Source organism: Yinghuangia aomiensis (assembly GCF_039542225.1).
GTDB lineage: Bacteria > Actinomycetota > Actinomycetes > Streptomycetales > Streptomycetaceae > Yinghuangia > Yinghuangia aomiensis.
In genome coordinates this window covers 56545-110820 of the sequence record NZ_BAABHS010000025.1, presented here as the reverse complement: position 1 = coordinate 110820, position 54276 = coordinate 56545, and the positions used below count along the sequence as shown (strand labels likewise).

General features: G+C 72.0%; 48 protein-coding genes and 2 pseudogenes (1 of these 50 only partly in view). 28 read left to right on the top strand and 22 right to left on the bottom strand.

What is annotated here, in order from left to right; translation table 11 throughout:
• A pseudogene (locus tag ABEA93_RS29730) lies at nucleotides 1-117 on the top strand (IS630 family transposase); the annotation flags it as partial.
• A gap of 107 nt (nucleotides 118-224) precedes the next feature.
• Here the strand turns inward: ABEA93_RS29730 and bcp are convergent.
• Nucleotides 225-698: a thioredoxin-dependent thiol peroxidase gene (bcp, locus tag ABEA93_RS29725; RefSeq protein WP_345678919.1), complete on the bottom strand. Its 474-nt coding sequence runs from the start codon at nucleotides 696-698 to the stop codon at nucleotides 225-227.
• A gap of 268 nt (nucleotides 699-966) precedes the next feature.
• On the opposite strand from bcp, the pseudogene ABEA93_RS29720 reads away from it, so the two are divergent.
• From ABEA93_RS29720 to ABEA93_RS29690, 7 genes and pseudogenes are all read left to right on the top strand, one after another.
• Nucleotides 967-2026, top strand: a pseudogene (locus ABEA93_RS29720) (energy-coupling factor ABC transporter permease).
• Nucleotides 2027-2060: 34 nt separating this feature from the next.
• Entirely contained in the window at nucleotides 2061-2828 is a 768-nt protein-coding gene (gene cbiQ, locus ABEA93_RS29715) for a cobalt ECF transporter T component CbiQ (protein ID WP_345678918.1), read from the top strand.
• Between the two features lie 11 nt (nucleotides 2829-2839).
• Nucleotides 2840-3682, top strand: coding sequence for an energy-coupling factor ABC transporter ATP-binding protein (locus ABEA93_RS29710; RefSeq protein ID WP_345678917.1), 843 nt, complete (start codon nucleotides 2840-2842; stop codon nucleotides 3680-3682).
• A 168-nt stretch (nucleotides 3683-3850) separates the two neighbouring features.
• The gene (locus ABEA93_RS29705; RefSeq protein ID WP_345678916.1) at nucleotides 3851-4261 is read left to right on the top strand and encodes a DUF3618 domain-containing protein; all 411 of its coding nucleotides are present in this window, start codon (nucleotides 3851-3853) and stop codon (nucleotides 4259-4261) included.
• Nucleotides 4262-4495: 234 nt separating this feature from the next.
• On the top strand, nucleotides 4496-4798 hold the full coding sequence (locus ABEA93_RS29700; protein ID WP_345678926.1) for a GroES family chaperonin: 303 nt from the start codon (nucleotides 4496-4498) through the stop codon (nucleotides 4796-4798).
• Nucleotides 4799-5015: 217 nt separating this feature from the next.
• A complete protein-coding gene (locus ABEA93_RS29695) occupies nucleotides 5016-5339 on the top strand; it encodes a DMT family transporter (RefSeq protein WP_345678915.1) in 324 nt (107 codons plus the stop codon).
• 135 nt (nucleotides 5340-5474) lie between these two features.
• Nucleotides 5475-6140, top strand: coding sequence for an RICIN domain-containing protein (locus tag ABEA93_RS29690; RefSeq protein ID WP_345678914.1), 666 nt, complete (start codon nucleotides 5475-5477; stop codon nucleotides 6138-6140).
• Between the two features lie 56 nt (nucleotides 6141-6196).
• Here the strand turns inward: ABEA93_RS29690 and ABEA93_RS29685 are convergent, their stop codons facing one another.
• Nucleotides 6197-7219, bottom strand: a complete 1023-nt coding sequence (locus tag ABEA93_RS29685; RefSeq protein WP_345678913.1) for a S1C family serine protease — start codon at nucleotides 7217-7219, stop codon at nucleotides 6197-6199.
• 46 nt (nucleotides 7220-7265) lie between these two features.
• On the opposite strand from ABEA93_RS29685, the gene ABEA93_RS29680 reads away from it, so the two are divergent.
• The 3 genes from ABEA93_RS29680 (at nucleotide 7266) to ABEA93_RS29670 (ending at nucleotide 10701) form a co-directional block, all read left to right on the top strand.
• The gene (locus tag ABEA93_RS29680; protein ID WP_425585150.1) at nucleotides 7266-7892 is read left to right on the top strand and encodes a Fur family transcriptional regulator; all 627 of its coding nucleotides are present in this window, start codon (nucleotides 7266-7268) and stop codon (nucleotides 7890-7892) included.
• Nucleotides 7893-7942: 50 nt separating this feature from the next.
• On the top strand, nucleotides 7943-9394 hold the full coding sequence (locus tag ABEA93_RS29675) for a catalase (protein WP_345678912.1): 1452 nt from the start codon (nucleotides 7943-7945) through the stop codon (nucleotides 9392-9394).
• Nucleotides 9395-9600: 206 nt separating this feature from the next.
• Nucleotides 9601-10701: an LLM class flavin-dependent oxidoreductase gene (locus tag ABEA93_RS29670; protein ID WP_425585153.1), complete on the top strand. Its 1101-nt coding sequence runs from the start codon at nucleotides 9601-9603 to the stop codon at nucleotides 10699-10701.
• Between the two features lie 75 nt (nucleotides 10702-10776).
• Here ABEA93_RS29670 and ABEA93_RS29665 read toward each other — a convergent pair whose 3' ends face one another.
• From ABEA93_RS29665 to ABEA93_RS29650, 4 genes are all read right to left on the bottom strand, one after another.
• Nucleotides 10777-12738, bottom strand: coding sequence for an ABC transporter ATP-binding protein (locus ABEA93_RS29665; RefSeq protein WP_425585152.1), 1962 nt, complete (start codon nucleotides 12736-12738; stop codon nucleotides 10777-10779).
• Between the two features lie 35 nt (nucleotides 12739-12773).
• Nucleotides 12774-14618: an ABC transporter ATP-binding protein gene (locus ABEA93_RS29660; protein WP_345678910.1), complete on the bottom strand. Its 1845-nt coding sequence runs from the start codon at nucleotides 14616-14618 to the stop codon at nucleotides 12774-12776.
• Nucleotides 14619-14770: 152 nt separating this feature from the next.
• The gene (locus tag ABEA93_RS29655) at nucleotides 14771-14965 is read right to left on the bottom strand and encodes a DUF397 domain-containing protein (protein ID WP_345678909.1); all 195 of its coding nucleotides are present in this window, start codon (nucleotides 14963-14965) and stop codon (nucleotides 14771-14773) included.
• Nucleotides 14962-15318: a DUF5753 domain-containing protein gene (locus ABEA93_RS29650; protein ID WP_345678908.1), complete on the bottom strand. Its 357-nt coding sequence runs from the start codon at nucleotides 15316-15318 to the stop codon at nucleotides 14962-14964. The genes ABEA93_RS29655 and ABEA93_RS29650 overlap by 4 nt, the downstream gene beginning before the upstream one ends.
• A gap of 94 nt (nucleotides 15319-15412) precedes the next feature.
• On the opposite strand from ABEA93_RS29650, the gene ABEA93_RS29645 reads away from it, so the two are divergent.
• A complete protein-coding gene (locus ABEA93_RS29645; RefSeq protein WP_345678907.1) occupies nucleotides 15413-16003 on the top strand; it encodes a nucleotidyltransferase family protein in 591 nt (196 codons plus the stop codon).
• 78 nt (nucleotides 16004-16081) lie between these two features.
• The gene (locus ABEA93_RS29640; protein WP_345678906.1) at nucleotides 16082-18214 is read left to right on the top strand and encodes a restriction endonuclease; all 2133 of its coding nucleotides are present in this window, start codon (nucleotides 16082-16084) and stop codon (nucleotides 18212-18214) included.
• A gap of 30 nt (nucleotides 18215-18244) precedes the next feature.
• On the opposite strand, the gene ABEA93_RS29635 is transcribed toward ABEA93_RS29640, so the two are convergent.
• On the bottom strand, nucleotides 18245-19015 hold the full coding sequence (locus ABEA93_RS29635) for an IclR family transcriptional regulator (RefSeq protein WP_345678905.1): 771 nt from the start codon (nucleotides 19013-19015) through the stop codon (nucleotides 18245-18247).
• A 208-nt stretch (nucleotides 19016-19223) separates the two neighbouring features.
• On the opposite strand from ABEA93_RS29635, the gene aceB reads away from it, so the two are divergent.
• Nucleotides 19224-20828 (top strand): malate synthase A, encoded by a 1605-nt coding sequence (aceB, locus tag ABEA93_RS29630; protein WP_345678904.1) that lies wholly within the window; start codon nucleotides 19224-19226, stop codon nucleotides 20826-20828.
• Between the two features lie 184 nt (nucleotides 20829-21012).
• Nucleotides 21013-21402: an allophanate hydrolase-related protein gene (locus ABEA93_RS29625; RefSeq protein WP_345678903.1), complete on the top strand. Its 390-nt coding sequence runs from the start codon at nucleotides 21013-21015 to the stop codon at nucleotides 21400-21402.
• On the opposite strand, the gene ABEA93_RS29620 is transcribed toward ABEA93_RS29625, so the two are convergent.
• The 6 genes from ABEA93_RS29620 to ABEA93_RS29595 form a co-directional block, all read right to left on the bottom strand.
• Entirely contained in the window at nucleotides 21377-21883 is a 507-nt protein-coding gene (locus ABEA93_RS29620) for a hypothetical protein (RefSeq protein ID WP_345678902.1), read from the bottom strand. The two genes, ABEA93_RS29625 and ABEA93_RS29620, sit on opposite strands and share 26 nt — an antisense overlap.
• Nucleotides 21884-22146: 263 nt before the next feature.
• Nucleotides 22147-23511 carry an 8-oxoguanine deaminase gene (locus ABEA93_RS29615; RefSeq protein ID WP_345678901.1) on the bottom strand — a complete coding sequence of 455 codons (1365 nt, stop codon included), beginning with the start codon at nucleotides 23509-23511 and terminating at the stop codon, nucleotides 22147-22149.
• Nucleotides 23512-23695: 184 nt separating this feature from the next.
• Nucleotides 23696-24607, bottom strand: coding sequence for a factor-independent urate hydroxylase (pucL, locus tag ABEA93_RS29610; RefSeq protein WP_345678900.1), 912 nt, complete (start codon nucleotides 24605-24607; stop codon nucleotides 23696-23698).
• 4 nt (nucleotides 24608-24611) lie between these two features.
• Nucleotides 24612-25568: a 2-oxo-4-hydroxy-4-carboxy-5-ureidoimidazoline decarboxylase gene (uraD, locus tag ABEA93_RS29605; protein WP_345678899.1), complete on the bottom strand. Its 957-nt coding sequence runs from the start codon at nucleotides 25566-25568 to the stop codon at nucleotides 24612-24614.
• Nucleotides 25569-25748: 180 nt separating this feature from the next.
• Nucleotides 25749-26117, bottom strand: a complete 369-nt coding sequence (locus ABEA93_RS29600; RefSeq protein ID WP_345678898.1) for a helix-turn-helix domain-containing protein — start codon at nucleotides 26115-26117, stop codon at nucleotides 25749-25751.
• Nucleotides 26114-26368 carry a thiamine-binding protein gene (locus ABEA93_RS29595; RefSeq protein WP_345678897.1) on the bottom strand — a complete coding sequence of 85 codons (255 nt, stop codon included), beginning with the start codon at nucleotides 26366-26368 and terminating at the stop codon, nucleotides 26114-26116. Before ABEA93_RS29595 ends, ABEA93_RS29600 begins: the two co-directional genes overlap by 4 nt.
• Before the next feature lie 200 nt (nucleotides 26369-26568).
• Between ABEA93_RS29595 and ABEA93_RS29590 the strand changes: the two genes are divergently transcribed.
• The 8 genes from ABEA93_RS29590 (at nucleotide 26569) to ABEA93_RS29555 (ending at nucleotide 36500) form a co-directional block, all read left to right on the top strand.
• A complete protein-coding gene (locus ABEA93_RS29590; RefSeq protein WP_345678896.1) occupies nucleotides 26569-27405 on the top strand; it encodes a hydroxypyruvate isomerase family protein in 837 nt (278 codons plus the stop codon).
• Nucleotides 27405-28361: a 2-hydroxy-3-oxopropionate reductase gene (locus tag ABEA93_RS29585; protein WP_345678895.1), complete on the top strand. Its 957-nt coding sequence runs from the start codon at nucleotides 27405-27407 to the stop codon at nucleotides 28359-28361. The genes ABEA93_RS29590 and ABEA93_RS29585 overlap by 1 nt, the downstream gene beginning before the upstream one ends.
• Nucleotides 28361-30076, top strand: coding sequence for a glyoxylate carboligase (gcl, locus tag ABEA93_RS29580; protein ID WP_345678894.1), 1716 nt, complete (start codon nucleotides 28361-28363; stop codon nucleotides 30074-30076). The genes ABEA93_RS29585 and gcl overlap by 1 nt, the downstream gene beginning before the upstream one ends.
• Nucleotides 30077-30494: 418 nt before the next feature.
• Nucleotides 30495-31634: a glycerate kinase gene (locus ABEA93_RS29575; RefSeq protein WP_425585151.1), complete on the top strand. Its 1140-nt coding sequence runs from the start codon at nucleotides 30495-30497 to the stop codon at nucleotides 31632-31634.
• Nucleotides 31631-32989 carry an allantoinase AllB gene (gene allB / locus ABEA93_RS29570; RefSeq protein WP_345678892.1) on the top strand — a complete coding sequence of 453 codons (1359 nt, stop codon included), beginning with the start codon at nucleotides 31631-31633 and terminating at the stop codon, nucleotides 32987-32989. The genes ABEA93_RS29575 and allB overlap by 4 nt, the downstream gene beginning before the upstream one ends.
• A 91-nt stretch (nucleotides 32990-33080) precedes the next feature.
• Nucleotides 33081-34154, top strand: a complete 1074-nt coding sequence (gene alc / locus ABEA93_RS29565) for an allantoicase (protein ID WP_345678891.1) — start codon at nucleotides 33081-33083, stop codon at nucleotides 34152-34154.
• 139 nt (nucleotides 34155-34293) lie between these two features.
• Nucleotides 34294-35754 (top strand): catalase, encoded by a 1461-nt coding sequence (locus ABEA93_RS29560; protein WP_345678923.1) that lies wholly within the window; start codon nucleotides 34294-34296, stop codon nucleotides 35752-35754.
• A 383-nt stretch (nucleotides 35755-36137) separates the two neighbouring features.
• Nucleotides 36138-36500, top strand: coding sequence for a peptidase inhibitor family I36 protein (locus ABEA93_RS29555; RefSeq protein WP_345678890.1), 363 nt, complete (start codon nucleotides 36138-36140; stop codon nucleotides 36498-36500).
• 174 nt (nucleotides 36501-36674) lie between these two features.
• On the opposite strand, the gene ABEA93_RS29550 is transcribed toward ABEA93_RS29555, so the two are convergent.
• Complete coding sequence (locus ABEA93_RS29550; RefSeq protein ID WP_345678889.1) at nucleotides 36675-37712, bottom strand: PadR family transcriptional regulator; 1038 nt, start codon at nucleotides 37710-37712, stop codon at nucleotides 36675-36677.
• On the bottom strand, nucleotides 37709-38530 hold the full coding sequence (locus ABEA93_RS29545) for a DUF4097 family beta strand repeat-containing protein (RefSeq protein ID WP_345678888.1): 822 nt from the start codon (nucleotides 38528-38530) through the stop codon (nucleotides 37709-37711). The genes ABEA93_RS29550 and ABEA93_RS29545 overlap by 4 nt, the downstream gene beginning before the upstream one ends.
• Nucleotides 38531-38925: 395 nt before the next feature.
• On the opposite strand from ABEA93_RS29545, the gene ABEA93_RS29540 reads away from it, so the two are divergent.
• Complete coding sequence (locus tag ABEA93_RS29540) at nucleotides 38926-39786, top strand: DUF4184 family protein (protein ID WP_345678887.1); 861 nt, start codon at nucleotides 38926-38928, stop codon at nucleotides 39784-39786.
• Nucleotides 39787-40173: 387 nt separating this feature from the next.
• Here ABEA93_RS29540 and ABEA93_RS29535 read toward each other — a convergent pair whose 3' ends face one another.
• Entirely contained in the window at nucleotides 40174-40962 is a 789-nt protein-coding gene (locus ABEA93_RS29535) for a hypothetical protein (protein WP_345678886.1), read from the bottom strand.
• A 491-nt stretch (nucleotides 40963-41453) separates the two neighbouring features.
• Between ABEA93_RS29535 and ABEA93_RS29530 the strand changes: the two genes are divergently transcribed.
• Nucleotides 41454-42932 (top strand): hypothetical protein, encoded by a 1479-nt coding sequence (locus ABEA93_RS29530; protein WP_345678885.1) that lies wholly within the window; start codon nucleotides 41454-41456, stop codon nucleotides 42930-42932.
• A gap of 93 nt (nucleotides 42933-43025) precedes the next feature.
• On the opposite strand, the gene ABEA93_RS29525 is transcribed toward ABEA93_RS29530, so the two are convergent.
• The 4 genes from ABEA93_RS29525 to ABEA93_RS29510 all read right to left on the bottom strand — a co-directional run bounded on the left by ABEA93_RS29525 (nucleotide 43026) and on the right by ABEA93_RS29510 (nucleotide 49420).
• Nucleotides 43026-43205 carry a DUF6104 family protein gene (locus tag ABEA93_RS29525; RefSeq protein ID WP_345678884.1) on the bottom strand — a complete coding sequence of 60 codons (180 nt, stop codon included), beginning with the start codon at nucleotides 43203-43205 and terminating at the stop codon, nucleotides 43026-43028.
• 126 nt (nucleotides 43206-43331) lie between these two features.
• Complete coding sequence (locus ABEA93_RS29520) at nucleotides 43332-47117, bottom strand: multifunctional oxoglutarate decarboxylase/oxoglutarate dehydrogenase thiamine pyrophosphate-binding subunit/dihydrolipoyllysine-residue succinyltransferase subunit (RefSeq protein ID WP_345678883.1); 3786 nt, start codon at nucleotides 47115-47117, stop codon at nucleotides 43332-43334.
• A 327-nt stretch (nucleotides 47118-47444) separates the two neighbouring features.
• Nucleotides 47445-48548 carry a sensor histidine kinase gene (locus ABEA93_RS29515; protein WP_345678922.1) on the bottom strand — a complete coding sequence of 368 codons (1104 nt, stop codon included), beginning with the start codon at nucleotides 48546-48548 and terminating at the stop codon, nucleotides 47445-47447.
• Entirely contained in the window at nucleotides 48548-49420 is an 873-nt protein-coding gene (locus ABEA93_RS29510) for a response regulator transcription factor (RefSeq protein WP_345678882.1), read from the bottom strand. The genes ABEA93_RS29515 and ABEA93_RS29510 overlap by 1 nt, the downstream gene beginning before the upstream one ends.
• A 351-nt stretch (nucleotides 49421-49771) precedes the next feature.
• Between ABEA93_RS29510 and ABEA93_RS29505 the strand changes: the two genes are divergently transcribed.
• Both ABEA93_RS29505 and ABEA93_RS29500 read left to right on the top strand, forming a co-directional pair.
• Nucleotides 49772-50641 carry a phosphatase PAP2 family protein gene (locus ABEA93_RS29505; RefSeq protein ID WP_345678881.1) on the top strand — a complete coding sequence of 290 codons (870 nt, stop codon included), beginning with the start codon at nucleotides 49772-49774 and terminating at the stop codon, nucleotides 50639-50641.
• A 123-nt stretch (nucleotides 50642-50764) separates the two neighbouring features.
• On the top strand, nucleotides 50765-52300 hold the full coding sequence (locus ABEA93_RS29500; protein WP_345678880.1) for an MFS transporter: 1536 nt from the start codon (nucleotides 50765-50767) through the stop codon (nucleotides 52298-52300).
• A gap of 24 nt (nucleotides 52301-52324) precedes the next feature.
• Here the strand turns inward: ABEA93_RS29500 and ABEA93_RS29495 are convergent, their stop codons facing one another.
• Entirely contained in the window at nucleotides 52325-52651 is a 327-nt protein-coding gene (locus ABEA93_RS29495) for a rhodanese-like domain-containing protein (RefSeq protein ID WP_345678879.1), read from the bottom strand.
• A 39-nt stretch (nucleotides 52652-52690) separates the two neighbouring features.
• Here ABEA93_RS29495 and ABEA93_RS29490 point away from each other — a divergent pair, with 39 nt between their 5' ends.
• Entirely contained in the window at nucleotides 52691-53380 is a 690-nt protein-coding gene (locus ABEA93_RS29490; RefSeq protein WP_345678878.1) for a TetR/AcrR family transcriptional regulator, read from the top strand.
• Nucleotides 53381-53486: 106 nt separating this feature from the next.
• Here ABEA93_RS29490 and ABEA93_RS29485 read toward each other — a convergent pair whose 3' ends face one another.
• On the bottom strand, nucleotides 53487-54276 hold the 3' portion of the coding sequence (locus ABEA93_RS29485) for an RNA ligase (protein WP_345678877.1). It continues 359 nt past the right edge of the window; only the last 790 of its 1149 coding nucleotides appear in the window; its start codon lies beyond the right edge, outside the window; it ends in the stop codon at nucleotides 53487-53489.

The following is a 54276-nucleotide window of genomic DNA, read 5'->3' as shown; positions in this document are numbered from 1 at the left end:
CGCAACACCCACACCCGCGACCCCGACCTCCTCGCCGCCCAACGCCGCGAACGAGCCCGTGTCCGCAGCGAAAAGGGCGTCCGCTACGGCGGACGCCCCCTCACCCAAGCAGCCTGACCACCCCGGCCACCCGGTGAACGTTTCCGGTCACAGCACTAGAGCGCAGAGGTTGGAAGGGCGCCCCGCCCGGAGTGGTGGGGCGCCTTTCCTGTGTCCGGCCGTGTCTACGCGGCGATCTTCAGGTCCTTCAGGAGCTTGGCGACGTGGCCGGTGGCGCGGACGTTGTACCAGGCGTGTTCGATCTTGCCGTCTTCGTCGACGACGAAGGTGGAGCGGATGACGCCGGTGACCTTCTTGCCGTACATGGTCTTCTCGCCGAAGGCGCCGTAGGCGGTGAGGGTGGCCTTGTCGGGGTCGGACAGGAGGGTGACCTTGAGGGATTCCTTGTCGCGGAACTTGCCGAGCTTTTCGGGCTTGTCGGGGGAGATGCCGAGGACGTCGTAGCCCGCGTCGGCGAGGAGGGCGAGGTTGTCGGTGAAGTCGCAGGCCTGCTTGGTGCAGCCGGGGGTGAGGGCGGCGGGGTAGAAGTACACGATCACCTTGCGGCCGTGGTGCGAGGCCAGGGAGATCTCGTTGCCGTCGGCGTCCTTGAGGGTGAAGGCGGGGGCGGTGTCGCCGGTGGTGAGTCGGTCGCTCACGGGGGCCTCGTTTTCGGGTCGGTTTTCGGGTCGGTTTCGGGTCGGGCGGCGCGGCGGTGGCAGGTCCGGTGGAGCGGGGTGCGGGGCCGCGGGTTCGTCTCGCCACGCTAGGTGCGGGGTCCGACGACGGCAAACAACGCGCCGGGCGTGCGCCGGAGTGATGGGGTCGGCTTGTTGCACATCTTTTGCAAGTGCGAGCATGACCCATAAAATCGGACGGCTCACCAGCCACACGTCCGCACCGCCGCTTCTCTCGGGGGAGGTCCCCATGCATGTGCCCGATGGGTTCATCAACGCGCCCGTCTCCGTCGCCGCGGGCGTGGTCGCCGCCGCGGGCGTCGGCATCAGCCTTCGCGGCGCACGCAAGGAACTCGACGAACGGACCGCGCCGCTGGCCGGGCTGGTCGCGGCGTTCATCTTCGCCGTGCAGATGCTGAACTTCCCGGTCGCGTCCGGCACCAGCGGGCATCTGCTCGGCGGGACGCTCGCGGCGATCCTGGTCGGCCCGTACACCGGTGTGCTGTGCATGTCGGTGGTGCTGCTGATGCAGGCGGTGTTCTTCGCGGACGGCGGGCTGACCGCGCTCGGCGTCAACATCACCGTCATGGGCATCACCACGGCCGTGGTGGGCTACGGCCTGTTCCGGGTGCTGGTGAAGGTGCTGCCGAAGACCCGCAAGTCGGTGTCGGCCGCCGGGTTCGTCGGTGCGCTGGTGTCGGTGCCGGTGTGTGCGGTGGTGTTCACGGCGATCTACGCGATCGGCGGCACGACGGATGTGCCGATCGCGAAGGTCGCGGGCGCGATGATCGGCGTCCACGTGCTCATCGGCATCGGCGAGGCGCTCATCACCGCCGCGACGGTGTCGAGTGTGCTCGCGGTGCGCCCCGACCTGGTGTACGGCGCGCGCGGGCTGGCCCGGACGCTCGAACTGCGCTCCGGCGCCGAGCAGTCCGCCCCTGCGGCGCGGGTTTGAGGAGGATCGGGTGACGATCGTGAAGCGCGTGAAGGTCCGGACGAGGACGCTGCTGATCGCGGGTGCGCTGGTCGCGCTCGTGCTGGCCGGGGTGTTCAGCTACTACGCGAGCCAGAGCCCGGACGGGCTGGAGAAGGTCGCCGCGGACAAGGGCATCGATGCCAAGGAGAAGCCGCACGAGATGGCGGACGGTCCGCTGGCCGACTATTCGGTGAAGGGCGTGCACAACGAGCGCGTCTCCGGCGGGCTGGCGGGTGTGCTGGGTGTCGCGGGTACGCTGCTGGTCGGGACCGGGGTGTTCTGGGTGGTGAAGCGGCGCGGCGCGCCGAAGGAGCCGCAGGCGGACACCGCATGACGGGCGCGGGACCGCGTCGGGGCGGCGTCGTCTGATGGGTGCCGGGCACGCGCACGACTTGTACCGGCCGGGCGATACGCCGCTGCACCGGCTGCCGCCGCAGTGCAAGCTCGTCGCGGTGGTGCTGTTCGTGTTCGCGGTGGTGGCGACGCCGCGTGAGCGGTTCTGGGCGTTCGGGGTGTACGCGCTGCTGCTGGCGGCCGTGGCGGTGGTCGGCCGGGTGCCGGCCGGGTATGTGCTGCGGCGGGTGGTGGTCGAGGTCCCGTTCGTGGTGTTCGCGGTCGCGCTGCCGTTTCTGGCGGGCGGTGAGAAGACCGAGTTCCTGGGGCTGACGGTCAGTCACAACGGGTTGCTCGGTGCGTGGAACATTCTGGCGAAGGGCACGCTGGGCGTCGTGGCGTCGATCCTGCTGGCGGCGACCACGCAGTTGCGGGATCTGCTGCTCGGCATGGAGCGGCTGCGGATGCCGCAACTGCTGGTGCAGATCATGCAGTTCATGCTCCGGTACTCGGGTGTGATCACCGGGGAGATGGGCCGGATGAAGGTGGCGCGGGAGTCGCGCGGGTTCCAGGCGCGGGATGTGCGGCAGCTTCCGGTGGTGGCGAAGTCGGCGGGTGCGTTGTTCATCCGTTCGTACGAGCGCGGAGAGCGCGTGCACTTGGCGATGCTGAGCCGCGGCTACACGGGCACGATGCCGGTGATCGTCGACGTCCGGGCGTCCGCCGCGCAGTGGGGTGCGGCGGCGGCGTTGCCGGCCGCCGCGGCCCTGGCCTGCGCGGCGGCCTGGCTGGTGCATGCGTGAGGATGGACGCCATGGTCGAAACTGATGGGATCCCGGCGGCGCGCGAGGACGGCGGGGCGGCGGTTCCCGCGTCGCTGGAGGTCGAGGGGCTCGCTTTCGCGTACCCGGACGGGCATCAGGCGCTGTTCGGCGTCGACCTGCGGATCGGCCGCGGCGAGCGTGTTGCGTTGCTCGGGCCGAACGGTGCGGGGAAGACGACGCTGGTGATGCACCTCAACGGCATTCTGTCCGCGGACACCGGCACCGGGCGGGGCACGGTGCGGGTGGCCGGGCTGGAGGTCGCCAAGCGGAACCTGCAGGAGATCCGCCGCCGGGTCGGCATCGTCTTCCAGGACCCCGACGACCAGCTCTTCATGCCGACCGTGCGCGAGGATGTCGCGTTCGGCCCGGCGAATCTGGGGTTGCGCGGCGCCGAGCTGGACGCGCGCGTCGGGGAGGCGTTGGAGCAGGTCGGCATGACCGCGTTCGCGGACCGGCCGCCGCACCATTTGAGCTTCGGGCAGCGCCGCCGGGTCGCGGTGGCGACGGTGCTGGCGATGCGGCCGGAGATCCTGGTGCTCGACGAGCCGTCGTCGAACCTGGACCCGGCGAGCCGCCGGGAGCTGGCCGAGATCCTGGCGCGGCTGGACGTGACCGTGCTGATGGTGACGCACGACCTGCCGTATGCGCTGGAGCTGTGCCCGCGGGCGCTGATCCTGTCCGGTGGGGTGATCGCCGCGGACGGGCCGACGCGCGAGCTGCTGGCCGACCGCGAGCTGCGGGAGGCGCACCGGCTGGAGCTGCCGTACGGCTATGCGCTGCCGGATTGCGAGCGCTGTGCCCCGCAGGCGTTCGTGGCCCGGCAATCCGGCTGAAGCACGGCCGGGCAGGGCTGAACCCGGGGTGGAGCCAGGGGCCTGACCGAACGCGGAACACGGCTGAGACCACCCGGATGCGGCATGCCCGGGGGGATACCTGCTTGACTTGGGGGCACACGCGCAGAACGCGCGGTGTGCGACGCGGCGGGAGCGAGAGGACGGGCTGTGGGCGAGAACGGGCACGGCGGCGCGGAGCGTTCCCCGGCGGACCTGGAGAAGGCCGGCCGGGCGGCGCTGGGGCGGCCGGTGACGGCTCAGGCGGAGCATTCGCGGATCGAGCCGGCGAACGGCTCGGGCGCGAACGGTGCGGCGCCGGCCGGTCCGCGGTCGCCGCAGCAGATCGAGGCGGAGATCGAGCGGGCGCGCGCGAACCTCGCGGTGACGCTGGACGAGCTGGTCGACCGGGTGAAGCCGGCGAACGTGGCGAAGCGGACGGCGGACCAGATCCGCGCGCAGTTCGTCGACCCGGACACGGGTGCGCCGCGTATGGACCGCATCGCGCCGGTGGTCGGCGGGGTGGCCGGTGTGCTGGCGCTGGTGATCGTGGTGAAGCGGCGCGGGAAGCGGAAGAAGTAGCGGTTCTCCGCCGCCACGCCGCCACGCCGCCGTGCTGCGGCGGTGGTGCGGTGGTTTTTCGGTGTGCGGGCGGTCGTCTCGGGGTTTCCCGGGGCGGCCGTTCGTTCATATGGCGCGGATCGGTCGCGGGTTGGTCGCCCTGGTGTCACGCGCGGGCGCCGGGGCGGGTACGTTTCATGCGTGAGTTCCGACGCTTCCCAGTCTTCCGCCTTCGGTGAGAAGCTCCCCATCCGCATGCTGCACGACCGCGTCCTGGTGCGGCAGGACGCCGGCGAGGGGGACCGCCGGTCGAGCGGCGGCATCCTCATTCCGGCGACCGCGCAGGTCGGCAAGCGGCTGGCGTGGGCCGAGGTTGTCGCGGTGGGCCAGAATGTGCGCACCGTCGAGGCGGGCGACCGGGTGTTGTACGACCCGGAGGAGCGCGCCGAGGTGGAGGTGCGCGGCGTGGCGTATGTGCTGTTGCGCGAGCGCGACCTGCATGCGGTGGCGGCGGAGCGGGTGGAGGGTTCCGGCGAGGCCACCGGCCTGTATCTCTGAGGTCTCCGCATCTGTCTTCGCGTCATTTCCGAGGCGCCGCGGTTTCCGTGGGCCGGTCTGCGCTGGTCTGTGCCGGTCCGGTGACCGATGTCACCGGCCGGGGGTTTGGTCTGCCGCGGGGCGTTTGAGAGGCTGGTGGGGACGGGCCCGATGGGCGGCCTGTTCCCGACGAGTGCGACGTACCGGGCCACGACGACGACGCGTGTGGGGTGTCGTCATGGCGTGGGTTCTGCTCGGTATTGCCGGTCTTCTCGAGGTCGGGTGGGCGATCGGCCTCAAGTTCACCGAGGGTTTCACCCGTCTCGTTCCCAGTGTGCTGACCGTTGCCGGTATCGCCGGCAGCATGGTGCTGCTGTCGATTGCCGCGAAGACGTTGCCGATCGGTACGGCCTACGGTGTGTGGGTCGGCATCGGTGCGGTCGGTTCGGGTCTGCTGGGCATTCTGGTTCTGGGCGAGCCGGCGACGGCGGCCCGGATCTTCTTCCTGTCCCTGATGGTGGTGGCGATTCTCGGTCTGAAGTTCACCGGATCGAGCCACTGACCCGGGGTTTTCCCGTGGACGGCAAGCGCCGTCGGGCCGCGCGGCCCGACGGCGCTTGCCGTCTTCCGCGGCCGGTCTGGGAGTATGTCCGCCCTGAGGGGCCGCCGCCGGGCCGGTCCGGAAGGAGTTCTGGCCATGCTGTCTCGTCGGATCGTCATAGCGGCGCTGATCGCGACCGCGGTGATCGGCGTTCTCGTCGGCGGCATCACCGGAGTGCTGGGCGGTGGCGGCGGAGGCAAGGGCGCCTCGTCGGCCGCGGCGACGCCGAGCACGAGTGCGACGTCCGGCCCGCCGGCGTCGGCCCCGCCGAGCGACGTTCCGACGTCCGCTCCGGCGTCGACGTCCGCGTCGGCCACCGCGTCGCCGACGCCGACCGCGACCAAGCCCGCGCTGACCGGCGGCAAGGTCTACACGCTGACGGTCGGGGGCAAGGCGATGGACGTGTACGGCGCGGACCGGGACGACAACGCGCCGATCATCCTGTTCCAGCCCGGCGCAGGCAAAACGAATCAGCAGTGGATGGTGCAGGACGCGGGCGGCGGCTTTGTGTACCTGGTCTCGCGGTCGAGCAACATGTGCCTCGACATACGGGGCGGCAAGGACGCGCATGCCGTGCAGGACGACTGCGGCCGCGATGCGCGCCAGCAGTGGCAGCCGCAGGCGCGCGGCGGCGGCGTGGTGTTCGTGAACCGGCAGGGCGGCCAGGCCTTGGGCGCGGGGCCGCAGGTGAAGGGGCAGCCGGGGCTGGGTCTGGTGGCGCCGGCGTCGGGGCTGGTGTTCTCGGCCAAGCCGGTGGGCTGATCCGGCGCTCGATCGGTCGGAGGTCGGCCGGAAGCCGGCCGGGGGTCACCCGGGTGTCAGCCGTTCTCCTCGCCCGGGACGGCGATGACGTCGACCATCGCGCCGTTGCGGAGCACGGTGATCGCGAGCGGCACGCCGATCGCGTGGGCGAACATGCTGCGCTGCAGGCCTTGCGCGTCGCCGACGGGTTCCCGGGCGACGGTGAGGACGAGGTCGTCGCGGTGCAGTCCGGAGTGGTCGGCGGGGCTGCCGGGGACCACTTCGACGATCCGGAGGCCGCGCTGCTGTCCGGTGCGGCGGGCGATGTCGGCGGGCAGCGGTGCGGGCGTGACGGCGAGTCCGAGGTAGGCGCGGCGGACCCGGCCGTCGTCGATGAGTGCCTGGACGATGTGCCGGGTGGTGGCGTTGACCGGCACCGCGAGACCGATGCCGATCCCGGCGACGGCGGTGTTGATGCCGACGACGCGCCCGGACGAGTCGGCGAGCGCACCGCCGGAGTTGCCCGGGTTGAGTGCGGCGTCGGTCTGGATGACGTCCTCCACGACGCGGGCGGCGTTGCCGCTGCGGGTGGGGAGGGAGCGTCCGAGGGCGCTGACGACGCCCGCGGTCACGGATCCGGCGAGGCCGAGCGGGTTGCCGACGGCGACCACGAGTTGGCCGACGACGAGCTTGTCGGCGTCGCCGAGGACCGCGGGCTCCGGGGTGTCGGCGGCGACGCGGATCACCGCGAGGTCGGAGAGCCGGTCGGCGCCGACGACGGTGAAGGGTGCGGCGGTGCCGTCGGCGAACTCGGCGGTGCCGCCCCGGGCGCGGCCGACGACGTGGGCGTTGGTGAGGAGGAGCCCGTCGCCGGTGAACACGACGGCGGATCCGGCGCCTTCGCCGCGGGGGAGGGACACGCGGACGGCTGCCACCCGCGGTGTGAGGTGGGCGGCGACGGCGGAGACGGTCCGCGAATAGGCGTCCAGAGCCGGGGCGTCGGGGTCGGCGGGACCGGTGAGGGGCGGCGGCGTCGTGGGCGGCGCCGGGTCGTCGGGCTCGGACGGGTCGGATCGGTGGGCGATGGGCCGTGCGGTCATGGGAACCCCCTGGGCACGCGCGTGGTGATGGGGGAACGCGGCGCGGGTGGGAGAGCTTCCCGGGCGGCGGGCGGGTTCGCCGACGGCGCAATCGGCCCTCGCCGCCCAGGTCGGGCCTTCGGGCGCGGTCCATGATCACGCGGATTCGCTTTCCGGCGATGTCCCATATCTTGAACTGCTCCAGATTCCTCCTATATTTGAAACCATGGCCGGGCCGTCCCCCGAGGACCGAGAGGACATTCCCGCTCAGCTCCGCGCGGCGGGGCTGCGCGTGACGGCTGCCCGCGCCACAATCCTGGACTTGATCCGCACCCACCCCCACAGCGATGCGGAAGCGCTGGCGCGTGCGGCCCGGGGGCGGCTGGGGAGTGTGTCGACGCAGGCGGTGTACGACACGCTGCACGCGCTGGTCCGCGCGGGCTTGGCGCGGCGGATCGTGCCCGCCGATCATCCGGCGCGTTTCGAGGCCCGGATCGGGGACAACCACCACCATCTCGTGTGCCGCAATTGCGGGCGGGTGGAGGACGTGGACTGCGTGGTGGGGGCGGCGCCGTGCCTGACGCCGGACGCGACCCGCGGATACGCGGTCGACGAGGCGGAAGTGACGTTCTGGGGATTGTGCCCGGAGTGCCTCGGGCAAGGGGTTACGGACAAGCCGGACATATCGGGCTGATTCCGTTCGGTCCGACCGAGTCCGCGCACGCCCACAAAAGGACAAGCGCGATGACCGATCGCCCCACGACCACCACCGACGCCGGCATCGTCGCCCCGAGCGACGAGTTCTCCCAGTCCGTCGGCCCGAACGGCCCCTTGCTCCTCCAGGATCACTACGTGATCCAGAAGATGGCGCAGTTCAACCGCGAACGCGTCCCCGAGCGGGTCGTGCACGCCAAGGGCGGCGCCGCACACGGCGTCCTCAAGATCACCGAGGACGTCAGCCAGTACACCAAGGCCGACCTCTTCCAGCCCGGCCGGGAAACCCCGATGTTCCTGCGCTTCTCCACGGTCGCCGGGGAACTCGGCTTCCCCGACACGGTCCGCGACCCGCGCGGCTTCGCGATCAAGTTCTATACGCGGGAAGGCAATTACGACCTGGTCGGCAACAACACGCCGATCTTCTTCATCCGCGACCCCAGCCAGTTCTCCGACTTCATCCACTCGCAGAAGCGCCGTGCCGACACCCACCTGCACGACCACGACATGCAGTGGGACTTCTGGACCGGGACGCCCGCCTCCGCGCACCAGGTCACGTTCCTGATGAGCGACCGCGGCACTCCGAAGACCTGGCGCAACATGAACGGCTTCGGCAGCCACACCTTCATGTGGATCAACCGCGGCGGCGAGAAGTTCTGGGTCAAGTACCACTTCAAGACCGACCAGGGCATCGAGAACTTCACCGGCTCCGAGGCCGCGGCCATGACCGCGGAGGACCGGGACTACCACATCCGGGACCTGCACGAGGCGATCAAATCCGGCAACCACCCGTCGTGGACGCTGGAAATGCAGATCATGCCGTTCGAGGCCGCCGCCGACTACCGGTTCAACCCGTTCGACCTCACCAAGGTCTGGCCGCACGGCGACTACCCGGCGATCCCCATCGGCACCATGACCCTCAACCGCAACCCGGACAACTACTTCGCGGAAGTCGAACAGGCCGCCTTCGAACCGGCGAACTTCGTCCCGGGCATCGCCGCCAGCCCCGACAAGATGCTCCAGGGGCGGCTGTTCAGCTACCCGGACACGCACCGCCACCGCATCGGCACGAACTACCTCCAGCTGCCGGTCAACCGGCCCGCCGTGCCCGTCCACTCGTACAACAAGGACGGCGCCATGCGGTACGACAACCCCGGCGACCCGGTGTACGCGCCGAATACGTACGGCGGCCCGGTCGCCGACCCGTCGCCGTTCGCCGACGAGAGCTACGGCGTGACCGGCGAGATCGTGCGCTCCGCCTACCGCCTGCACGCCGAGGACGACGACTTCGGCCAGCCTGGCACGCTCTACCGCGAGGTGCTGTCCGAGACCGACCGCGAGCACCTGGCCGCGAACATCGTCGACCACATGACGAGCGACGGCCCCGTCGGCGACGCACTGCGGCCGAAGGTCATCGAGTACTGGACGAACGTGGACCCGGACCTGGGGGCGCGGGTGTCCAAGGGCGTGAACGGGAGCTGACCCCCCCGAGGCTGTGGACGGGCCGCGCGGCTTCGGACCGGTCCGTCCACAGGAAGGGGAGGGGTGGCGTATTCCACAGCGCCGGTGCGCCCGCCGGCGGAACAAGCCCCGGCATGTGCATGTTGCCCTTTGACGTGCCTTCCGACGTGTCGAACCCGCAGTCCGCGCCCCAGTCCGCCGCCGAGTCCGTGCGCCTGTCGCCGACCGTGTACGCGACGGAACCCGCCGCACCGGCCGAGCAGGGCGAGCCCGAGAAGCCCGACATCCCCTTGTCGGTCCTCGACGTCGCCCCCGTCGGCACCGGCTACACCGCCACCCAGGCCCTCCGCACCACCGCGGAGCTGGCCCGCCGTGCCGAACGCTGGGGATACCACCGCTTCTGGGTGGCCGAGCACCACAACATGCCCGGCATCGCCTCCACCTCGCCGCCGGTCCTGCTCGCGCACCTGGCCGCACACACCACCACCCTCCGCCTCGGCTCCGGCGGGGTGATGCTGCCGAACCACGCGCCGCTGGTCGTCGCGGAGCAGTTCGGCACGCTGCAGGCGCTCGCGCCCGGGCGGATCGACATCGGTCTCGGCCGGGCACCGGGCACCGACCAGGCGACGATGCGCGCGCTGCGGCGCAGTGCCCAGCAGTCCGGGCCGGACGACTTCCCGCAGCAGCTGGGGGAATTGCTCGGCTTCCTGTCCGGGTCGTTCCAGGAGGGGCATCCGTACGGGCACATCAACGCCGTGCCCGGCCCGGCGAACGGGATCGCGGGGGGCGGCGAGTGGGATGCGTCGCGGCCGCCGGTGTGGCTGCTCGGGTCGAGCGGCTACAGCGCTCAGTTGGCGGGCATTCTGGGCCTGCCGTTCGCGTTCGCGCACCACTTCAGCGCCGCGAACACGATCCCGGCGCTGCGGCTGTACCGCGAGCATTTCCAGCCGTCGGAGGACCTGAAGGAGCCGTACGCGATGATCGCGGCCGGCGTGATCGCCGCGGACACCGAGGAGGAGGCGCGGAGGCTGGCGCTCGCGCAGGCCTTGGCGATGATGCGGCTGCGCGGTGGACGGCCGGGGCTGCTGCCCAGCCCGGAGGAAGCGGAGAACCACCCGTGGACCCCGGCGGAGCGCGAGTTCGTGCGCGCCTACCAGGGCGACCACGTCATCGGCGATCCGGCGACGGTGCGGCGCGGCCTGTTCGAACTGGCGGCGCGGACCGAGGTGGACGAGCTGATGGTGATCTGCAACGTGCACGGCGACGAGGCGCGGCTGCGGTCGTACGAGATCGTCGCCCGCGAGTGGGGGCTGCCCGGCGCGGTGTGACGGGCTGAGGGGGCTCGGTCCGGAGCCCCCTGGTGCGGCTTCAGGGTGCGGCTCGGGTGCGGCTCGGGGTGCGGCTCAGGCCAGGGAGTTGCGCCACGCCTCGTGCAGGCCGCCGAAGCGCCCGGCGGAGGCGATGAGTGCGTCGGGCGTGCCGTCTTCGACGATGCGCCCGCCGTCGACGACCAGCACCCGGTCGGCGATCTCCACGGTCGACAGCCGGTGCGCGATGATCACCGCCGTGCGGCCTTCCAGCACGGTCGCCAGGGCGTGCTGGACGGCGCGTTCGCCGGGGATGTCGAGCGACGACGTCGCCTCGTCGAGCAGCAGCACCGCCGGGTCGGCGAGCAACGCGCGCGCGAAGGCGACGAGTTGCCGCTGGCCGGCGGAGAGCCGGGCGCCGCGCTTGCGGACGTCGGTGTCGAAGCCGTCCGGCAGGCCGGCGATGAAGTCGTACGCGCCGATCGCGCGGGCCGCGTCCTCGACCTCCGTGCGGGTGGCGTGCGGGCGCCCGATGGAGATGTTGTCCGCGACCGAGCCGGAGAACAGGAACGATTCCTGGGTGATCATGGTCAGTTCGCCGCGCAGCCGCGCGGTCGGAAGATCCCGCAGGTCGACGCCGTCGAGGCGGACGGCGCCTTCGGTCGGGTCGTAGAACCGCGCGAGCAGCTTGGCGACGGTGGACTTGCCGGCGCCGGTCGCGCCGACCAGGGCGACGGTCTGCCCGGCGGGGATCGCCACGTCGACGCGGGGCAGCACGGTCACGCCGTCCTGGTAGCCGAAGCGGACGCCGTCGAAGACGATCGCCCGGCTCTTGCCCGCGCCCGGCTCCCGCTCGGGGAGCGCCACCGGGTGCGCGGGCTCGGCGATGCCGGGCTGCTGGGCGAGGAGCCCGGCGATCTTCTCCAGGCCCGCCGCGGCGCCTTGGTAGGTGCTGAGGAACATGGTGAGTTCGTCGAGCGGGTCGTACATGCGCTGCACGTACAGCACGAACGCGGTCAGGACGCCGAGTTCGAGCCCGCCGTCGGCCACCCGGAACGCGCCCACGACGAGCACCGCGGCCAGCGTGAGACGGCCGATCAGCATGAGGATCGGCGCGGCCCACGCGAACAGCACGATGGTGTCGGCGTCGTGCCCGGTGTAGCCGCGGTTGAGGGTGCGGAAGATCCGCCGGTTGCGGGTCTCGCGGCGGAACGTCTGCACGGCGCGGATGCCGTTGACGGTCTCCACGTAGTGCGTGATCACGGCGGCGACGGCGGTGCTGCGGCGCCGGTACATCGGTGCGGAACGCCGCCGGTACCAGCGCAGCACGATCCCGACCGGGATCAGCCCGGCGGCGACCAGCAGGGCGAGCGGGACGTCGAGGAAGAACAGGAAGCCGAGCGAGACGACGAACGTCAGCAAGGCGGCGCTGATGCCGTCCATGCCGTCGTCGAGGAGTTCGCGGACGGAGTTCACGTCGTCGGTGGCGCGCGAGACGATGCGGCCCGACGTGTACTTCTCGTGGAAGTCCAGGCTGAGGCGCTGGGCGTGCGTGAAGATCCGCTCGCGCAGGTCGAGCAGGATGCCCTGGCTGATCCGCGCCGCGATGTTCTGGAACGCGAACTCCGAGGCCGCGATGCCCAGTCCGGCGACGGCGTAGGCGACGGAAACGAGCACGATCGTGCCCGTGTCGCCGTCGATCGCGTCGGGAACGGCGCGGTCGATGGCCAAGCCGATCAGCAGTGGTCCGACCAGCAGGGAGGCCTGCTGGACGATGGTGACCAGCACCGCGAGCGCGAGCAGCGCCCGGTGCGGGGCGAGCAGCGACGCCAGCAGGCGCCGCGCGTCGCCGGCGCGGGCGGCGCCCAGGTCCTGGCCGTCGGCGACCGCGCCGGAGTCCTCGGCCTCCGCTTCGTCGTGCGAGATGTCGTCGGTGGCCCGGGAGCTGATGCCCCGCCAGGCGCGCAGCTCGGCAGGGTCGACGTGGGTGTCGACGTCGGCGTCGACGTGGCTGTCCACGTGGCTGTCGCCGGGCGTGTCGAGGTCGGCGTGCCCCATGGAGGGGCGGGTCGGTGCGGTGGTGTCGTCGGGGGTCACACCGCCTCCTCGGCGGGTTCGGCGGCCGGGCGCGGGGTGCGGGCGGGGCCGCGCAGCCGGGGCGCGTCCGCGGACATGAGCGCGCGGTAGGCGGCGCTGCGGCGCAGCAGGTCGTCGTGGGTGCCGACGGCGGTGATCCGGCCGTTCTCCAGCAGGGCGACGCGGTCCGCGAGTTGCACGGTGCTGGGGCGGTGCGCGACGACCAGGGCGGTGGTGGTGGCGAGGACGTTGCGCAGTGCGCGTTCGACCTGGGCCTCGGTGTGCACGTCGAGTGCGGACAGCGGGTCGTCGAGGACCAGGACGGCGGGACGGGAGACGACCGCGCGGGCGAGCGCGAGGCGCTGGCGTTGGCCGCCGGACAGGTCCATGCCCTCCTCGCCGACGCGTGTGTCCAGGCCCCACGGCAGGTCGGCGACGAAGTCGGCTTGGGCGACGGCGAGGGCGCGTTCGACGTCCTCGTCGGTGCCGTTCGGCATGCCGAGCAGCACGTTCTCCCGGACGCTCATGGAGAACAGCACCGGGTCTTCGAACGCGACGGCGACGATGCCGCGCAGCCGGGCGAGCGGCAGGTCGCGGATGTCGGTGCCGTCGAGGGTGATGCGGCCGCCGGTGACGTCGTACAGGCGCGGGACGAGCGCGGTCATGGCGGTCTTGCCGCTGCCGGTCGCGCCGACCAAGGCGACGGTTTCGCCGGGCCGGACGGCCAGGTCGATGCCGCGGAGCAGGTCGAGAGTGTCGGGCGGGGCGTCGGGGAAGCGGAAGCGGACGCCTTCGAAGGCGAGCGCGCCGTGCACCTTGTCCGGCTCGATCGGCTGGGTGGTGTCCGGGAGTTCGCCCGTGGAGTCGAGGACCTCGAAGTAGCGTCCGGCGGCGGACCCGGCGTCGGTGGTCGCGGCGAGCAGCCAGCCGATGGACTCGACCGGCCAGCGCAGGTACATGACGGTGGTGAAGAACGCGACGAGGGTGCCGGTGGTGGTGGCGCCGTCGGCGACCTGCCGGACGCCGAGGTAGAGCGCCGCGGCGATGGCCAGCTCGGGGGCGGCGATGAGGACCGCCCACGTGGTGCCGAGCATGCGGGCTTTGCGGATCTCGGTGCGGCGCAGGTCGCGGGCGACGGTGGCGAAGCGGCGGTCCATCGCGCGGTGGCGGCCGAACGCCTTGAGGATGCGGATGCCCAGCACCGACTCCTCCATGACCGTGGCGAGGTCGCCGGACTGGTCCTGGGCGCGGCGGGCCACGACGCGGTAGCGGCGTTCGAAGACCGTGCCGGCCACGAACACCGGGATGGAGACGGCGGTGATCAGGGCGGCGAGGAGCGGGTCGAGGACGAACAGCACGATCGTGCCGATCAGGAACGCGCTCGAGTTGACCGCGAGGAACACCACGACGAAGGAGAGGAACTGGCGGAGCTGGCCGAGGTCGTGGGTGGCGCGGGAGAGGAGCTGGCCGGACTGCCAGCGGTCGTGGAAGGCGATCGGGCGGGTCTGGAGGTGGTCGTACAGCGCGTTGCGCATCGACTCCTCGACGCGGGTGAGCGGGCGGGCGGACAGCATGCGGCGGGCCCAGAAGAACGTCGATTCGAGCGCGCCCAGGCCGAGCAGCAGGGCCGCCCACGGCCACAGCGCGGCGGTGTCGCCGTCGGCGACCGGCCCGTCGACGACGTGCGCGATGACCAGCGGGATGGTCAGGCCGGTCACCATGCCGAGCAGCGCGGCCGAGGCGCTGAGGGCCAAGCGGGTGCGCGCCGGGCGCACGAACGGGCGCAGGCGAAGCAGTGATGCCGTGGTCGACGGGCGGTGTCTTGTGGACGGCGTCGACGCGGCGGACGTGGGGTCGGCCATGGTGCCCGACGGTACGGGGAGGGGGGCGGGGAGGCATCTGATTTTTCCGGGATGGGCGGGTTGTGCGGGGGACTGGATCACCCCTGCCAGCTGCCGGACAACGGGAAGGGCGGCCCGTCGGATGACGGGCCGCCCTCGGGGGACAGGGAGTGTCAGCGTTTGACCGTGGACGTCAAGGCGACCCAGGAGGACACAGGAACCACGAGGGTCCGGCGCTGCGGGTCTTTGCTGTCACGCACCGGGACGACGCCGTGGAGGCCGTCGGCCACCTCTACACAGTTGCCCCCGTCGCCGGTGCTGTAGGACGACTTGCGCCACTTCTGCGCGGCGCCGTTCGGAGTGCTCACAGATTCTCCAGGATGGTTCGGATCAAGCGTGTGGAGTCGGCGTGCGACAGGGCGTCAGCCCGCGACAGATCGTAACGACGCTCCTGTTCGTGCACGTCCTCCGACCGGGACAGCAAATGCCCACCCGCCGCGCCTTCCGCGTAAACGACCGTTCCTTGGCCGGGCACGTCGAGGAGGCTCACGGGTCCGGCCAGTCCTGCATGTGGGCCGACGGCAAGCAGGAGAACCTGAATCTGCACGTAAGGGCTCGCGCAGACGGTCAGCAGGTGCTCGTACTGCTCGTGCATGACGTCGGTCGGGGCGATCTTGCGCCGTAGGGCCGTCTCGTCGATGACGAACCAGAGTTCCTCCATCACCTCTCGTATGGCCGGCCTGCACGTGCTCGCGATGTGCGGAGCAATCCGGCGGGTGAGCCCCGCACCTCGCGATCTGTAGGGTGGAAGAACCATGCAAAACACCCCCGTCTGGGGTCTCCTCCTCGCCGCCGGCTCCGGCTCGCGCCTCGGCAACCGCCCCAAGGCCCTCCTCCCGCACCACGGACGCCCCCTCGTCGAGCACGGGATCCGCACGCTCCGCGACGGCGGCTGTGCGGGTGTGGTCGTCGTCCTCGGCGCCGCCGCCGACCGGGTCCGCGATCAAGCCGACCTCACCGGCACGCTCCCCGTCGACAACCCCGACTGGCCCTCCGGCATGGGCTCCTCGCTCCGTGCCGGCCTCGCCGCGCTGCCGCCCGAGGCCGCGGCCGCCGTCGTCACCCTCGTCGATATGCCCGGCATCGGCGCCCCCGCCGTCGCCCGTCTCGCCGCTGCCTTCCGCGACGGCGCGGACCTCGCCGCGGCCACCTACCACGGCGACCGCGGCCACCCCGTCCTCTTCGCCGCCCGCTGGTGGCCGGACGTCGCCGACAGCGCGCGCGGCGATGCCGGCGCCCGCGCCTTCCTGCGCGCGCACGCCGCGGAACTGCGGCCGGTCGAGTGCGCGGACGTCGCCGACCCGTACGACATCGACACCCCCGGCGACCTGCACCGACTCCGCTGACGGGCGCTCCGGACGATCCGGGCCACGAGGTTCCCGGCCGCCCGTACGCCAGTCGGCCGCGCGCGCTAAAGTCGCGGCATGACCCGGCGCACCAACGGATTGATCGGTACTTGGGCCGAGGCCCAGCGTCAGGAGCAGCGCCGGCAGCAGGCGCAGCAACGCGCGGTCGAGCAGGAGCGCCGCGAACGCGAACGCCAACAGCGTGCCGCGGAGCGGGCGATGGCGCAGAACCACCGCGAGCAGCAGGCCGAGTACCGGCGCCGCCGGGATGCGGACGCGCGGGCGCGTACCGAGGAAATCGACGCGCAGGTAGCCGCGTTGGAGGGCTTGCTGGCGGCGGGGACGGGTGCGCCGGCGTTCCGCAGTTCGGCGATGCTGGTGCCGGAGCAGGTCGAGCCGTTCGCGCCGGGGCAGTTGGCCGTGCCGATCGTTATGCCGAACCAGGCGAACTACCAGCCTTCTTCCTCCGGTTGGGGCATGGGTGCGAACCAGCGTGCGCAGCAGGAGGCGCGGGCCCGGTTCGAGCGGGACTGGTATGCCGCGCAGGCCGCGGAGACGCAGCGGCTGCGGCAGTTGGAGGAGTACCGGCGGCAGTACGACCAGTGGGCGGCGACCCGGCTCGCGGAACTGCGCCGCCACAACGCGGGTATCCGCGATCTGGCGGAGACGCTGCGCAGCGGCGACAGCGAGGCGGCGATCCAGTTCTTCTCGGCGGTGCTGTACGCGTCGTCGGTGTGGCCGCAGGACTTCCCGCGCCGGGTGTCGGCGTCCTACGACGCGAATCTCAAGCAGCTGGTGCTGGATTGGGAGCTGCCCGCGTTCGAGGTGGTGCCCGAGGTCAAGTCGGTGCGGTACATGCCGTCGACGGACCAGGACAAGGAGACGGCGCGGTCGGCGGCGCAGCGCCGGGGGATCTACCGGGATCTGCTGGCGCAGTGCGTGCTGCTGGTGCTGCGGGACGTGTTCGCGGCGGACGAGTTCGGGGTGCTGGATTCGGCGGCGGTGAACGGGTTCGTGGACGACCACGATCCGGCGACGGGGAACCGTACGGAGATCGTGCTGGCGTCGGCGGCGGTGGCCCGGGCGGATTTCGACCGGCTGAACCTGGCGCAGGTGTCCGCGGTGGAGTGTCTGACGGGGCCGTTGTCGGGGGCGTTGTCGACGAAGCCGGACCAGCGTGCGGCGGTGCCGCCGGCGCGCCGTCCGGCGGAGGCGAGCCCGGTGGTGGTGTCGCGCGGTTCGGACGAGGCGCCGGACTTGTTCACGATGGACCCGATCGAGTTCGAGAACTTGGTCGCGGAGTTGTTCCGGTCGCGCGGATTGCAGGCCGTGACGACGGTGCGCTCGGGTGACGGCGGCGTGGACGTGGATGCGCACGATCCGGATCCGTTGAGCGGCGGGAAGATCGTGGTGCAGGTGAAGCGGTACCGGAACACGGTGCCGCCGACGGCGGTGCGGGACTTGTACGGCACGGTGCTGGACACCGGGGCGAACAAGGGCGTGCTGGTGACGACGTCCGGGTTCGGGCCGACGTCCTACACGTTCGTGCGCGGCAAGCCGATGACGTTGATCAACGGCGCGGAGTTGCTCCAGCTGCTCGAACAGTGCGGTCTGCAGGGCCGGTTGGACGCGAGCAACGCGGGCCGCCGCGGCCGCGGCAGTGCCGCCGCGCGGCCTGCTCAGGCCGCCGCCCCCGCCGCCTCGGCCCCCGGGACCTCCGACGCGGACGCGAACGTGCTCGGCATGGTCTGGTCGGGCAGCGTCGCCCTGGATGTCTGCACGCTGGTGTGCGAGGGCAACCGGGTGTTGTCCGACGACTACTTCGTGTTCTTCAACAACGACGCCACCCCGGACGGCACGGTCCGCAGCGTTCCGGCGACGGGTGCGGCGAAGGCCGCCGTACGCGTCTGCTTCGACGCGCTGCCCGCCCGCGCCGACCGGGTGGTGCTCGTCGCGGCGATAGACCCGACGGTCAACCCGCACGCCGACTTGGCGGGCTTCACCGACGCGAAGATCCTCCTGTCGGACGGCACCGGCGCGCAGACGCTCGACGAACTCGAGGTATCCGACGGCCGCGGCGGCGAAACCGCCCTGGTCCTCGGCTCGTTCCGCCGCCGCTCCAACGGCGACTGGCAGTTCGTCATCGGCGGCAAGGGCTACCGCGGCGGCCTGGAGGAACTCGTCGGCGACTTCGGCATCGACGTCGAGTAGCCGCAGGCGCGGGCAGGGGGTACGGCGCGGCTACTCCGCCACGTCCGCGCCGCTGCCGAGTGCCTGTCCCAGGCGGGCGGCGATTTCCTGGGCGGTGGCGACCAGGTCCTTTTCGTCGACGGCGCGGATGCGGGCTTCCGGGCCGGAGACCGACAGTGCGGTGGCGGTGGGGGCGCCGGGGACGACGACGGCGATGCAGCGGACGCCGAGTTCCTGCTCCTGGTCGTCGATGGCGTAGCCCTGGTCGCGGATCTGGGCGAACTGGCGAAGGAGTTCCGCGGGTTCGGTGACGGTGTAGGCGGTGTGCGCGGTGAGGGGGCCGGTGCCGAGGGCGCGGGCGGCCTGGTCTTCGGGGAGTTGCGCGAGGAGGGCTTTGCCGACGGCGGTGCAGTGCGGCTGTACGCGGCGGCCGACTTCGGTGAACATGCGCATCGAGTGCCGGGACGGGACCTGGCCGACGTAGACGACCTCGCCGGATTCCAGTACCGCGAGGTTGGCGGTCTCGCCGGTCGACTCCATCAGTTCCGCCAGGTACGGGCGGGCCCAGCTGCCGAGCAGCCGTCCGGCGGTCTCGCCGAGCCGGATCAGGCGCGGGCCCAGCGTGTAGCGGCGCGAGGCGTCTTGGCGCAGGTAGCCGAGTGGGACGAGGGTGCGGACCAGGCGGTGGATGGTCGGCAGGGGCAGCCCGGACCGGGCCGCGAGGTCGCTCAGGCCGAGGACGCCGCCCGCGTCGGCGAGGACTTCGAGCAGGTCGAAGGCCCGCTCCAGGGATTGCACGCCGCCGGTCGCCCGCTCGGCCATTCCATACCCTCCACCACGACGTCTCAACAACTTGTTGAATTTCCGCGTCTCGGAAACTAATGTCCACTCTACAGAAGTCGCCGTGCCACCCGGGAGGATCGACGTGTCGGCCCGGCGGCGGACCGCGCCTGCGGTTAGCTGAACCGCAGGGACCCGGCCGCCCCTTTCCGCGTACCCCACCCCCCCACACCAACAAGGAGTGAGTCACATGACCGCACCGGTCGTCACCGTGACCGGCGGCCCCGTGCCGCGCGGGGAGGAGATCCTCACCACCGACGCCCTGCGTTTCGTCGCCGACCTGCAGCGCCGGTTCGGCGGGCGCCGCACCGAACTCCTCGCCAAGCGCCGCGAGAAGTACGCCGAGATCGCCCGCACCGGCCGCCTGGACTTCCTGCCCGAGACCCGCGGGATCCGCGAAGCGGACTGGACGGTCGCCGAGGCGCCGCCGAAGCTGCGCGACCGCCGCGTGGAGATCACCGGCCCCGCCGACCGCAAGATGACCATCAACGCGCTCAACTCCGGCGCCAAGGTCTGGCTCGCCGACTTCGAGGACGCGTCCGCGCCCACCTGGCACAACGTGATCGCCCACCAGCGCAACCTGGTGGACGCCTACGAACGCCGCGTCGACTTCGCCACCGCCGAAGGCAAGGAATACCGCCTCAAGCCCGACGACGAACTGGCCACCGTGGTCATGCGCCCGCGCGGCTGGCACCTCGACGAACGCCACGTCCTCGTCGACGGCACCCCCGTCTCCGGCGCGCTGCTCGACTTCGGCCTGTACTTCTTCCACAACGCGGCCCGGCTCCTGGCCCGCGGCTCCGGCCCGTACTTCTACCTGCCGAAGACCGAGAGCCACCTCGAAGCCCGGCTGTGGAACGACGTGTTCAACCACGCCCAGGACGTCCTCGGCATCCCGCGCGGCACCATCCGCGCCACCGTGCTGATCGAGACCATCCCCGCCGCGTTCGAAATGGACGAGATCCTCTACGAACTGCGCGACCACGCCTCCGGGCTCAACGCGGGCCGCTGGGACTACCTGTTCTCCATCGTCAAGAACTTCCGCGACGCGGGCGAAGCGTTCGTCCTCCCCGACCGCAACGCGGTGACCATGACCGCGCCGTTCATGCGCGCCTACACCGAACTCCTCGTCAAGACCTGCCACCGGCGCGGCGCCTACGCCATAGGGGGCATGTCCGCGGTCATCCCGTCCCGCCGCGACGCCGCCGCGAACGCCGCCGCGCTGGCCAAGGTCCGCGACGACAAGGACCGCGAAGCCGACGACGGCTTCGACGGCTCGTGGGTCGCGCACCCCGACCTGGTGCCCGTGTGCCGCGCCGCGTTCGACGCGGTGCTCGGCGACCGCCCGCACCAGCTCGACCGGCAGCGCCCCGACGTCGAGGTGACCGCCGACGACCTGCTCGACGTGGCGTCCGCGGGCGGCAGCACCACCTCCGGCGGCCTGCACAACGCCGTCGGCGTCGGCCTGCGCTACCTGGAAGCCTGGCTGCGCGGCCACGGCGCGGTCGCCGTCTTCGGCCTGATGGAGGACGTCGCCACGGCGGAGATCTCCCGCTCCCAGGTGTGGCAGTGGGTGCACAACGGCGTCGTGCTGTCCGACACCGGCGAGAAGGTCACCACGGAACTCGTCCGCCGCCTCGTCACCGAAGAACTCGGTTCGCTCCGTGAGGAATTCGGCGACACCGCGTTCGACGGCGGCCGCTGGGCCGACGCCCGCGACCTCTTCCTCAAGGTCGCCCTCGCCGACGACTTCGCCGACTTCCTCACCGTGCCGGGCTGCGCGCTCCTCGACTGAGCCCGCCCGGCACCCGCCGGGGCCGCACGACCGGCGGCCCCCTCAAGCGCGGAACGGCCGGGCGGCGCCCGCCGGTCGCGGGGGCGCGTCCCGGCGACGGCCCCGGCCGTTCCGCACCCTCCGCACCCCTAACTAAGCACTCCTAAGCACCCCCGCACCCGTCCGCGCCCGACAGGAGTCCCGCATGGCACGCATGTTCCTCAACGGCCAGGCCATGGAAGGCGGCCCCTTCCACCACCACCTCAAGGGCGCGCCGCTGGTCATGAAGACCCGCACCGCGCCGGGCTACCGGTTCTTCTCCATCGCCGACCGCTGCCCGGGCCTGCTGCCCGACCCGGCGGGCACCGCGCAGATCGAGGGCGAGGTCTACGACGTCCCCGAAGAGGTGCTGCGCGACGAACTGCTGCCCACCGAGCCCGCCGAACTGGAATTCGGCATCATCAAGCTCGAAGACGGCTCCGCGTCGTTCTCGATGGTCCTGCGCGTCGGCGAACTGGAGACCGGCGCGCACAAGGAGATCACCGAGTACGGCGGCTGGCGCGCCTATCTCAAGACCCTGGGCCGCGAGAGCTGACCGACGCCTCCAAGCGGGCGATCACGCGGAGCACTTCCGCGCGGTTGCCCGCTTGCGCGATCCACCGCGGCAGCCGCGACACCAGCGTCATGCGCAGGCCCTCCTCGGTCCACGCGTCCTCGTGCGGCTCCGCCGCGACGAAACGGCGGATGAGCGCCAGGTGGTCGAGGTTGTAGGCCCACAGCAGCCCGTGCCCGGTCGGCGCCTGGAGCCACAGCGGCAGCGCGAAGTACGGGTCGTACATCGCGGGCGCATCCGGGTCCGGCATCGAGTACACCCCGCTGTCCTTGTCCCGGACGTGCCCGCAGGCCCGGCAGCTCAGCCGGCGCGACTGGAACGGCGACAGCACCAGCCGCTTCGGATACGCCGCGACCGTCGCGAGCGCTCCGCAGCGGGGGCACCGGATGAGGATCTCGTCCATGAAGTCGTAGATGGTGGACAGGTCGTCGCGGAATCGCGGCGGGGACTCGGAAGGCACCACCGGGTGCTCCTTTCGCGGCACGGGATGCGGTCGCGAGTTTCCGGGCGGATTCGGCGGAGTGCCGGGGCTTCCCCCGCTGGGGAGAACCGAGGGAAGCCCCTCTTGCGCACTCGCCGACGGAACCGGCGTCGCCCCATGCTCATCCGCGGTCCCGGGCGGAACATGAGTACCCGTACTCAATTCCCTTGGTATGTCGACGCGATGGCGCCGATCGGCCGGGTTTGCCCCTGTCTTCCAAGCCGGCCTGGACCGGCACGCCCAGGTCAGTGCAGACCGGCGCGGCGCGCGAGCGTGGCGGCCGCGTCGGCGGCGTTCCGTGCGATGGCGTCCTCGTCGACCCGGGTCAGGTGGCCGTGTTCCACGACCGGGATGCCGTCGACCAGCAGCAGGGTCAGCGGTGCCGCCGCGCCGAGGACGAGCGCGGCGACCTTGTCGGCGATCCCCGCGTGCCGGAAGCCGTCGAGTTTCCACACCGCGAGGTCGGCGAGCTTGCCCGGTTCGAGACTGCCGATCTCGCGCTCCCGGCCCAGGACTTGAGCACCGCCCATGGTGGCGACGCGCAACGCGCGACGCACCGGCATCGCGTCCGGGCCCCACGCGACCCGGTTGAGCAGCGCCAAGATGCGCAGCTCGGTGCCGAGTTCGCCGGATTCGTTGGACGCGGCGCCGTCCACGCCCAGTCCGACCGGCACGCCCGCGGCCAGCAGCGCGGGCACGCGGGCGGTGCCCGCGGCGATGCGCGCGTTGGACGACGGGCAGGTCGCGACACCCGTGCGGGTGGCGGCGAAGGCGGCGATGTCGGCGTCGGACATGTGGATCGAGTGCGCCATCCACACGTCGTCGCCGAGCCAGCCGAGCGAGGCGAAGTAGTCCGTGGGACCCATGCCGAACTTCTCGCGGCAGAAACGCTCTTCCTCGACCGTCTCGGAACCGTGGGTGTGCAGGCGCACGCCCTTGCGGCGGGCCAGTTCCGCCGCGCCGCGCAGGAGTTCCGCGGACACCGAGAAAGGCGAGCACGGTGCGGCGGTGATCCGCAGCATCGAGTCGAACGACGGGTCGTGCCAGCGGTCGATCGCGGCCTCGGTCGCGGCGAGGGCCTCGTCGGTGTCCTCGGTGACGCTCGCCGGCGGCAGCCCGCCGTCGTCGACGCTCAGGTCCATCGACCCGCGGGTGGGCTGGAACCGCAGACCCAGCGCGGCTACCGCGGCGATCTCCGCGCCGAGGATGTCGCCGCCGTCGCGCGGGAAGACGTAGGCGTGGTCGGTCGCCGTCGTGCACCCCGACAGCATGAGCGCCGCCGCCGAGCCCTGCGCGGCGGCGTGGCACAGCGCGTCGTCGATGTGCGCCCACGTCGGGTACAGCTCGACGAGCCAGTCGAACAGCGCCGAGTTCTGCGCCAGGCCGCGGGTGATCCACTGGTAGAAGTGGTGGTGGGTGTTGACCAGGCCCGGGGTGACCAGGTGGCCGGACGCGTCGATGCGCCGCACCACGTCCGGGACCGCGGGCGCGGGGCCGGAGCCGACCGCTTCGATGCGGTTCCCGGCGACGACCACGTGGCCGCCGGCGATCTCGGTGTCGTCCGGGTCGACGGTGGCGATGTGCGCGTTCTCGATGACGATGCGGGTCACGGTGGCCGCCCCTTCGCGGTGGTCGCCCCTCCGGGCTGGTCGCCCCTCCCTCGGCGCAATTGTCGCGTGACCGGGCGGCCGGGAGCCGGCAGGCGGGCCCGGCGGCGGGTCGGCCGGGACCGCGCCGCCGGGGGAACAGGGGTGAGCCGATCGGGCTCGGCCGACCGGGTCCGGCCGCCCGGTGTCAGTCGATCGGGATGACGGGGACGACGCCCTCGCGGTGCACGGTGCCCTCGATGAGCCCGTACGGCCGGTCGGCGGCGTAGTAGACCTCGTGGTCGTTCTTCTGCCCGAACGGCTCCAGGTCGACCAGGAAATGGTGCTTGTTGGGCAGCGACAGGCGGATCTCGTCGATCTCCGGGCGGTTGTTGAGGACCCGGTTGCCCATCGCGTACAGGGTCTGCTGCAGCGAGTAGGAGTAGGTCTCCGCGAACGCTTCGAGGAGATGCCGTTTGACCTGCGCGTACGACCGTTCGAACGGGACGGGTGCGAGGTCGTCGCCGGACCATCCGAACACCCACCGGGCGTTGACCTCGGTGGCCAGGATGCGGTCGTACGCCTCCCGGAGCGTGGTGTAGCGGTCCTTGATGTAGCCCCAGAACTCCGACGCGGTGGTGTTCATGACGACGAGTCCGCTCAGGCCGGAGATGATGCGGAACCGCTCGCCGTCGTAGACGACTTCGGTCGTGCGGGTCTCGGCGCCGTCGCGGACGAACGAGTGCTGGACCTCGTCGGCGCCGATGAAGCGGTGCCCGGCTTCGGGGCGGGCTATCCGGTTCCAGCCGTACTCCTCGACGCGGATGCGGGCGCGCCGGATGGTCGGCTGCGAGTCGACGAAGTGCCGGGCGAGGAGCACCGCGAAGTCCTCCGCGGAGGTGACGCCGTGCTCCTGCGCGAACGCGTAGACGGTGTTCTTGGTGGTGTCGGTCGGCAACACGGCGGCGTTCCCGCCGGTCAGGTGCGTGTCGGCGAGGTCGCCGGACAGGGCCACGCTGACGTTGAGGTCCTTGACCTCGTGCCGAGTGCCGTCGCGGCGCACCCGGACGATCCGGGTCTCCGCCTTTCCGTACTGGTTCTGGCCGAGCACCATCGGCATGGGGTCAGCTCCCTCGGTAAACGGAATATCCGTACGGGTTGAGCAGCAGCGGAACGTGATAGCGGGGGCGCGCCGGATCGGTGGTGAAGACCACCTGGACCTCGGGGAAGAAGGCGTCTTCGCCGCGCCCGGCGCGGTAGGCGGCCACGTCGAAGCGCAGCCGTACCGTCGCGGGGGCGGGGGACACCGGGGGAAGACCGGGGCAGCGGCCGTCGGCATCGGTCGCGGAGGTGCCGAGCACCTGCCAGCTGCCGTCCGCGGCCAGGACGGCCAGCTCCACGGGGACGTCGCGTGCCGGGTCGCCGGCGCTGGTGTCGAGGACGTGGGTCGAGATGGCGGTCATGCCTGCCCCTGGTCGATCGGAGGGGTGGGAAGTGGGTTTGCCGGAGCCGCGGGATGCCCGCGGCTCCGGTGCGCCGACCAGCTTCGCCAGCCGGAGGCGGTTGATCTTGCGCAACTCCTCGCGGGCGTTGGCGCGTTCGGTGGCCGCGTCGTTGCCGAGCCGGGCCCGCAGCGCGGCGAGCATCTCGGCGGCGCTGCGGCCGCTCGCGCAGATCAGGAACACGTGGCCGAACTTGGCGGCGTACTCGGCGTTGCCGTCCGCGAGTTCGGTGAGTGTGTCGGCGGCGGCGCCGTGCACGCCGGACTGTTCGCGGTGCGACTGGTCGTCGCCCGCGCGGGGCCGGCCGATGACCGCGTGCCCGGCCATCGCCTCGTCGAGGTCGGCGTCGGTCATCCCGGCCGTGGCCAGGTCGGACGACGCGTACAGCTCGTCGAGGAGGCGGTACGGGCGGCGGCCCGCGACCGCGTCGATCCACTGCCGGCTCGCGCAGACCTCGCCGAGGAGCTTGACCGCCTCGGCGGGGTCGGCGGCGTTGAGCCGGGCGAGCCCGGCGGCGCCGGACGCCGCCGGGGTGCCGGACGTGCCGGGTGGAGCCGTGGATCCCGGGTGATCGGCCACGCCGGACCTCCGTAGGAGTCATCGCGTCCGATCGTCGGAACCGCGGTCTTCCGGAACGGTAGGTCGCCCGCCGACACGCCGTCAACAGTTTGTTGAAGTGGATCAACCGGGCGGGTGAACGCCCGGTTTTGGAGGAACGCCCAAACGGGGGAGGGCGATCGGGGTCCCACCAGGCGCGGCCTAGCGGTCGCCCTGCTCCCGGTTCAGGTAGTTGTAGACGGTGAACCGGCTGACGCCGAGCGCCGCGGCGACGGACTCGACGCCGTGCCGGATGGTGAACGCCCCGCGTTCCTCCAGGACCCGCACGACGCGCTGCTTGTCCTCGCGGCCCAGGTCGGCGAGCGGGCCACCGAACTGGCGTTCCATTTCGGCCAGCAGGCGGTCGAGGGCGGCGCCGAGGTGCGGGAGCCGTACCGCGACGACGGGAGCGCCCTCCCAGGACAGCACGACGTCCTCGGGGCGGGCGTCGCCGGGCGCGACCAGTGCCGCGCCCATCGCGTCCACGAGCGGCTTGACCGCGTCGACCAGCGGGTGCGCGGGCTCGGTCATGCCTGCTCCTCGGCCGCCGGGACGGCGGTGACCTGCACGGAGATGCGGGTCGCGCCGACGCCCAGGGTGTCCCGGAACAGCCGGTCGACCACCGCGAGCACGGTCTCCGCATCGCCCTCCGCGCTGGTGCCGAACGGCCCCACCTCGACGTCGAGGCCGGCCTCGGCGACGATCCGCCGCGCCTCCAGCGCATGCGCCGGGACCTGCTCCAGCTCGAACGGCTCTGTCGTGAACTCCACCTTCAATCGCACGCGCTGAACCCTAGCCAGCGGAAATCGACTAATCCAGGATTGGCCTCCGGGCGGCATTGACAAACTGTTGAAGGCGCGTGGCATCATTCCGTTAAGCAGAATCTTGCTTCCGCATCGTGGAATCTGAGCCGTGCTGCTCGCCACACCGGGCAATCGCCCTGCGGGAGATCACGGAAGACGGCCGTGGAAGAGGTGAGTCCGTGAGCGCCGTATTGCGCTTCGATGTCAACCTGTCGATCCTGTTCACCGAACTGCCCCTGCTCGACCGCCCGCAGGCCGCCGCCGACGCCGGCTTCGCCGAGGCCGAGCTGTGGTGGCCGTTCGCCGGCCCGACCCCGGACGATGCGGAACTCGACGCGCTGGAGCGTGCGTTCGGAGACGCGGGCGTCCGGCTGGTGGGCCTCAACTTCGATGCCGGGGACATGCCCGCGGGCGACCGCGGGCTGCTGTCCCGGCCCGCGGACTCCGACCGGTTCCGCGCCAACATCGACGTCGCGGCCGGGTTCGCCGCCCGGATGGGCTGCCGGGCGCTCAACGCGCTCTACGGCAACCGCGTCGACGGCCTCGACCCCAAGGCGCAGAGCGAACTCGCCCTGGAGAACCTGGCACTGGCGGCGCAGGCCGCGCACCGCGAAGGCGCGGTCGTGCTGGTCGAGGCGGTCAACACCGTGGAGAACCCGCGGTACCAGCTCGACTCCGCCAAGGCGGCGGTCGACGTGGTCGACGCGGTCAACGCGGCGACCGGGCTCGGCAACGCGAAGTTCCTGTGCGACCTGTACCACCTCGCCGTGATGGGCGAGGACCTGCCGGCGGTGATCGCGGCGTACGCGGACCGCTTCGGCCACGTCCAGATCGCCGACAGCCCGGGCCGCGGACAGCCCGGCACCGGCGGCCTCGACTTCGACGACCTGTTCGGCCGCCTGACGGACGTCGGCTACGGCGGACGCATCGGCCTCGAATACAAGCCCGCGGGCCCGAGCACGGACAGCTTCGGCTGGCTCCCGCGCGACCGGCGCTCCGGGGAGGGAAACGCCTGATGACGAGTACTGACACCCCCGCGATACGCAAGATCGGCTTCGTCGGCCTGGGCATCATGGGCGGCCCGATGGCCGCCAACCTGCTCAAGGCCGGCTACGAGGTCGCCGGATACAACCTGACCCGCCCGCAGATCGACCGCCTGGTCGAGGCCGGCGGCCACGGTGCGGACGACATCGCCGACGCGGTCCGCGACGCGGACGCCGTGATCACCATGGTCCCGGCCGACCCGCAGGTCGAAGAGGTCATGTACGGCGACGGCGGCGTGCTCGCCAACGTGCGCCCCGGCACCCTCGTCGTCGACATGAGTTCCATCAAGCCCAGCACGTCGGTGGCCGTCGGCGAAGCCGGTGCCGCGCTCGGGCTGCGCGTCCTGGACGCCCCGGTGTCCGGCGGCGAGGCGGGCGCGATCGAAGCGGTGCTGTCCATCATGGTCGGCGGGAACGCCGCCGACTTCGCCGCCGCGCTGCCGCTGTTCGAGGCGCTCGGCAAGACGATCGTGCACGTCGGGCCGCACGGCGCCGGCCAGACCGTCAAGGCCGCGAACCAGCTGATCGTCGCGGGCAACATCCAACTCGTCGCCGAGGCCCTGCTGTTCCTGGAACGCGCGGGTGTCGACACCGAGGCGGGGCTGGCCGTGCTCGGCGGCGGCCTCGCGGGCAGCACCGTGATGGCCCGCAAGGGCGCCGGCATGCGGGCCCGCGAGTTCGCCCCGGGCTTCCGCATCGACCTGCACCACAAGGACATGGGCATCGTCTCCGAGGCGGCCCGCGAACTCGGCCTCGTCCTGCCGTTCGGGGCCCTCGCGACCCAGCTCGTCGCCGCGCTGCGCGCGCAGGGCGACGGCGGCCTCGACCACAGCGGCCTGTTGCTCGGCCTGGAGCGGCTCAACGGCCTCGCGCCGAGCCCGCGCGGCGCGGCGACCGGGAACGGAACCGGGAACGGAGGGGAAGCCTGATGGCCCCGCAGCTCATGCCGGTGATGGACGCAGTCGTGCACGTCCTCAAGTCCGAGGGTGTGGACACCGCGTTCGGCTGCCCCGGCGCGGCGATCCTGCCGCTCTACAAGGCGCTGGAGAAGGACGGCACGATCGAGCATCTGATCGTCCGGCACGAAGAAGGCGCCACGCACATGGCCGACGGCTGGGCGCGCACCAACGGCAACGTGGGTGTCGCGATCGGCACGTCGGGCCCGGCCGGCACCAACATGATCACCGGTCTCTACACGGCGCACGCCGACTCGATCCCGATCGTGTGCATCACCGGCCAGGCGGTCTCCAGCAAGCTGCACCAGGAGGCGTTCCAGGCGGTCGACATCGTCGAGATCGCCAAGCCGGTCGTCAAGTGGGCGGTGCAGGTCAAGGAGGCCGCACAGGCCCCGTGGATCTTCCGCGAGGCGTTCCGGATCGCCCGGTCGGGCCGTCCGGGGCCGGTGCTGATCGACCTGCCGCTGGACGTCCAGCAGCAGCAGATCCTGTGGGACCCGGATCTGGACGCGCCGCTGCCGGTCGCCGAGGTGCACCCGCACCTGCCGCGCGTGGACGCGGCCCTCGACCTGCTGCTGGCCGCCGAGCGCCCGCTGCTGCTGTCCGGCGGCGGCGTCATCATCGGCGAAGCGCACGAGGAACTCGTCGAACTGGCCGAGCTGCTGCAGATCCCCGTGCAGGTCACCCTGATGGGCAAGGGCTCGATCGACGAAGACCACCCCCTCTACAGCGGCATGACGGGCATTCAGACGTCGCAGCGGTACGGCAACGCGTCGTTCCTGGAATCCGACCTCGTGCTGGCGCTCGGTGCGCGGTTCGGCGACCGGCACACCGGGACGCTGGACGTGTACCGCGGCCAGCGGAAGTTCATCCACGTCGACATCGAACCCACGCAGATCGGCAAGGTGTTCGAGCCCGACCTGGGCATCGTGGCGGACACCCGGCTGTTCCTCCGGGCGCTCCTGGAGGCTGCCCGCGAGCGCGGGATCCGCCGCGAGGCGGGCGACTGGGTGGCGCGCGTGCAGGAACTCAAGGCGACGCTGACCCGGCGCGAGGACTTCGACACGGTGCCGGTGAAGGCGCCGCGCGCGTACAAGGAGATCAACGAAGTCTTCGACGAGAACGCCTACTTCGTCACCGCGATCGGTCTGTACCAGATCTGGGGCGGCCAGCACCAGAAGGCCTACAAGCCGCGGCATTACCAGATCTGCGGCCAGGCCGGCCCGCTCGGCTGGGAGATCCCGGCGGCGATCGGCGTGAAGAAGGCGCTCAAGAACAGCGACCCGGACGCGGAGGTCGTCGGAATCGTCGGCGACTACGGATTCCAGTACCTCGTCGAGGAGCTGGCGGTCGCGGCGCAGTACAACGTGCCGTTCGTGATCGTCATGCTCAACAACGAGTACCTGGGGCTCATCCGGCAGGCGTCGATCCCGTACGACATGAACTACCAGGTCGACATCCACTACGACGACTACGGCGCCGACAACGTGAAGATCATGGAGGCGTACGGCTGCTCCGGCCGCCGCGTCCTCGAACCGGGCGATATCCGGGACGCGCTGGAATGGGCGCGCAAGGAGGCCCGGACCACGTCCCGGCCGGTCCTGGTGGAGATCATGATCGAGCGCGAGGCGAACACACCGCACGGCCCGGCCATCGACGCCGTGCGGGAATTCGAGCCCGCGCCGTAGCGGAGCGTGCCGCCGGAGACCCGCGGAAGCGGGGTTCCCGGCGGCCCCGGAACCGCGGGGTCCGGCACCGACCCGGACCGTCTTCCCGCCGGGCCCCGCTGCGCGCCCCCGGCTCCGGCCGGGATCCGGCGGCCTCGCCGTAGGCCGCCCCCAAGCCCCACCCGGCGGCACACGAACCGGTGTCGCGGCCCGTGCCGCCGGGTGGCGCAACCCCTCGGACGAGCCGGCGCCGCGTCGGCGCCGCGGGACGGGCCGGTTGGTCTACCGTCCGAAGGAGAGCGGTCGCGCCCGCGCGGGTACCAGGCCGGTCCGTCGTCCACAGCCCGTTGTCCACAGGCTCCCGTCCCGCGTCCGGCCTCACTACCGTCGGAGTCCCCTGGTTTCCCCGAAAGGAGCGTGTCCTGTGAATCCGCCGAAGATCGTCGTCGCGCCCGACAAGTTCAAGGGCACGCTCACCGCCGCCGAGGCCGCCGCGCACATCGCGGACGGCATCCGGCGCGTGCTGCCGGAAGCCGACCTGCGTCTCATGCCGGTCGCGGACGGCGGCGACGGCACCGTCGACGCGGCGGTCGCCGCCGGGTTCCGCCGGGTCCCCGCCCGGGTCGCCGGGCCGACCGGGCAGCCCGTGGACGCCTCGTTCGCCCTCCGCGGCAGCACCGCCGTGGTGGAACTCGCCGAGGCCGCCGGGCTGGTCAAACTGCCCGGCGGCGTGCCCGCGCCGCTGACCGCGAGCAGCTACGGCGTCGGTCAATTGATCGCCGAGGCGGTGCGCGTGGGGGCGCGTCGCATCGTCCTCGGTCTCGGCGGCAGCGCCTGCACCGACGGCGGCGCCGGCCTGGTGCAGGCGCTCGGCGGGCGGCTGCTCGACTCCCGCGGGACCGAGCTGCCGCCCGGCGGCGCCGCCCTGTCCGCGTTGGACCGCATCGAGGCGGCCGACCTTCGCCGCCGCTACGGCGGCATCGAGGTCGTCATCGCCTCCGACGTGGACAACCCGCTGCTCGGCCCCACCGGGGCCGCGGCGGTCTACGGCCCGCAGAAAGGCGCCGGACCCGAGGACGTGCCGGTCCTCGACGCCGCGCTCGCCCGCTGGGCCGTGATCACCGGGCGGGACGTGCCGGGGAACGACCGCACCGCCGACCTGCCCGGCGCGGGTGCCGCCGGCGGGGTGGGTTTCGGCGCCATGGCGTTCCTCGGCGCGTCCCTGCGCCCCGGGATCGACCTGCTTCTCGACCTCCTCGGCTTCGCGCCGGTCCTGGCCGGGGCCGCGCTCGTCGTCACCGGGGAAGGCCGCCTCGACCGGCAGACCCTGCACGGGAAAGCCCCCGCCGGGGTCGCCGCGGCCGCCGCCCGCGCCGCGGTGCCGGTCGTGGCGGTGTGCGGCCGCCTGGAGCTGTCCACGGAACAGCTCCAGGCGGCCGGGATCGTCCGCGCGTACCCGCTCGACGTGATCGCCGAGGGCGGCGACCCGCTCGCCGACGCCGGGAAGTACGCGGAGGAAGCCGGTGCGCGGGTGGCCCGCGACCTGCCGGAGCCGACCGACGAGGAGGCCGCACCATGACCGCACCGTTTGCCGAAACCCCAGGTGCCCCGTCGCGGGTGTTCCGGTCCCGCCGCGTGGTCGGGCCGGACGGCGAGACCGCGGCCGACGTGGTCGTCGCGGGCGGGCGGATCACCGCCGTCGAGCCGTACGGCTCGGTCGACGCGCCGCAGGTCGAGGACCTGGGCGAGTCGGCGCTGCTGCCCGGCCTGGTCGACACCCACGTGCACGTCAACGAACCCGGCCGCACCGCGTGGGAAGGGTTCGCGAGCGCCACCCGGGCTGCCGCCGCGGGCGGGGTGACGACGCTGATCGACATGCCCCTCAACTCGATCCCGCCGACCACGACCGTCGCCGCCCTGCACGCCAAGCAGGACGCGGCGCGCGGCCGCGTGCACGTCGACGTCGGGTTCTGGGGCGGCGCCGTCCCCGACAACCTCGACGACCTCGAACCGCTGCACCGCGCGGGTGTGTTCGGCTTCAAGAGCTTCCTGTCGCCGTCCGGCGTCGACGAGTTCCCGCACCTGAACCGCGAACAGCTCGACGACGCAATCGCCGAGCTGGCCCGGATCGGCGCGCTGTCGATCGTCCACGCGGAGGCGCCCGAGGTCCTCGACGCCGCACCGCAGCGGGCCGGCCGCGACTACGCCGACTTCCTCGCGTCCCGCCCGGACGCCGCCGAATCGACCGCCGTCGCCGGACTCCTCGACGCCGCCCGCGCCACCGGCGCACGCGTGCACGTCCTGCACGTGTCCTCGGCCGACGTGCTGCCGCTGCTCGCCAAAGCCCGCGCCGACGGCGTGGACGCCACCGCGGAGACCTGCCCGCACTACCTCACCCTGGCCGCCGAGGACGTGCCCGACGGAGACACCTCGTTCAAGTGCTGCCCGCCGATCCGGTCGGACGCCAACCGCGACCGCCTGTGGGAAGCCCTGGCCGGCGGCGAGTTCGCCGCCGTGGTGTCCGACCACTCGCCGTGCACCGTCGACCTCAAGCGCCTGGAGGAAGGCGACTTCGCCCTCGCCTGGGGCGGCATCGCCTCGCTCCAACTCGGGCTGCCCGCGATCTGGACCGAAGCCCGCCGCCGCGGGCACACCCTCGCCGACCTGGCCGGCTGGATGTCCACCGGCCCCGCCCGGCTCGCCGGACTGCGGCGCAAGGGCGCCATCGCCCCCGGATACGACGCCGACCTGGTGGTGTTCGACCCGGACGCCGCGTTCACCGTCGACCCGGCCGCACTGCACCACCGCAACCCGGTCACCCCCTACACCGGCCGCGCACTGGCCGGCGTCGTCCGCGCCACCTGGCTGCGCGGCCGACGCCTCGACGTCGACGGCACCCCGCACGGCACGCTGCTGGCCCGGGGCGCGTCGTGATCACCCCCGCGCAGCGCCGCCGCCGCGGCCACGCGCCGCCCCCCGGTTTCTGATCTTTCGTCAGCGCCCCCGCACGAGACCGGAGATGCAGATGACCACACCCGAGAGCCTGTCGAATTACGCTGATTCCTCCGCTATTGCCGACTTCGCCGATCTGACCAACCTGGCCGCGCGCTCCCTCGGCGCCGGGGTGATCGCCGCCAACGACGAATGGTTCGCCGACAAGGAGAACCTGCTCCTGGACCGCGCCCCCGAGTTCCGGCCCCACACGTTCGGCCCCAAGGGGCAGATCATGGACGGCTGGGAGACCCGCCGCCGCCGCGGCACCAGCGCGGCCAAGCCGCACGTCCGCCCCGACGAGCACGACTGGGCCGTCGTCCGCCTCGGCGCGCCCGGGGTGATCCGCGGGATCGTCGTCGACACCGCGCACTTCCTCGGCAACTACCCGCCGTACGCATCCGTCGAAGCGGCGTTCGTGCCCGGCATCCCGTCGGTCGACGAGGTCCTCGCCGAGGACGTGAAATGGACCGGGATCGTGCCGCACAGCCCGCTCCAGGGCGACACCGCGCACCGGTTCGACGTGGCCGCCGACGGCCGGTTCACCCACGTCCGCCTCAACATCTTCCCGGACGGCGGCGTCGCCCGGCTGCGCGTGCACGGCGAGGTCGTCCCCGACCCGGACTACCTCGACGGCCTGACCGTGGACGTCCTCGCCGCCGAATACGGCGGCGCCGCGCTCGCCGCCAGCGACCGCTACTTCTCCCCGCCGCAGCACATGAACGCACCCGGCCGGTCCCGGGTGATGGGGGAGGGCTGGGAAACCCGCCGCCGCCGCGACGACGGCCACGACTGGGTCGCCTTCCGGCTCGCCGGCGAGGCCCTGATCACCGCGGTCGAAGTCGACACCGACCACTACCAGGGCAACGCACCCGGCTGGATCCGGCTCGCCGCATCCGACAGCGGCGCCGGCGCCGAGGAGTTCGACCTGCTGCCCGCGACGCCCGTCCAGCCGGACACCCGGCACCGCTTCCGCGTCGCACCCGACCGACCCGCCACCCACGTGCGCATAGACGTCTACCCGGACGGCGGCGTCGCCCGGCTGCGCCTCATCGGGGAGCTGACCCCCGCGGCCATCGCCGACCTGCGGGCCCGCGCCGGGGAGTGACCTCGCGGCGCCCGCACCGGGGAGTGACGCCGCCGCGCCCGCACCGCGGAGTGACGCCGCCGCCTCCATCCGCCCACCGACTGCCGACAGGAGCCATCACCGCATGTCCGAGCACTTGACCGAGCCGCTGTCCGGGCCGATATCCGAGCGGGTCCTCACCACCGAGGCGGGCGCACCCGTCGCGGACAACCAGAACTCGGCGCAGGCCGGTGTCGGGGGTCCGCTGCTGATCCAGGACCAGTACCTGCTGGAGAAGCTCGCCCGTTTCAACCGGGAGCGGATCCCGGAGCGCGTGGTGCATGCCCGCGGGTCCGGCGCCTACGGGTTCTTCGAGGTCACGGACGACGTGTCCGCCTTCACCCGCGCCCATTTCCTCGGCGGACTCGGCCGCCGCACCGAAGTGTTCCTGCGGTTCTCGACGGTCGCCGGGAACCTGGGCGCGTCCGACGCCGTCCGGGACCCGCGCGGGTTCGCGCTGAAGTTCTACACCGAGGAAGGCAACTACGACCTCGTCGGCAACAACACCCCGGTCTTCTTCATCAAGGACCCGCTGAAGTTCCCCGACTTCATCCACTCGCAGAAGCGCGACCCGTTCACCGGCATCACCGAGGCGGAGAACGTGTGGGACTTCTGGTCGCACTCCCCGGAGGCGACCCACCCGGTGACGTGGCTGTTCGGCGACCGCGGCATCCCCGCGTCGTACCGGCACATGAACGGCTACGGGTCGCACACCTACCAGTGGGTCAACACCGCGGGCGAAGCGTTCTGGGTGAAGTACCACTTCAAGACGAACCAGGGCGTCCGCTCGCTCACCAACGACCAGGCCGCCGAGATCGCGGGCGGCGACGCGGACTCGCACCAGCGCGACCTGCACCAGGCCATCGAACGGGGCGTGTTCCCGTCGTGGACGCTGCACGTCCAGGTCATGCCGGCGGCGGATGCGGCCCGCTACCGGTTCAACCCGTTCGACCTCACCAAGGTGTGGCCGCACGCCGACTACCCGCTGATCAAGGTCGGCCGGCTGGTCCTGGACCGGAACCCGGAGAACGTCTTCGCCGAGGTCGAGCAGGCCGCGTTCTCGCCGAACAACTTCGTCCCCGGGATCGGTCCGTCGCCGGACAAGATGCTCCAGGGGCGGCTGTTCGCGTACGCGGACGCGCACCGCTACCGCCTGGGCGTGAACCACACCCAGCTCGCCGTCAACGCCCCGCACGCCGCGACCGCGCGCAACCACGGCCGCGACGGCGCGATGGCGGCCAACGCGGGCGGCCGGGCGAAGAACTACGAGCCGAACAGCTTCGGCGGCCCGTATGAGACCGGCCAGGCGCTGGGCGCGCCGCTCGCCGTCACGGGCTTCACCGGCACGCACGAGACCCCGGCGCATGTGAAGGACGACGACTTCGTGCAGGCGGGGGAGCTGTACCGGCTGATGTCGGACGAGGAGAAGGCGCGGCTGATCGCCAACCTGGCGGGCAGCCTGGGACAGGTGACCCGCGACGACATCGTGGACCGGGTGCTGCCGCACTTCCACGCGGCGGACCCGGACTACGGGCGGCGTTTGGCGGAGGCGGTGCGGGAAATCCGGGAGTCGGACGGCTGAGGTCGGCTGAGGACGGCCGAGTACCGCCGACCGGACGACCGGCCGACCTGATTCCGGCGGTGGGCACCGCGGCGTGTGCCCGCCGCCGAGGTCGGTCCCGCGGGCCCGGCCTTCCGGCGCGTTCGTGAGCGGGGTGGCTCATGGGCGTGCCGGGGGGGCCGGGCTTGTGCCGTGTCGCGGCCAGGCCGGTGTCTTGGTGCCCTGCGCCTTGCGCCTTGAGGTGTTGTGCGGCTGGGCCGATCGGAGGAATCGGTTCACCCGGCCGCACCAACGTCCGTAACCAACCGTTGTGTTCCCCTCGGGGGCGGTGCTGGACTGCCGTGCGTGACCGGGCCGTTGCCGCCCGTCTCCGACTGCATCCCACCAACTCTCAGGAGAAATCCGTGCGTTCGCTGCACCGCCCGCTGATCGCCGTCCTCGCGTCCGCCGCGTTCATCGCGCCCACCGTGGCGTTCGCCTCGTCGGCGTCCGCCATCGGCTGCCCGGCGGCCACCCTGTGCGTGGAAGGCAACGGCGCGCGCGGCGAGTTCAGCAAGGGCGTCTACGACCTGGGCGGGTTCGGCAGCGGCCGTCTCAACGACCACGTCGCCCAGGTCAACAACAACACCGGCGACACGTGGTGCCTCTACGAGCACGCCGCCTACAAGGGCGACGCGCACGTCGTCACGTCCGGATTCAACGGGGGCCTGGGCGACTTCGGCTCCAAGGTCAGCTCGATGCGCCCGCGGCCGGTCTTCGGCTGCTGAGCGCCCCGCGAACGCGCGCGGTCGGCCGGTCAGGGAGCCGAACCGCGCGCTTCACCCCGGGCGCGCCACTGTCGGGGGGCTGCGCCCGGGGGTCCACTCCGGCTCTTCCGGTGGCCGCGGCCGCGGTCGTGGCCGTGGCCGTGGCCGTTGCCGTTGCCGTGCAGAAACGTCACGTCACCGGTCGTTCACGATGTCGCTCAACTCGGTGTACGCGCGCACCAGCACGTCGCGGGCCCGGTCGACCTGGCTCGGGGTCAGGCCGGCGCGTCCCGCAGCCGTGTCGATCTCGGTGCGGAAGCGGTCGAACAGGCGGCCGAGTTCGTCCAGGCCGGGAGCCGTCTTCCCGGTCTTCCCGGACGTGCCCGCCTTGCCGGACTCGCCTGCGGGGGAGTCCGCGGAGGGCGTGGTGCCGTGGTCCGTGGCCGGATCGGTCTCGGCGCGCCACGGGTCGTCGGCGCCGGCCGCCGCCGGGGCCGGCTTCGCCGTCGTCTTGCCCGCGCTCTTGCCCGCCGGTTGGCCTGCGGTCTTGCCCGTCGTCGTGCCGGTCGGCTTTCCGGTGGCCGTGGCCGCCTTCCCGCCGCGCCCGTCGCCCGGGCCCTCCGGACCGAAGCGGCGCCGGAGTTCCTCTTCCAGATGCTGTGCGTGGTGCTCGGTGAGACCCGCGAGGCCTTGGGCGAGGCCCTCCGCGAGGTCGACCATCTTCTGCGACAGGGCAGGGCCGATGTTCTTGGCCCACGCCGACACCGGGTCGTCCTTGCCGGGGCCGCCCGAGGCGGCGCCGTCGCGGTCCGCGCCCGTCGCGCCCGGGGTGTCCTGCGGGGTGTCCCGCATCTCCCGGGTGGCCTGGCGGAGTTCCTCGCGCAGGTTGCGGGCCGAGGTGCGGACCTCGTCGCGGATCTCGCGGGCCCGCTCGTAGACGGAGTCGCGGATTTCTGATTCCAGTGCGTCGAGTTCGGGCTGCCGCTCGGCCAGCTCGGCGCGGCCGGCCTCGGTGATCCGGTAGACCTTGCGGCCTCCTTCGACCGAGTGCGTGACCAGGCCTTCCTGTTCGAGCTTGGCGAGCCGCGGGTAGACGGTGCCCGCCGAGGGTGCGTAGAGGCCCAGGAAACGGTCCTGGAGCAGCCGGATGATCTCGTAGCCGTGCCGCGGGCTCTCGTCGAGGAGCTTGAGCAGATACAGCCGCAGTCGGCCGTGGCCGAAGACCGGGGTCATGCCGATACCTTTCCTTCCGGCGCCCGGCGCAGCAGCGCGACGTCCCCCGACACCGAGCTGATCCGCAGACGCCCCGTACCACCGCCCAACGTGCCGACCAACCGGGAGGTTCCGAATCCGGTGCGTGCGGTGAGTTCGGAGAACGCCGAACCGACCGTGCCGCTCGAAGACCGCACGTCCACCTCCACGTCGCCATCGTGGGGGAGGCGGACGGTGAGTCCCCCGGAAACCGTCGACAGGTGGACATCGTTGCGCCCGAAGGCGTCGAGGTCCATGACCATGGCGCCGGAGACGGAGTGGGCGCGGACCCGTCCGCCGGTGCCTTCGACCAGCGTGAGGTCGCCGGAGACGGTGGCCACCTGGAAGTCGCCGGCCAGGGATTCGGCTTCGACGGCCCCCGCGACCGTGGCGGCTTCGACGGATCCGGTCAGGCCGACGAGCGTGATGCCGCCCGCGACGCTGCGCACCGCGACGGTGCCGTGCACGCCGGAGACGGTGGCGTGGGCGGACATGACGGCGGTGTCGACGGCGCAGTCCCACGGGACGGCGAGTGCGACCCGGCAGGAGCGGCCGTGGACGTGGCGGTCGAGCCAGGTCTTCGGGTTGGTCCAGGTCAGGTCTTGGTAGCCGACGACGAGTTCGCCGGCGTCCGGGTCGTGGTGCACGTCGAGCGGCGGCCCTTCGAGGCCGGCGACTTCGAGCCGGGTCGGACCGTCGGTGCCGACCACGTCGACGAGGCCGGCGACGGTGCGGACGCGCACGGTGCGGACCGGATCGAGGTCGAGCACCTTCGGCTCGGCGACGGTCCATCGGGACATGTATCCCCCCTCTCCTTCCGGCCGTAGGCGCGGTGGAGCACCATGGCCTGGGACGGACGCGCTTCCCCCGGGGACACGCGGTACGCGATATATCGTGTGACCCCGTCATCCACGATATATCGCGTTCGGTGCGCGTCAAGAGGGTGGGGTCGGTTCCGTTTGCGGGGGATGCCATGAGCGGGCCGGGTCGGGGCCGCGCAAAGAGTGTGCAGCGTCCGCGCAAGGGCTGTGGACGGGGCCTGTGGACGGCGGTGGGCCGCGTCGGGCCCTGACTACGCTGGAAACTACGGGGGTTCCCCCGGCCGGTGTGATCATCCGACCGGCATAGCCTTGCCTGCCCAGCCGACCGGCGACCCCGCCGTCGGCCTGCCACCGACGGGACCCGGAACGCCTCGATGCCTTTCACCCTCAGCCACATCGCCGCGACCCTGCCGCTCGCCTCTGGCACCCGCACCGGTATCCCCGGCGAACCCCCGCGCCGCGGCCCGCTCGTCGCGTCCGCGCTCGCGTTCGGCTCGATGGCGCCGGACGCCGTCCTGTTCGTCGACCTGCGCCTCGGCCCGCTCTCCTACGACCGCGGCGACACGCACGCCGTGGTCCCTGGCGTCTTCCTCATCGCCCCGGTCCTGACCGCGATCGCCGTCGCCGTCTGGCACCTGCTCCTGCTCCGTCCGCTGCTCGCCCTCGTCCCGGACGCCATCCGCGCCCGCATCGAAGCCCCACTCCGGCCCCGCCTCCCCGCCGACCTCCGCACCGGCCGCCTACGCCCCCGCGAACTCGTCGGCATCGCGGGCTGGTTCCTCGTGTCGGCCTGGCTCGGCGCCCTCACCCACCTGTGCTGGGACGCCTGGACGCACTACGCCGACCCCGGCGTGGCCCGCGTTGCCCCGTGGCTCCGCGACGAAGGACTCTTCGGCCGCCCGTGGTTCGTCCTCCTCCAACACACCAGCACCGTCGTCGGCCTGGCGGCCATCACCTGGTGGTCCACTCGCCGCTTCACCGCCCTGCCCGCCCACCCGGTCGACCACCGCACCCGCATAGGCGTCCCGGCCCGCCTGGCCGTCCTCGCCGCCCTCTCCCTCGCCGGCCTCGCCTCGGCCGTACACCGCATGCGCCCCTACAACGGCCAGTCCTTCGAGGTCGTCGGCTTCTACTTCGCCACGGGCTTCGGCCGCGGCTTGGCCGTGGCGCTCCTGACCTACGGCGCCGTGTGGGCGGTCTGGCGCGGCCGCGGGACGGTTACCCGGGCGGGCTGAAATCCGCATACGCGGTGAACATCGGCAGGCAGGCGGGAGACCGCAGCGGCGGGTGACGCCGCGGCCTCGACCGGCGCGAATGCCGCGGCGAGGACGACCGGTTCGCGAAACCTGGCCCGATCTCCGGCCGGACCGGACCGAGCACGCGAGCCTCGTCCCACACCACACCACCACCACACATCGCGGCGGCGATCGCACAGCGCACCCCGAGCGCAATGCCGTCACGCGTACGACCGCCGTCGGCGTAGGCAAAGCGCCGGCACTCGGGGCCGTCAGCCCGTTGCCCGAAGGACGCCAGAGTCAGGGAAACCCGGCCCTCGTAGCGGCGACCGCCTCCGCGATCGCCGTCTCCCGCTCCAGCAAGGTGGACCACTCACGAGCCGCGGCCTAGAACTCGGCGCTCTTGTCGGCCTCGTATCCGGCGCCGCGGGGCTGCCCGGTCGCCTTCACCTCGGCCGACGCATGTCCGGCCCGTCCGGCGGCCGGGTTGCCCGGGAGCCCCGGCGCTTCGGGGCCCAGACCCCGGGCTACCGCACGGTGCCCGCCCGGATGCCGGAGGCGTTCGACGGCGACATGCCCGGTGACGGCGGAGTCGGCCTGCCTGAGGAGGCAAGCGGCCACCCTGTCATCGGCCGCCTTGATGGCGGCGACTTCACCGCGCCCATACCCGGCCGCCGAGCCCATGTGCCAGGAGAAACGGAGGTTGGCGACGTGCTCCACGGCGCCGCGCGTGTTCGGGTTGACCGCGATGGGTCCGTCCAACAGCGCGATCTTCCGATTCTCGGCCCACTCCAGCAGGGACGCGGCGTCGTGACCCGGTACCTCGGCGGCATCCTTCCCTGCGCCTTCGCGCAACCGGCGCACCTGGTCCTGCTCGTCCCGTGCGCGCTCGGTGCGGATCCGCTCCGCGGTGGCGTCGTCCGTGATGCTCCGGCCGCGCTTCCCGTAGCCCACGTACACGTCGACCTGGGTGGTGACGGCCGCCTCGATGTCTTCCAGCGCCCGCGCGTGAAGCACCTTCGCCGCGGCCGCGAACTGCCCGGACTGCTCCGCGTTCCCCGGATCACGGGCTTCGTGCCGGAGCCACTCCGCGGCGGTGGAACGCGCCTGGGCGGCGACCATCGGCGACTTGCCGAGACGGCCCAGGTCCTCGAGGACTTGACGCAGTGTAGCCACGCGCACAGCGAACCGGCCGGACCGGCGCCCGTCCACGTATCCAGCCAACTCCCGCGCACAGCAAGTGAATTACCTCGCGGAAGGGACAGTCCCGCACCCGGCGAACCGACGGTGCGGCCGGACGGTCGTCCGGCCTCTGCCGCGCGTCGAGACCTCCACGGTTCTCACCCGGGACCGCCGGCGGCACTGGCGTGTCGGCTTCGTGATTCTCCACAGGAGGCGATCACCATGCCCTCCTCTGCCGGCCGCGGCGTGTCCGCGGCGCCGCGGGTGCCGGTATGCGCGGACCACCGTCAACCCGGTGTCCGCTGCCCCGGGGGCCGCTACAGTCCGACTGTGGATGACGCCGTGGTGAGACTTCAGGCCGTAGGCAACACGGAGACGGTGAAGACGGTGAAGCGGAGCGCCGCGGCGGTGGGTGCCGGTGAGACGGTGTGGGGACGGTCAACCGCCTGCCGCCGGTTCGGTCGCGATCCGCGCGTCGGCAGGCGATGAGCCCGTCGCACGCTGCGGACGAGCCGTGGCCGATGCGCGACGCCGCAGCACGTGCTTTGGCCCGGCAGGTCGAGCGTGCGATCCACGACGGGTCCGCAGTGGTCCTGGTGGGTCAGCAGAACCTCTCGGTCAGGTGCCAGGACACCGAGCATGGCGCGCTGTTGTACCGGCGTCCCAAGGTGGAGGCGAACGACAAGTACGACCGCGTCTGGGCGGAACCGGCGATCATCCGCGCCATGAGCCATCTCCCGCAGACGCCCGGCATCGTCTACGCCACACCCGGTTGGAAGCGCGGCGACGAGCATTTCATGCTGATCGAGTACATCGAGGGTGCGACCAAACCGCCCGAGAACGGTCCGGCCTTTCGGCAGCCGTTCCCCGAGCGCCTTGTGGAATCCGACATCCCGGAGTACATGGGCCAGGTCTCCCGTCTGAGCATCGACGCGTCACCCATCGGCGTGGTGCCCCCTGCGACCCGCGAGGGCTTCATCGACCATCACACGCGGCGCATACGTCAGGACTGGGCACGCGTCACGGGCATCCCCGCCGTCGGCCGACTGCACGAGGACCTCGACTTTCCGGAGGACTTCGCCCGGCTCATCGCCGCTCCTGTCGACACCCTCGAACACGTCCCGGAAGTACGCCACGTGAAGGGGCTGCCGGACATCTGGGCGGGCAATATGGGTGTCCTGCACGACAGGACGGTGTTCTTCGACCCCGAACTGCTCACCGTCGGCGACCCGAGGTACTTCATCGCCGTCACCTTGAACCAGTGTCTGCTCCCCGAGGACCAAGAGGTCCGGCTCCAGGAACGCGCACGTGAGGAACTGGGCGTTCCCGAGCGTGGCTTCGACGAGGGTGTGACGGCTTGGCGGGACCTCCGCCGCGCGAGCGGTGCGATCATTTCCCCGGAGTGGCGTGCGAACAACTTTGCCGACTCGGTTGCGTACGGCGTCCCCGAGGAAACGGTGGCCAGGGAGATCGCCTGTCTTGCCGAGCAGCACGCCGCGGGCTGGGGCAAGGACATGGGCCGCCTCGGCGGTGGCGAGCTGTCGGCGGAGGCGTTGGCATGGGCCTACCGGCGGATGTACGAAGACGCCGTGGCCCGGCACAAGGCTGCCGGCAGCCCCCGCCCCCAGGGCCCTCGGCGTACCCTTGTGCTCGCGGTGCCGGAAGGCTTCTCACCCAGCAGCAGTGTGCGGGCGTACGCGGAAGGAACGGCCAGGAAGAGGCCGGAGCTTCGGCGCGGTGGGCTGACCGCCGTGCCTGAACCGTCAAGGCAGGCGTCCCCGGCACCGGTGACGTCGATCGCGAACACCGCCGCCGCGCTGCCCACGGTTTCTTCGCTCGCAAACGAAGTGCGCCGGTCGGCCCCGGGAATCAACGTCGGGCTCCCGGCAAAGCTGCCGGGGGTCGGCCACGTCGACGCCCACCAGGACAAGAGCCTTGGTGTGATGGCCGAACGTTCCCGCTGAGGGACCGTTGAACGCCCCGCGTGGTGGAGGACAGGGCGCTCGGGCCGGGTCCGCTCGCGCCGGCCGACCGCGCGGCTCGCCCCGCTCGCGCCCCTACTCCTCGTCCTCGTCGTCCAACCGCGCCAGCCACGTGGCCAGCCGTTCCACCGGGGTCTCGAACTCGGGGTTCAGGTCGACGAAGGTGCGGAGTTGCTCGGCGAGCCAGGCGAAGGTGACTTCCTCGTCGCCGCGACGCGACTCCAGTTCTTCGATGCCCCGGTCGGTGAAGTACACGTTGCTGCTCCTGTGACGTGCGGGAGGGTGCGGGTGGACGCGGAAACGGGTCCGCCCCGGCGCATCGTAAGCGCCGGGGCGGACCCGCGGAAAACCGGCCCGTGAAGAGCCGTGGGGGCTGGCGGACTACGCGAACGCCTCCGCGACCAGGCCCTGCTGCTCGGCCTCGTGGCGCTTGGCCGAACCCACCGCGGGGGACGAGGCGTGCGGACGGGCGATCCGGCGCGGCGTCGGCAGGCCCGCTTCGACGAGGTTGAGCGCGATGAATGGCCACGGGCCCTGGTTCGCGGGCTCTTCCTGGGCCCACACGAGCTCCAGGCCGTTGCCGTAGCGCTCCATGCCGTAGCGGGTCAGCTCGGTGCGCATCTCCTCGACGGGCAGCGGGTAGAGCCGCTCGACGCGGACGATCGCGACGTCGGTCGCGCCGGTCTTCTGCCGGTGCGCTTCGAGGTCGTAGTAGAACTTGCCCGACGTCATGACCACGCGCCGCACCTGCTTCGGGTCCACCGAAGTGTCGCCGATGACCGGGCGGAACTCGCCCGAGGTGAACTCCTCGATCTTCGATCCGGCGGCCTTGAGGCGCAGCATCGACTTCGGGGTGAACACCACCAGCGGCTTGTGGTGCGGGTTGTGCGCCTGCCAGCGCAGCAGGTGGAAGTAGTTGCTGGGCAGGGTCGGCGCGGCGACCGTCATGTTGTTCTGGGCGCACAGCTGGAGGTAGCGCTCGATGCGCGCCGAGCTGTGGTCCGGGCCCTGGCCCTCCATGCCGTGCGGGAGCAGGAGCACGACACCGGAGTGCTGGCCCCACTTCTGCTCGGCGGACGAGATGAACTCGTCCATGATCGTCTGCGCGCCGTTGGCGAAGTCGCCGAACTGGGCTTCCCACAGCACGAGGGCGTTCGGGCGGGCCAGCGAGTAGCCGTATTCGAAGCCCATCGCGGCGAACTCGCTGAGCAGCGAGTCGTACACGGTGTACTTGGCCTGCTCGGGGGTGAGGTTCGCCAGCGGCGTCCACTCGCCGCCCGACTCGCGGTCGACGAGGACCGCGTGGCGCTGGCCGAAGGTGCCGCGGCGGGAGTCCTGGCCGGCCAGGCGGACCGGGTGGCCTTCCATGAGCAGCGAACCGAACGCGAGGGTCTCGCCCATCGCCCAGTCGATCGTGCCGTCCTCGACCATCGCCGCGCGGCGCTGCAGCTGCGGCTGGAGGCGCGGGTGCGGGGCGAAGCCGTCGGGCAGGGAGATCTGCGACTCGACGATCCGCTTGACCGTTTCGCCGGCGATCGCGGTGCCGATCGGGCTGGGGAACTCGGGCAACTGCTGCGGCTCGGGGTGCGCCGGGAGCTGCGCGGTGGTCGCCTCGCGGACCTCGGCGAACACCTTCTCCAGCTGGTCCTGGTAGTCCTTCAGCGCCTGCTCGGCTTCGTCGACGGTGATGTCGCCGCGGCCGATGAGCGCCTCGGTGTAGAGCTTGCGGACCGAGCGCTTCTTGTCGATGAGGTCGTACATCAGCGGCTGCGTGAACGACGGGTTGTCGGCCTCGTTGTGGCCGCGGCGCCGGTAGCAGATCAGGTCGATGACGACGTCCTTGTGGAACGCCTGCCGGTACTCGAAGGCGAGCTGCGCGACGCGCACGCACGCCTCGGGGTCGTCGCCGTTCACGTGGAAGATCGGCGCTTCGACCATGCGGGCCACGTCGGTCGCGTACATCGACGAGCGCGATGCGGCCGGGGCGGCGGTGAAGCCGACCTGGTTGTTGATGACGACGTGCACGGTGCCGCCGGTGCGGTAGCCGCGCAGCTGCGACATGTTGAGGGTCTCGGCGACCACGCCCTGGCCGGCGAACGCGGCGTCGCCGTGCAGGAGCAGCGGCAGGACGGTGAAGCCCGCGCCGGCCATGTCGATGATGTCCTGCTTGGCGCGGACGACGCCTTCGAGGACCGGGTTGACGGCCTCGAGGTGCGACGGGTTCGCGACGAGCGACACCTTGACCTGGGCGCCGTCCTCGGAGGTGAAGGTGCCTTCGGCGCCGAGGTGGTACTTCACGTCGCCGGAGCCGTGCATCGACTTGGGGTCGATGTTGCCTTCGAACTCGCGGAAGACCTGGGCGTAGGACTTGCCGACGATGTTGGTCAGGACGTTGAGGCGGCCGCGGTGCGCCATGCCGATCGCGACCTCGTCGAGGCCGGCTTCGGCGGCGGCGGAGATGACCGCGTCGAGCAGCGGGATCGTCGACTCGCCGCCTTCGAGGGAGAAACGCTTCTGGCCGACGTACTTGGTGGCCAGGAAGGTCTCGAACGCTTCGGCGGCGTTGAGCTTGCGCAGGACGCGGAGCTGGTCTTCGCGGTCGGGCTTGGTGTGCGCGACCTCGACGCGTTCCTGGATCCAACGGCGCTGCTGCGGGTCCTGGATGTGCATGTACTCGACGCCGACGGTGCGGCAGTACGAGTCGCGGAGGACGCCGAGGACCTCGCGGAGCGTCATCATCGACTGCCCGGCGAACCCGCCGACCGCGAATTCGCGTTCGAGGTCCCACAGGGTCAGGCCGTGCTCGACGACGTCGAGGTCGGGGTGGCGGCGCTGCTTGTACTCGAGCGGGTCGGTGTCGGCCATGAGGTGGCCGCGGACCCGGTACGAGTGGATCAGCTCCTGGACGCGCGCCGTCTTGTTGACGTCGTCCTCGTGGCTGGCGGAGATGTCCTGCACCCAGCGCACCGGCTCGTACGGGATGCGCAGGGAGGCGAAGATCTCGTCGTAGAACCCGCCCTCGCCGAGGAGGAGCTGGTGAATGCGACGCAGGAACTCGCCCGACTGCGCACCCTGGATGATCCGGTGGTCGTAGGTGCTGGTCAGGGTGAGGATCTTGCTGACCGCGAGGCGGGCCATGGTGTCCGAGGACGCGCCCTGGAACTCGGCCGGGTACTCCATCGCGCCGACGCCGACGATCGTGCCCTGGCCGGGCATCAGGCGCGGCACGGAGTGCACGGTGCCGATGCCGCCGGGGTTGGTGAGCGAGACGGTGACGCCCGCGAAGTCGTCGACGGTGAGCTTGTTGGCGCGGGCGCGCCGGACGATGTCCTCGTAGGCCTGCCAGAAGCCGAAGAAGTCCATCTCTTCGGCCTTCTTGATGGCGGCGACGACCAGCTGCCGGTCCCCGTTCGGCTTGGTCAGGTCGATCGCGAGGCCCAGGTTGACGTGCTCGGGCTTGATGAGGAACGGCTTGCCGTCGCGCTCCTCGAAGCCGTGGTTCATCGCCGGCATCGACTTGATCGCCTGCACCAAGGCGTAGCCGATGAAGTGGGTGAAGGAGACCTTGCCGCCGCGGGCCCGCTTGAGGTGGTTGTTCACCACGATGCGGTTGTCGATCAGCAGCTTCGCCGGGACGGCGCGCACGCTGGTCGCGGTCGGGATGGTCAGGCTCGCGTCCATGTTGACGGCGACGCGCGCGGCCGGGCCCTTGAGCTGGACGGCTTCCGGTCCGGTGGACGGCGCGGGCGCGGCCTTGGCGGCGGGCGTCTCGCGGTCGGCCGGCGTCGGCTTGGGCGCGACGGCCGCGGCGGCGTTCTGCAGGCCGCTGGTCACCATCGGGTGGCTGGACGCGGGCGCGGGTGTCGTCGTGGCGACGCCGGGCGCTCCGTTGGTGTTGCTGGCAGGTGCCGCCGCGGCAGGTGCGGCGGGAGCGGCCGGGGCCGCCGGGATCGGTGCGGGCGCGGCGGTGCCGGGCGCACTCTCAGTGCTGGTGGTGATGGGACCGCTCCGGTTCGACGAGTCTGCTGCGGGTGCGTTTACCGCGTCTCCGCTGGGCTTGTAGTCGGCGAAGAAATCCCACCAGGCACGATCCACCGAACTGGGATCTTGCAAGTACTGCTGGTAGATCTCGTCGACAAGCCACTCGTTGGGGCCGAAGCTGGCCATCGGGTTGCTAGGGGACTGTGACGACACGGCGGCAACCGCCCTCTTCCGCTTCCTGGGGTGGTGGACAGCGGGAAACAAGGCTACGCCCTTTCGGCCATGGTGCGCAGGCCCTACGTCCTACGCGTCGCGTAGATCACAGAGAGATGACCGAGAGGCGGAGAATTGTCCCTTTGCTGATAATTCTAGGTGACTCAATGTCATAACCGGAGCGCCGGTATCCCGTGAGCGCGAACCGCCTTGGGGCGCCCTACCCGCGTTGACCAGTACACATGTGCGGTGCAGGGGTCTTGGGGGGTTTTGGTCCGCACGGCGTGGGGTCACCCTCGGTCATGGCCGGAGGTGGGCCGACAGAGTGTCGGTACCGGCCTGATCGCGGGCATTCCGGTCCGGAAGAACGACGCGTATTCGGCACCCGAACCGGGATTCGGCCACCGCGATTTCACCGCCGTGGAGGTCCACCGCCCAGCGGGCGATGGCGAGCCCGAGTCCGGTGCCGCCGCCTTCGCGGCGTCGGCCGCCTTGGTATTCGGGGGTTTCGCCGATCGCGGTGCCGCCGCGGATGAACCGCTCGAAGACGCGGGTGCGCTCCTCGCGCGGAATACCCGGGCCCTGGTCCTGCACGTCCAGGACGAGGCTGCCGGGGCCCTCGTGGGCGGTTGCGTGGAGTGACACCCGGCCGCCGGGCGGGGAGTGCCGGCAGGCGTTGGCGACGAGGTTGGCGACGACCTGGTGGAGGCGCTCGGGGTCGGCGACCGCGGTCAGCGCCGGCGGTTCGACGTCGACCACGAAGACCACGTCGAGGCCGACCGCCTCGGCCTCGCGCAGGACGCCTTCCAGGAACGGCCGCACCGCGAATTCGCGAGCCCGCAGGGGCACCACGCCCGCGTCGATGCGGGACAGGTCGAGCAGGTCCGCGACCAGTCGGCCGAGCCGCTCGGTCTGCGTCAGGGCCTGCCCGAGGCGCTCCTTGTCGGGCTCCCACACCCCGTCGACCAGGTTCTCCAGGAGTGCCTGGAGCCCGGCGATCGGGGTGCGCAGCTCGTGCGAGACGTTGGCGACCAGTTCGCGGCGGTGCCGGTCGACCTGTTCGAGGTCGGACGCCATGCGGTTGAACGCGTCCGCGAGCTGCCCCACCTCGTCGCGCGAGGTGGCGCGGACCCGCCGCGAGTAGTCGCCGCGCGCCATCGCGCGGGCGGCCGCGGTCATCTCGCGCAGCGGCGACGTCATGCCGTGCGCGAGCAGCAGCGTGACGGCGAGGCTGGCCAGCGACGTGACCACGAACATGTACCGGAACCGCACGTCGGCGCGCAGCCCGAGGATCATCAGCACCGTCGACGTGAACACCGACGCGACGACCAGCACCCCGAGTTTGATCTTGATGGAGCGCAGCGGGTCCAGCGGCCGGGCCCGCATCCACGCCGGGCGGGCCATCACGGCACCACTCCGGATCCGGCGGATCCCATGGACCCGGCAGGCCCGGCAGGCCCGGTGCCGGCGTCGCCCGGCGTCTCCAGGGCGTAGCCGACGCCGTGCACGGTGCGGATCCACTCCGCGCCGAGTTTGCGGCGCAGCGCCTTGATGTGGCTGTCGACGGTGCGGGTGCCGGAAGCATCGACCCAGTCCCACACCTCGGCCAGCAGCTGTTCGCGCGAGAGCACGGCGCGCGGACGCGTCGCGAGGCACATCAGCAGGTCGAACTCGGTCGGCGTCAGGTGGATCTCGGCGCCGTCCAGGTGCACGCGCCGCTGGGTGCGGTCCACGCTCAGCCCGGCCAGCCGCACCGTCTCGGGGGCCTCGCGGCGGGCGGCGGCCTGGGCGCGCTCCATGCGGCGCAGCAGCACGTGCACGCGGGCGACCAGCTCGCGCATGGAGAAGGGCTTGGTCATGTAGTCGTCCGCGCCGACCGCGAGGCCGACCAGCAGGTCGGTCTCGTCGTCGCGGGCGGTCAGCATCAGCACCGGGACGGCCGGGTGCACGTTGTGTATCCGGCGGCACACCTCCAGGCCGTCCAGGCCGGGCAGCATGACGTCCAGCACGACGATGTCCGGCCGCTGGCGCTCGGCGAGCGCGACCGCGGACGGGCCGTCGGTCGCCACCGCGGTGGCGAAGCCTTCGGCGCGCAGCCGCGCGGCGACCGCGTCGGCGATGGTCGGCTCGTCCTCGACGACGAGCACGAGGCGCTGCTCGCCCGGCCCCGCGGCGGCCTGGTGCGGGACGCCCGGGGACGGGACGGAAGACGCGGCGAAAGGTGCGCCGGACGCGGAGTGCGGCAGCGGGGCGGATGCGGACGCGTGGTCGCTCATGCCCGCAGCGTAGAGAGCGGTGCGGGGGGCGTGGGGGCCGGATGGCAGGACTTGTGGACAACCGATGCCGGAGGGCGCCCGGGGATCCCCAGGGATAACTCCCCGCGCACAACCGGGAACCGCAGAGTGTCCCGGAATGTCCTTGGAGGGAGAGAAGTTGGACCTGGGGGTGATTTCCGCTGGGTGCTTCTCGTTCACGTGGTGGACGCCGCCCGTTGGCGCAAGGCATAGGCTGGCGTGCGGCTTGCAGCCGCCGAGCGCGACGAAGCGCTGACGCTGCGCAGGAATTCGGTGACGCAACGCAACATCTGACGACTTGTCAGAGCGAGTCGTAGTGAGGAGCAAGGGGGCGTGGTGCTCGGCAGGCTCAAAACCGGAAGCCCGGAAACGGCGCCAAGCGCCCCCGTCGCGGACCCCGCACCACCGCCCGCGCCGGGCTCCGAAGAGGAGCGCATCGCCAAGCGGGCCGCCCGCAAGCAGACCGCGCGCGACGCCATACGCGAACTGCTCCTGGTCGCGTCGCTGTTCCTGGTCTACAAGTTCGGCCGCGGGATCTCCGGCAACGAGGACGCCAAGGCGTTCGCCAACGCCAAGGAAGTCCTCACCCTCCAGCAGGACCTCCACCTGCCGGACGAGTCCGTCGTCCAGCACTGGTTCATGCAGTCCGACGCGCTGATCACCGCGGCCAACAAGTACTACGCGTTCGTGCACTTCCCGATCACCGTCGCGTTCCTGCTGTGGCTGTGGGTCCGCCACCGCGACCACTACAAGTGGATACGGAACCTCCTGGCGATCATGACCGGCATCGCGCTGGTCATCCACATCCTGGTGCCGCTCGCGCCGCCGCGGATGATGCCCGGCTTCGTCGACACCGGCATGCAGGACGGCAGCTCGCCGTACTCCGGCGTCGGCGCCAAGATCGCCAACCAGTACGCCGCCATGCCGTCCCTGCACTTCGGCTGGGCCCTGGTCGTCGCCATCGGCGTCATGGCGGTCTGGTGCAACCGCGACCCGCTGCGCCGCGCGGGCAGCCGGCTGATCTGGTTCCACCCGGCGATAACGCTGCTGGTGGTCGTGGTCACCGCGAACCACTACTGGCTGGACGCGTTCGTCGCGACGATCCTGCTGGCCATCGCGATGGTGATCGTGCCGTTCCCGGACCGCTCCCCGCACGCGAAGCTGATCCGGATAATCCCGGCGCCACGGGCCCCGAGCCGCTGACCGCAGCCCGCCTGCCCGCTCGCTGAAACCCGCCCGAAGGGGCCCCGCCGACCGGGGCCCCTTCGGCGTTCCCGGGGCCGGTTTCGCCGTGCTGTCGGGCGCCGGAACGCCGATGATCGGGGTATGGCGGAGACCGCGCGGTCGGAAAGCGTCCGGTTCGAATCGGCGGCCGGACGGTGGATCCTGCTGGCCACCGTCCTGGGGTCGGGCATCGCGATGCTCGACGGCACGGTCGTCAACGTCGCGCTGCCGACCATCGGCCGCGACCTGGGCGTCTCGGTGTCGGCGCTGCAGTGGATCGTCAACGCGTACACGCTCACGCTTGCCGGGCTCATCCTGCTCGGCGGTGCCCTCGGCGACCGCTACGGGCGCAAGCGCGTGTTCGTCATCGGCGTCGCCTGGTTCGCCGCCGCGTCGCTGCTGTGCGGGCTCGCGCCGAACGCCGAGCTGCTGATCGCCGCCCGCGCCCTGCAGGGCATCGGCGGCGCGCTGCTCACCCCCGGATCGCTGGCGATCATCCAGGCGACGTTCCATCCCGACGACCGGCCGCGCGCGGTCGGCGCATGGTCGGGCCTGGGCGGTGTGGCGACGGCGATCGGGCCGTTCCTGGGCGGCTGGCTGGTGGACGCGGCGAGCTGGCGGTGGATCTTCCTGATCAACCTGCCGCTCGCGGTCGTCACGATCGCCGTCGCGATCCGGCACGTGCCCGAGACGTTCGACCCGAGGGCCACCGGACGGTTCGACGTCACCGGCTCGGCACTGGCCGCGCTGTCGCTCGCGGGGGTGACGTGGGCGCTGATCACCGCGCCGACGGCGCCGGTGACCGCGGCGCTGGCGGGCATCGCGGGCGTCGCGGCCGGTGCGGCGTTCGTGATGACGGAGCGGCGGGTCGCGGAGCCGATGCTGCCGCTGGACGTCTTCCGGTCCAAGCAGTTCACGGCGGTCAACGTGGTGACTCTGTGCGTGTACGCGGCGCTCAGCGCGGTGATGTTCTTCCTCGTCCTGCAGCTGCAGACGGTGTCCGGCTACTCGCCGCAGGCCTCCGGGCTGGCGACGCTGCCGATCACCGTGCTGATGCTGCTGCTGTCCGCGCGGTCCGGCGAGCTGGCGAAGCGGATCGGGCCGCGGATCCAGATGACCGTCGGGCCGCTGCTGTGTGCGGCCGGGCTGGTGCTGATGCTGCGGATCGGCACGGACGCCCCGTACGTGACCACCGTGCTGCCGGGCGTCGCCGTGCTCGGCCTCGGCCTGTCGGTGACGGTCGCTCCGCTCACCGCGACGGTGCTCGCGTCGGTGGACGTGAGCCGCGCGGGCATCGCGAGCGGTGTCAACAACGCGGCGGCGCGGGCGGCGGGGCTGCTGGCGGTGGCGGGGCTTCCGGCGATCGTCGGGATGACCGGCGACGGATACCGGGTGCCGTCGACGGTCGACTCGGGCTTCGACAAGGCGATGCTGATCTGCGCGGGCCTGCTGGTGCTCGGCGCGGTGCTGGCGTGGCTGACGGTCAGCGCGGACGCGCTGGCGGACAAGCCGGGCGAGCCGGAGCACGCGGAGCCGGAATGCCGGACGGCGTGCGCGATGCAGGGGCCGCCGATCGAGGGGGCGCACCTCGACGCGTCCGCCGCGGACGGCTCCGCGCGGGAGCGGGGGACGGAGTAGGCCCCCGCTCCCGCGCGGGCCGGGTCACGCGGACTCGACGGGCAGGCCGGCTTCCACCCAGTCCTGGATGCCTTCCTTGTACTTGCGGACATTCGTGTACCCCATACGCGTGAGCGCGTCGGCGACCTGGCCGCTGTTGGGGCACGCGGCGTTGGAGCAGTAGGTCACCACGGGGCGGTCGAGGTCGGGGAGCACCGCGGAGGCGCGGTCGGCGACCTCGCTCGGGTGCAGCGGTACGGCGCCGGGCAGGTGCTGCTGGGCCCAGTAGTCGCCGGCGAGCGCGTCGACGACGGTGACGGAGCCTTCCTTGACGGCGATTTCCAGGTCGGCACGGGTGATGAGCGCGGTCATGAGTGGACGCCTCCCAAGTAAGTGGACTATGGTCCGTTTGTGCCCGACAAAATTAACGGACCGCAGTCCGCTTCGTCAACCGACGTTCCGCTGACGTCCGGCCCGCCGCGCCGCGAACGCGCCGACGCGGTCCGCAACCGCCGCCGGATCCTCGACGCCGCCGCGGAGCTGTTCGCCGCGCACGGGGTCGAGCAGGTGAGCATGGACGCGATCGCCACGGCCGCGGGGGTGGGGAAGGGCACGCTGTTCCGCCGCTTCGGCGACCGGGCCGGGTTGGCGGCGGCGCTGCTGCACGAGCGGGAGACGGAACTGCAGGAAGGGATTCTGCGGGGGGAAGCGCCGCTGGGGCCGGGGACGGACGCGGAGGCACCGGAGCCGGGCTCGGTCGACCCGCAGGGCAGCCCGGCCGAGTCGGCCGACCGCCTGGAGGCCTTCGTGCGGGCCTACCTCGACTACGCCTTCGCCAACCTCGAACTCGTCCGCGCGTCCGAGACCGCCTCGCCGGGCGCCCGCTACCGGATCGGCGCCTACCGGTTCTGGTGCCACCATGCGGCCGTGCTGCTGACCGCCGCGGGCCACCCGGCCCCGCGCGCGGAGATCCTGGCGGAGGCACTGCTGGCCCCGCTCGCCGCCGAGGCACTGACCGCGCAGCTCGACGCGGGCCGCGCGCCCGCGGACATCGCGGACACACTGGCCTGGCAGGCGCGGCGGGTGGCGTCGGAGGTGTGAGTCACCCGGTTGGGGGAGTCGGCGAGGCTACGTCGGAGGCTTCGGCGCCCTGCCCCGCCCCGCGCTGCTCCGCCGTCGTCCCCAAGCCGCCCGCCCGCGCTCGTCCTCAGCCCGGGTCGCCCACCAGGAACGGCACTCCCGCGGTGGCCGGGCGGACCGCGCGCCAGGCGAGTTCGTCGATGGGGCGGTTGTCGTAGAGGAGGAACAGCGCCGCGCGGTAGGTCTTCAGGGACGGGTCGGTGGCCTTGCGGGCGAAGGCCGGGCGGTCGGGGGCCGGGCCGATCGCCGCGAAAGCGGCATGGGCGGCGGCCGCCCAGGCGTCGCGTTCGCGGGTCAGGCGGGCGGCGACGGTGAGGATCCAGGCGCGGAACTCGTCGGGCATGCGGTCGAACAGCTTCGCGGGCTCCCCGCCCCGCGAGAGGACCTCCCAGACACCGCGCTCGTTGGTGCGCGTCATCGTGGCGTGCAGGCGCACGTAGTCGCCCAGTTTCACCTTGGCGCGCACGCCGGAGGCGAAGCGGACCACCCACCCCTCCGCCTCCGTGCCGGCCAGCGGGCGGCCGTCCGGGCCGACGTTGTGCGCCGCGTCGTGCAGCAACCCGGCGAGGGAGCCGGGGCGATGGCTGCCGACGACGTCGCCGATGCCGTCCCAGCCCGCGGCGAGGTCGGCGAGCGGGACTTCGGTGCCGTCGGGCCCGTAGCCGCCGAGCAGGACGAGCGTGCTGCGCGAGCCGTGGTCGACGACGATCCGGTTCTCCGGGTACACGACCTCGGCGAGGTAGGTCGTGCCCGGCGAGAGGGTCCCGGTGTCGTGCGCGTCCAGCCAGGCCTGCGCCCACGCGGCTTGCGGCGACGTGAACGACGACTTCGTCGCCGCGCGCCAGCGTCCCGCGTGG

Bases quoted from the DNA above. Each gene is read 5' to 3' on its own strand.
- ABEA93_RS29635 (WP_345678905.1), bottom strand. From the start codon at position 19,015: ATGGCCGAGCGGGCGACCGGCGGCGTGCAATCCCTGGAGCGGGCCTTC.
- ABEA93_RS29500 (WP_345678880.1), top strand. From the start codon at position 50,765: ATGGCGGAGACCGCGCGGTCGGAAAGCGTCCGGTTCGAATCGGCGGCC.
- ABEA93_RS29585 (WP_345678895.1), top strand. From the start codon at position 27,405: ATGACGAGTACTGACACCCCCGCGATACGCAAGATCGGCTTCGTCGGC.
- ABEA93_RS29600 (WP_345678898.1), bottom strand. From the start codon at position 26,117: ATGACCGAGCCCGCGCACCCGCTGGTCGACGCGGTCAAGCCGCTCGTG.
- ABEA93_RS29515 (WP_345678922.1), bottom strand. From the start codon at position 48,548: ATGGCCCGCCCGGCGTGGATGCGGGCCCGGCCGCTGGACCCGCTGCGC.
- ABEA93_RS29550 (WP_345678889.1), bottom strand. From the start codon at position 37,712: ATGACCCCGGTCTTCGGCCACGGCCGACTGCGGCTGTATCTGCTCAAG.
- ABEA93_RS29530 (WP_345678885.1), top strand. From the start codon at position 41,454: ATGAGCCCGTCGCACGCTGCGGACGAGCCGTGGCCGATGCGCGACGCC.
- aceB (WP_345678904.1), top strand. From the start codon at position 19,224: ATGACCGCACCGGTCGTCACCGTGACCGGCGGCCCCGTGCCGCGCGGG.
- allB (WP_345678892.1), top strand. From the start codon at position 31,631: ATGACCGCACCGTTTGCCGAAACCCCAGGTGCCCCGTCGCGGGTGTTC.
- ABEA93_RS29540 (WP_345678887.1), top strand. From the start codon at position 38,926: ATGCCTTTCACCCTCAGCCACATCGCCGCGACCCTGCCGCTCGCCTCT.
- pucL (WP_345678900.1), bottom strand. From the start codon at position 24,607: ATGCCGATGGTGCTCGGCCAGAACCAGTACGGAAAGGCGGAGACCCGG.
- ABEA93_RS29545 (WP_345678888.1), bottom strand. From the start codon at position 38,530: ATGTCCCGATGGACCGTCGCCGAGCCGAAGGTGCTCGACCTCGATCCG.
- ABEA93_RS29625 (WP_345678903.1), top strand. From the start codon at position 21,013: ATGGCACGCATGTTCCTCAACGGCCAGGCCATGGAAGGCGGCCCCTTC.
- ABEA93_RS29520 (WP_345678883.1), bottom strand. From the start codon at position 47,117: ATGGCCAGCTTCGGCCCCAACGAGTGGCTTGTCGACGAGATCTACCAG.
- ABEA93_RS29710 (WP_345678917.1), top strand. From the start codon at position 2,840: ATGGTCGAAACTGATGGGATCCCGGCGGCGCGCGAGGACGGCGGGGCG.
- ABEA93_RS29685 (WP_345678913.1), bottom strand. From the start codon at position 7,219: ATGACCGCACGGCCCATCGCCCACCGATCCGACCCGTCCGAGCCCGAC.
- cbiQ (WP_345678918.1), top strand. From the start codon at position 2,061: ATGGGTGCCGGGCACGCGCACGACTTGTACCGGCCGGGCGATACGCCG.
- ABEA93_RS29640 (WP_345678906.1), top strand. From the start codon at position 16,082: ATGACCCGGCGCACCAACGGATTGATCGGTACTTGGGCCGAGGCCCAG.
- ABEA93_RS29650 (WP_345678908.1), bottom strand. From the start codon at position 15,318: ATGGAGGAACTCTGGTTCGTCATCGACGAGACGGCCCTACGGCGCAAG.
- ABEA93_RS29690 (WP_345678914.1), top strand. From the start codon at position 5,475: ATGCTGTCTCGTCGGATCGTCATAGCGGCGCTGATCGCGACCGCGGTG.
- ABEA93_RS29495 (WP_345678879.1), bottom strand. From the start codon at position 52,651: ATGACCGCGCTCATCACCCGTGCCGACCTGGAAATCGCCGTCAAGGAA.
- ABEA93_RS29695 (WP_345678915.1), top strand. From the start codon at position 5,016: ATGGCGTGGGTTCTGCTCGGTATTGCCGGTCTTCTCGAGGTCGGGTGG.
- gcl (WP_345678894.1), top strand. From the start codon at position 28,361: ATGGCCCCGCAGCTCATGCCGGTGATGGACGCAGTCGTGCACGTCCTC.
- ABEA93_RS29510 (WP_345678882.1), bottom strand. From the start codon at position 49,420: ATGAGCGACCACGCGTCCGCATCCGCCCCGCTGCCGCACTCCGCGTCC.
- alc (WP_345678891.1), top strand. From the start codon at position 33,081: ATGACCACACCCGAGAGCCTGTCGAATTACGCTGATTCCTCCGCTATT.
- ABEA93_RS29645 (WP_345678907.1), top strand. From the start codon at position 15,413: ATGCAAAACACCCCCGTCTGGGGTCTCCTCCTCGCCGCCGGCTCCGGC.
- ABEA93_RS29660 (WP_345678910.1), bottom strand. From the start codon at position 14,618: ATGGCCGACCCCACGTCCGCCGCGTCGACGCCGTCCACAAGACACCGC.
- ABEA93_RS29665 (WP_425585152.1), bottom strand. From the start codon at position 12,738: ATGGGGCACGCCGACCTCGACACGCCCGGCGACAGCCACGTGGACAGC.
- ABEA93_RS29700 (WP_345678926.1), top strand. From the start codon at position 4,496: ATGCTGCACGACCGCGTCCTGGTGCGGCAGGACGCCGGCGAGGGGGAC.
- ABEA93_RS29675 (WP_345678912.1), top strand. From the start codon at position 7,943: ATGACCGATCGCCCCACGACCACCACCGACGCCGGCATCGTCGCCCCG.